The sequence below is a fragment of the Microvirga calopogonii genome (assembly GCF_003347665.1).
In the GTDB taxonomy this organism is placed as follows: Bacteria; Pseudomonadota; Alphaproteobacteria; order Rhizobiales; family Beijerinckiaceae; genus Microvirga; species Microvirga calopogonii.
Window position 1 is genome coordinate 1 of the sequence record NZ_QDGA01000029.1, and the last position, 56,884, is coordinate 56,884.

At 65.3% G+C, this 56,884-nt stretch carries 51 protein-coding genes (1 of these 51 cut by a window edge); 24 read left to right on the plus strand and 27 right to left on the minus strand.

Features of this window, described 5'->3' with window-relative positions; genetic code table 11:
* Positions 1-467, minus strand: a 467-nt coding sequence (locus tag DDF70_RS19650; protein ID WP_114946241.1) for a helix-turn-helix domain-containing protein, incomplete at its 3' end; no start/stop codon positions are given.
* Positions 468-543: 76 nt separating this feature from the next.
* Here DDF70_RS19650 and DDF70_RS19655 point away from each other — a divergent pair.
* A complete protein-coding gene (locus DDF70_RS19655) occupies positions 544-975 on the plus strand; it encodes a hypothetical protein (RefSeq protein ID WP_114946539.1) in 432 nt (143 codons plus the stop codon).
* A gap of 7 nt (positions 976-982) precedes the next feature.
* Here the strand turns inward: DDF70_RS19655 and DDF70_RS19660 are convergent, their stop codons facing one another.
* Complete coding sequence (locus DDF70_RS19660) at positions 983-2,050, minus strand: citrate synthase/methylcitrate synthase (protein WP_114946540.1); 1,068 nt, start codon at positions 2,048-2,050, stop codon at positions 983-985.
* A gap of 75 nt (positions 2,051-2,125) precedes the next feature.
* On the opposite strand from DDF70_RS19660, the gene DDF70_RS19665 reads away from it, so the two are divergent.
* The 5 genes from DDF70_RS19665 (at position 2,126) to DDF70_RS19685 (ending at position 5,449) form a co-directional block, all read left to right on the plus strand.
* On the plus strand, positions 2,126-3,259 hold the full coding sequence (locus DDF70_RS19665) for a citrate synthase family protein (protein WP_114946541.1): 1,134 nt from the start codon (positions 2,126-2,128) through the stop codon (positions 3,257-3,259).
* Positions 3,256-3,696, plus strand: a complete 441-nt coding sequence (locus DDF70_RS19670) for an NUDIX hydrolase (protein WP_114946542.1) — start codon at positions 3,256-3,258, stop codon at positions 3,694-3,696. The genes DDF70_RS19665 and DDF70_RS19670 overlap by 4 nt, the downstream gene beginning before the upstream one ends.
* A complete protein-coding gene (locus DDF70_RS19675; protein ID WP_114946543.1) occupies positions 3,693-4,283 on the plus strand; it encodes a TIGR02301 family protein in 591 nt (196 codons plus the stop codon). The genes DDF70_RS19670 and DDF70_RS19675 overlap by 4 nt, the downstream gene beginning before the upstream one ends.
* A gap of 376 nt (positions 4,284-4,659) precedes the next feature.
* Positions 4,660-4,923, plus strand: a complete 264-nt coding sequence (locus tag DDF70_RS19680) for a hypothetical protein (RefSeq protein ID WP_114946544.1) — start codon at positions 4,660-4,662, stop codon at positions 4,921-4,923.
* A gap of 199 nt (positions 4,924-5,122) precedes the next feature.
* Positions 5,123-5,449: a GIY-YIG nuclease family protein gene (locus DDF70_RS19685; RefSeq protein ID WP_114946545.1), complete on the plus strand. Its 327-nt coding sequence runs from the start codon at positions 5,123-5,125 to the stop codon at positions 5,447-5,449.
* Between the two features lie 197 nt (positions 5,450-5,646).
* Here the strand turns inward: DDF70_RS19685 and DDF70_RS19690 are convergent, their stop codons facing one another.
* Positions 5,647-7,026 (minus strand): dihydroorotase, encoded by a 1,380-nt coding sequence (locus DDF70_RS19690; RefSeq protein ID WP_281024377.1) that lies wholly within the window; start codon positions 7,024-7,026, stop codon positions 5,647-5,649.
* Positions 7,027-7,053: 27 nt separating this feature from the next.
* Between DDF70_RS19690 and ygfZ the strand changes: the two genes are divergently transcribed.
* The 10 genes from ygfZ to dxs all read left to right on the plus strand — a co-directional run bounded on the left by ygfZ (position 7,054) and on the right by dxs (position 18,560).
* Positions 7,054-7,932 carry a CAF17-like 4Fe-4S cluster assembly/insertion protein YgfZ gene (gene ygfZ, locus DDF70_RS19695; RefSeq protein WP_114946547.1) on the plus strand — a complete coding sequence of 293 codons (879 nt, stop codon included), beginning with the start codon at positions 7,054-7,056 and terminating at the stop codon, positions 7,930-7,932.
* Positions 7,933-8,039: 107 nt separating this feature from the next.
* Positions 8,040-9,989, plus strand: coding sequence for a hybrid sensor histidine kinase/response regulator (locus DDF70_RS19700; protein ID WP_114946548.1), 1,950 nt, complete (start codon positions 8,040-8,042; stop codon positions 9,987-9,989).
* Between the two features lie 93 nt (positions 9,990-10,082).
* Positions 10,083-10,727: an FMN-binding negative transcriptional regulator gene (locus DDF70_RS19705; RefSeq protein WP_114946549.1), complete on the plus strand. Its 645-nt coding sequence runs from the start codon at positions 10,083-10,085 to the stop codon at positions 10,725-10,727.
* Positions 10,699-11,190 (plus strand): aminoglycoside 6'-N-acetyltransferase, encoded by a 492-nt coding sequence (gene aac(6'), locus DDF70_RS19710; RefSeq protein ID WP_205772453.1) that lies wholly within the window; start codon positions 10,699-10,701, stop codon positions 11,188-11,190. The genes DDF70_RS19705 and aac(6') overlap by 29 nt, the downstream gene beginning before the upstream one ends.
* A 188-nt stretch (positions 11,191-11,378) precedes the next feature.
* On the plus strand, positions 11,379-11,987 hold the full coding sequence (locus tag DDF70_RS19715; protein ID WP_114946582.1) for a DNA-3-methyladenine glycosylase I: 609 nt from the start codon (positions 11,379-11,381) through the stop codon (positions 11,985-11,987).
* Positions 11,988-12,581, plus strand: coding sequence for an HD domain-containing protein (locus DDF70_RS19720; RefSeq protein ID WP_114946551.1), 594 nt, complete (start codon positions 11,988-11,990; stop codon positions 12,579-12,581).
* 283 nt (positions 12,582-12,864) lie between these two features.
* Positions 12,865-13,383 carry a tyrosine phosphatase family protein gene (locus DDF70_RS19725; protein ID WP_114946552.1) on the plus strand — a complete coding sequence of 173 codons (519 nt, stop codon included), beginning with the start codon at positions 12,865-12,867 and terminating at the stop codon, positions 13,381-13,383.
* Positions 13,384-13,442: 59 nt separating this feature from the next.
* Complete coding sequence (locus DDF70_RS19730; protein WP_245435570.1) at positions 13,443-16,118, plus strand: DUF2339 domain-containing protein; 2,676 nt, start codon at positions 13,443-13,445, stop codon at positions 16,116-16,118.
* Between the two features lie 30 nt (positions 16,119-16,148).
* On the plus strand, positions 16,149-16,397 hold the full coding sequence (locus tag DDF70_RS19735; RefSeq protein ID WP_009764792.1) for an exodeoxyribonuclease VII small subunit: 249 nt from the start codon (positions 16,149-16,151) through the stop codon (positions 16,395-16,397).
* 255 nt (positions 16,398-16,652) lie between these two features.
* Positions 16,653-18,560: a 1-deoxy-D-xylulose-5-phosphate synthase gene (gene dxs / locus DDF70_RS19740; RefSeq protein ID WP_114946554.1), complete on the plus strand. Its 1,908-nt coding sequence runs from the start codon at positions 16,653-16,655 to the stop codon at positions 18,558-18,560.
* Between the two features lie 120 nt (positions 18,561-18,680).
* On the opposite strand, the gene DDF70_RS19745 is transcribed toward dxs, so the two are convergent.
* Positions 18,681-19,394, minus strand: a complete 714-nt coding sequence (locus tag DDF70_RS19745) for a superoxide dismutase (RefSeq protein ID WP_114946555.1) — start codon at positions 19,392-19,394, stop codon at positions 18,681-18,683.
* A gap of 104 nt (positions 19,395-19,498) precedes the next feature.
* Between DDF70_RS19745 and DDF70_RS19750 the strand changes: the two genes are divergently transcribed.
* Together DDF70_RS19750 and DDF70_RS19755 are read left to right on the plus strand one after the other, a co-directional pair.
* Complete coding sequence (locus tag DDF70_RS19750; RefSeq protein ID WP_114946556.1) at positions 19,499-20,227, plus strand: TlyA family RNA methyltransferase; 729 nt, start codon at positions 19,499-19,501, stop codon at positions 20,225-20,227.
* A complete protein-coding gene (locus tag DDF70_RS19755; protein WP_114946557.1) occupies positions 20,220-21,470 on the plus strand; it encodes a class I SAM-dependent RNA methyltransferase in 1,251 nt (416 codons plus the stop codon). Before DDF70_RS19750 ends, DDF70_RS19755 begins: the two co-directional genes overlap by 8 nt.
* A gap of 403 nt (positions 21,471-21,873) precedes the next feature.
* Here the strand turns inward: DDF70_RS19755 and DDF70_RS19760 are convergent, their stop codons facing one another.
* From DDF70_RS19760 to DDF70_RS19775, 4 genes are all read right to left on the minus strand, one after another.
* Positions 21,874-22,623, minus strand: a complete 750-nt coding sequence (locus tag DDF70_RS19760; protein ID WP_114946558.1) for an SOS response-associated peptidase — start codon at positions 22,621-22,623, stop codon at positions 21,874-21,876.
* Between the two features lie 181 nt (positions 22,624-22,804).
* Positions 22,805-23,800 carry a magnesium transporter CorA family protein gene (locus DDF70_RS19765; protein ID WP_114946559.1) on the minus strand — a complete coding sequence of 332 codons (996 nt, stop codon included), beginning with the start codon at positions 23,798-23,800 and terminating at the stop codon, positions 22,805-22,807.
* Between the two features lie 241 nt (positions 23,801-24,041).
* Positions 24,042-24,893, minus strand: a complete 852-nt coding sequence (locus tag DDF70_RS19770; protein WP_114946583.1) for an SDR family oxidoreductase — start codon at positions 24,891-24,893, stop codon at positions 24,042-24,044.
* A 4-nt stretch (positions 24,894-24,897) separates the two neighbouring features.
* A complete protein-coding gene (locus tag DDF70_RS19775) occupies positions 24,898-26,676 on the minus strand; it encodes an acyl-CoA dehydrogenase family protein (protein WP_114946560.1) in 1,779 nt (592 codons plus the stop codon).
* Between the two features lie 124 nt (positions 26,677-26,800).
* On the opposite strand from DDF70_RS19775, the gene DDF70_RS19780 reads away from it, so the two are divergent.
* Positions 26,801-27,775: an L-threonylcarbamoyladenylate synthase gene (locus tag DDF70_RS19780; protein WP_114946561.1), complete on the plus strand. Its 975-nt coding sequence runs from the start codon at positions 26,801-26,803 to the stop codon at positions 27,773-27,775.
* Positions 27,776-27,890: 115 nt separating this feature from the next.
* Here DDF70_RS19780 and wrbA read toward each other — a convergent pair whose 3' ends face one another.
* A complete protein-coding gene (gene wrbA / locus DDF70_RS19785; protein WP_114946562.1) occupies positions 27,891-28,493 on the minus strand; it encodes an NAD(P)H:quinone oxidoreductase in 603 nt (200 codons plus the stop codon).
* A gap of 167 nt (positions 28,494-28,660) precedes the next feature.
* Here wrbA and DDF70_RS19790 point away from each other — a divergent pair, with 167 nt between their 5' ends.
* Positions 28,661-29,608 (plus strand): LysR family transcriptional regulator, encoded by a 948-nt coding sequence (locus DDF70_RS19790; RefSeq protein ID WP_114946563.1) that lies wholly within the window; start codon positions 28,661-28,663, stop codon positions 29,606-29,608.
* Between the two features lie 199 nt (positions 29,609-29,807).
* On the opposite strand, the gene acuI is transcribed toward DDF70_RS19790, so the two are convergent.
* From acuI to DDF70_RS19815, 5 genes are all read right to left on the minus strand, one after another.
* Positions 29,808-30,794, minus strand: coding sequence for an acrylyl-CoA reductase (NADPH) (gene acuI, locus DDF70_RS19795; protein WP_114946564.1), 987 nt, complete (start codon positions 30,792-30,794; stop codon positions 29,808-29,810).
* A 177-nt stretch (positions 30,795-30,971) separates the two neighbouring features.
* On the minus strand, positions 30,972-32,213 hold the full coding sequence (locus DDF70_RS19800; RefSeq protein WP_114946565.1) for an MFS transporter: 1,242 nt from the start codon (positions 32,211-32,213) through the stop codon (positions 30,972-30,974).
* Positions 32,214-32,367: 154 nt separating this feature from the next.
* The gene (locus DDF70_RS19805) at positions 32,368-33,798 is read right to left on the minus strand and encodes a M10 family metallopeptidase C-terminal domain-containing protein (RefSeq protein ID WP_114946566.1); all 1,431 of its coding nucleotides are present in this window, start codon (positions 33,796-33,798) and stop codon (positions 32,368-32,370) included.
* Positions 33,799-33,884: 86 nt separating this feature from the next.
* The gene (locus DDF70_RS19810) at positions 33,885-35,147 is read right to left on the minus strand and encodes a cell wall hydrolase (RefSeq protein ID WP_114946567.1); all 1,263 of its coding nucleotides are present in this window, start codon (positions 35,145-35,147) and stop codon (positions 33,885-33,887) included.
* 82 nt (positions 35,148-35,229) lie between these two features.
* The gene (locus DDF70_RS19815; protein ID WP_114946568.1) at positions 35,230-36,078 is read right to left on the minus strand and encodes a helix-turn-helix domain-containing protein; all 849 of its coding nucleotides are present in this window, start codon (positions 36,076-36,078) and stop codon (positions 35,230-35,232) included.
* A 125-nt stretch (positions 36,079-36,203) separates the two neighbouring features.
* Here DDF70_RS19815 and DDF70_RS19820 point away from each other — a divergent pair, with 125 nt between their 5' ends.
* Positions 36,204-36,605: a hypothetical protein gene (locus DDF70_RS19820; protein WP_114946569.1), complete on the plus strand. Its 402-nt coding sequence runs from the start codon at positions 36,204-36,206 to the stop codon at positions 36,603-36,605.
* Between the two features lie 191 nt (positions 36,606-36,796).
* Here the strand turns inward: DDF70_RS19820 and DDF70_RS19825 are convergent, their stop codons facing one another.
* The 7 genes from DDF70_RS19825 to DDF70_RS19855 all read right to left on the minus strand — a co-directional run bounded on the left by DDF70_RS19825 (position 36,797) and on the right by DDF70_RS19855 (position 45,507).
* Positions 36,797-37,153: a GFA family protein gene (locus tag DDF70_RS19825; protein WP_114946570.1), complete on the minus strand. Its 357-nt coding sequence runs from the start codon at positions 37,151-37,153 to the stop codon at positions 36,797-36,799.
* 25 nt (positions 37,154-37,178) lie between these two features.
* Entirely contained in the window at positions 37,179-37,445 is a 267-nt protein-coding gene (locus tag DDF70_RS19830; protein ID WP_114946571.1) for a hypothetical protein, read from the minus strand.
* Entirely contained in the window at positions 37,446-40,124 is a 2,679-nt protein-coding gene (gene ppdK / locus DDF70_RS19835) for a pyruvate, phosphate dikinase (RefSeq protein WP_114946572.1), read from the minus strand.
* A gap of 287 nt (positions 40,125-40,411) precedes the next feature.
* Positions 40,412-41,056: a L,D-transpeptidase gene (locus DDF70_RS19840; protein ID WP_114946573.1), complete on the minus strand. Its 645-nt coding sequence runs from the start codon at positions 41,054-41,056 to the stop codon at positions 40,412-40,414.
* Between the two features lie 180 nt (positions 41,057-41,236).
* Positions 41,237-43,492: a glycine--tRNA ligase subunit beta gene (glyS, locus tag DDF70_RS19845; RefSeq protein ID WP_114946574.1), complete on the minus strand. Its 2,256-nt coding sequence runs from the start codon at positions 43,490-43,492 to the stop codon at positions 41,237-41,239.
* Between the two features lie 45 nt (positions 43,493-43,537).
* Complete coding sequence (locus DDF70_RS19850) at positions 43,538-44,479, minus strand: glycine--tRNA ligase subunit alpha (RefSeq protein WP_114946575.1); 942 nt, start codon at positions 44,477-44,479, stop codon at positions 43,538-43,540.
* Positions 44,480-44,622: 143 nt separating this feature from the next.
* Positions 44,623-45,507 (minus strand): S49 family peptidase, encoded by an 885-nt coding sequence (locus DDF70_RS19855; RefSeq protein WP_245435568.1) that lies wholly within the window; start codon positions 45,505-45,507, stop codon positions 44,623-44,625.
* Positions 45,508-45,671: 164 nt separating this feature from the next.
* Here DDF70_RS19855 and DDF70_RS37535 point away from each other — a divergent pair, with 164 nt between their 5' ends.
* Complete coding sequence (locus DDF70_RS37535; RefSeq protein ID WP_205772454.1) at positions 45,672-46,010, plus strand: hypothetical protein; 339 nt, start codon at positions 45,672-45,674, stop codon at positions 46,008-46,010.
* A gap of 32 nt (positions 46,011-46,042) precedes the next feature.
* On the opposite strand, the gene DDF70_RS19865 is transcribed toward DDF70_RS37535, so the two are convergent.
* Together DDF70_RS19865 and DDF70_RS19870 are read right to left on the minus strand one after the other, a co-directional pair.
* On the minus strand, positions 46,043-46,783 hold the full coding sequence (locus DDF70_RS19865; RefSeq protein ID WP_114946576.1) for a tRNA1(Val) (adenine(37)-N6)-methyltransferase: 741 nt from the start codon (positions 46,781-46,783) through the stop codon (positions 46,043-46,045).
* Positions 46,776-47,000: a putative signal transducing protein gene (locus tag DDF70_RS19870; RefSeq protein WP_114946577.1), complete on the minus strand. Its 225-nt coding sequence runs from the start codon at positions 46,998-47,000 to the stop codon at positions 46,776-46,778. Before DDF70_RS19870 ends, DDF70_RS19865 begins: the two co-directional genes overlap by 8 nt.
* A gap of 109 nt (positions 47,001-47,109) precedes the next feature.
* On the opposite strand from DDF70_RS19870, the gene DDF70_RS19875 reads away from it, so the two are divergent.
* Positions 47,110-48,129 (plus strand): polyprenyl synthetase family protein, encoded by a 1,020-nt coding sequence (locus DDF70_RS19875; protein ID WP_114946585.1) that lies wholly within the window; start codon positions 47,110-47,112, stop codon positions 48,127-48,129.
* Between the two features lie 17 nt (positions 48,130-48,146).
* Here DDF70_RS19875 and DDF70_RS19880 read toward each other — a convergent pair whose 3' ends face one another.
* The gene (locus tag DDF70_RS19880) at positions 48,147-50,180 is read right to left on the minus strand and encodes a glycoside hydrolase family 113 (protein ID WP_114946578.1); all 2,034 of its coding nucleotides are present in this window, start codon (positions 50,178-50,180) and stop codon (positions 48,147-48,149) included.
* Positions 50,181-50,715: 535 nt separating this feature from the next.
* On the opposite strand from DDF70_RS19880, the gene DDF70_RS19885 reads away from it, so the two are divergent.
* Positions 50,716-51,525 (plus strand): MetQ/NlpA family ABC transporter substrate-binding protein, encoded by an 810-nt coding sequence (locus tag DDF70_RS19885; protein WP_114946586.1) that lies wholly within the window; start codon positions 50,716-50,718, stop codon positions 51,523-51,525.
* 126 nt (positions 51,526-51,651) lie between these two features.
* Here the strand turns inward: DDF70_RS19885 and DDF70_RS19890 are convergent, their stop codons facing one another.
* The 3 genes from DDF70_RS19890 to DDF70_RS19905 all read right to left on the minus strand — a co-directional run.
* Entirely contained in the window at positions 51,652-52,515 is an 864-nt protein-coding gene (locus DDF70_RS19890; protein ID WP_114946579.1) for a 4-(cytidine 5'-diphospho)-2-C-methyl-D-erythritol kinase, read from the minus strand.
* A gap of 264 nt (positions 52,516-52,779) precedes the next feature.
* Positions 52,780-54,525 carry a tetratricopeptide repeat protein gene (locus DDF70_RS19900; protein ID WP_245435569.1) on the minus strand — a complete coding sequence of 582 codons (1,746 nt, stop codon included), beginning with the start codon at positions 54,523-54,525 and terminating at the stop codon, positions 52,780-52,782.
* Between the two features lie 1,135 nt (positions 54,526-55,660).
* Positions 55,661-56,884, minus strand: the 3' portion of a protein-coding gene (locus DDF70_RS19905) for an electron transfer flavoprotein-ubiquinone oxidoreductase (protein WP_114946581.1). The gene runs 441 nt beyond the window's last position; 1,224 of the gene's 1,665 nt are visible here — the last part of the coding sequence; its start codon lies off the right edge, out of view; its stop codon occupies positions 55,661-55,663.

A 56,884-nucleotide genomic window follows, 5' to 3' on the forward strand; every position in this document is an offset into this window, starting at 1 on the left:
CGGCTCTTCTGCCAGCTCAGGCCCGCCTCGTGCAGGGTGCGCGCGATGGTGAACCGGCTCACCTGCGGCAGGCCGTCCGGGGCTTGGCGCAAGGCCTTCTGCAGCAGGCTCAGCGACCAGGTCGCGGTGCCGTCCTGCTCGCGCTGCGGCGCTCGCGCCCATTCGGCCAGGATGCGCTGCTGCGCGTGAGCCCCATAGCGGATCCGTGGCCCGCCACCGTGGTGCGGGCGCACGGCGGCCAGGCCCTCGCGGTTGAAGCGACTGACCCAGGCCGAGATGGTCTCGTTGTGGCCGCGCCCGACGAGATGGGCGGCGGCGGTGTAGCTGGCGCCTTCGGCAATCGCCAGCAGGGCACGGGCACGGTCGACTTCAGCGGCAGGAGTACTCTGGGAGCGGCTCAGGCGGGTGAGTTCTTTGCGCTCGTCTACGGTGAGCGGGCGTAGTGGATCTTTCTGGTGGCGCGACATGGGGCACCTCGCAACACGAGGATCACCATGCCACTATACCATATCCGACGGCAGACGACCCACTAGGGCGGTAAAGATGCCCCGGTCGCACCCGGCACGAAGCCTCCTGCACGCATTCACGGCCGTGCTGGTCATCGGCTCGATCCAGCCCGTGCGCAGCCAAGAGGCTCCTGAGAAGAATCCCTTCGCCGACCCGGACATGCAGCCCTCCTATAGGGCGCAATGCCATGAGGTGCGGGAGCTGACCAAGGATCGTGAAACCGGTGAGACCCGGGTCGATTTCAGCGTGACGGGACCCCTCGCCCTCGTCCATTTCGACGGCACGCTGGCCTATCTCGGCCTGTGCGGTACCGGGTCCGACCCGAAGGTCCTCTGCGTCACCTACCAGACCAACGACATGAAGGTCGGTGAGATCGTGACCGTCGCGGGCGGCTATAGCCGCCCGAACCCGGATTTCATCGTCCTCGACCCGTGCCTCGCACGGAGGCCGGAGGAGCCCGACCGGTAGGAAGTCGTCACGCCGCCTCGGCGGGCCAGGCTCCGACATAGCGCGATTGGGGCCGGATGATGCGGCCGGTGCGGGTCTGCTCGATGGCATGGGCCACCCAGCCCGCCGTACGGCCGGCGGCGAAGAGGGGCGTGAAGCCCTCGCGCGGGACACCCAGGGCGTCGAGCAGGACGGCCGTATAGAACTCCACATTGGTGTCGAGCCGGCGTCCGGGCTTGCGGCGCTCCAGCACCTTCAGGGCCGTGATCTCCACGGCTTCGGCGAAGGCGATGCGGTTGCCGCGTCCCTTCAGCCGCCCGACGGCGGCCATGAGGACATCCGCTCTCGGATCGCGCACCCGGTAGATGCGATGGCCGAAGCCCATGAGGCGCTTGCCCCGGGCCATGGCGTCGTCGAGCCAAGCGTCCGCGTTCTCGATGGAGCCGATCGCGTCCAGCATGTCGAGCACGGGTCCGGGCGCTCCGCCATGGAGCGGACCCTTCAGGGCGCAGAGTCCGGCCACCACGGCGGACAGGATGCCGGCCTGGGTCGAAGCGACCACGCGCGCCGTGAAGGTCGAGGCATTGAGCCCATGGTCGATCACCGTCACGAGATAGGTATCGAGCCCCTGCGCCTCGTCCGCCGCCACGGGCGCGTCGCGCATCATGCGCAGGATATCGGCCGCGTGACCCGCGCCGGCATCGGGCGCCACCGGCGAGAGACCCTGCGCGCCGCGCACCGCCATGGCGGCCGCCACCCCGGCGGCCCCGACCGCGAGGGAAGGATGGTCCTCCTCCGCATCGGGCAGGCTCGACAGCAGCAGCCGCATCCCCTCGACCGGGGTGAGGCCGCTGAGATGCCCTGCGAGCGGTGCAAGATGCCTGAATGCCCTGACCCGGGCCTGGCCGAGAAGCGCGCCGGGATCGGCAACATCCGCAACGAGGCCGCTCCACAGCATGGCCACCACGTCCTCGAAGGACGCATGGCCGGCAAGCTCTTCCAGATCGTGCCCACAGATGATCAGACGTCCTGCCTCGCCGTCCACATGGCTGAGGGCGGTTTCGGCCGCCACGACGTCGTCAAGTCCGATGCTCATGAGCTTTCTCCTCTGTTGCGTGAAGCTTCACGCCGGCCTTGCGCAATGGTCAATCTTGAATCAACATATCAACATATGGATACGTTATCCCTCGATCTCGCATCGGCCGACGAGGCCTCGTCCCGGCTCGGCATCAGCCGCGCGAGTCTCTATGCCTATGTGAGCCGAGGCCTGATCCGCTCGTTCTCGTCGCCGCACGATCCCCGTCAGCGGCTCTATGCCGTCGAGGACGTGGAGACGCTCGTGGAGCGCAAGGTGCGCTTCCGTCGCCCCGCCGTTGCGGCGGCGACCGCCCTCGACTGGGGCTTGCCGGTGCTGGAGACGGGCATCGCCCAGATCAAGGACGGGCGCCTCTTCTATCGCGGGCAGGATGCCATCGCCCTTGCCCGGACCGCCACTATCGAGGACGCCGCGAAACTGCTGATCGGCGTGTTGGGTGAGGACACGTTTCTCGAACCGTCCCGAATTCCTCTCCCACTGCCCGGCCCGGCCTTCGGCCTCCATGATTTCGTCGCGCAGGCGGTCCGCCTTCTCTCGGAGCCTGCGCCCAAAGAGACCCGAGGCGCGGAAGTAGCCGCGATCCTGCGCCTGATGGCCGCCGCGGCCAGTGGCGCCGCCCCGGGGCTCGAGCCCATTCACCGGCATCTGGCCCTTACCTGGAAGGCTTCTCCGCAGGCGGCCGAGGCCATCCGGCGCGCCCTCGTGCTCTGTGCCGACCACGAGCTGAGCTCGTCGACCTTCGCCGTCCGCGTCACGGCCTCGACAGGAACGTCCCTGCGCAACGCGGTCATCGCCGGCCTCGTTGCCTTGAGCGGCCCTTATCATGGCGGCATGACGGAGCGGGTCAGGGCCTTCCTGAACGACCCTGCAAAGGCTCCCCGCCCCGGCTTTCGGCACCGCCTCTATCCTGACGGCGACCCCAGGGCCGAGGCTCTCCTACAGAATGTGCCGCTGCTGGCTTCGGATGCCACGACCCTGAAAACATTGACCGACGCTTCCGGCGGCAGCCCCGGCATCGACGTGGCTCTCGTCATGGTGGAGCGCGCCTATGGACTGCCGGTGGGAGCGGCATTTACGATCTTCGCCATCGGCCGCACGGCCGGATGGCTCGCCCACGCCATCGAGCAGCGCAGCCAGGCCGCCCTGATCCGGCCGCGAGCCCGCTACGTGCCGGCGGATGAACCAATGTCCCGGAACCCTTCCCCATGACCTCCGACCGTTTCTACCCCGCCCGCCCGATCCTCGCCGCCTCCGTGGCGGTGATCCGGGACGGGCACATCCTGCTCGCCGCGCGGGGCAAGCCGCCGAGCGAAGGATTGTTTTCTCTGCCGGGCGGGATGGTCGAGACCGGCGAGACCCTGGGTGAAGCGGCTCTTCGGGAACTTCGCGAGGAGGTCGGGGTTGAGGCCAAGCTTATTGGTCTGATCGCCCCGGTCGAATTCATTGAAAGAGACGAGAAAGGCCATATAAAGCATCACGTCGTCATCGCCGCCCGCTGGGTTTCGGGCGAACCCCAGACAGGTCCGGAAGCAAAGGAAATCCGTTGGGTCACGGAACGGGACATCGCCGACCTGCCGATGACGGCAGGCCTTACCGGGATTCTGGAGCGGGCCTTCAGGCTCGCCCGGCAGGACAGAGCACCATGAAGCGCACCACCGGCCTGCTGCTCGCCCTTCCGGCCCTGCTGCTGGCGACAGCGCAGCCCACGTCGGCGCAAAGCTTCTTCGAAAGGCTGTTCGGCATTCCTCCACGGCCGCAGCCGGGGCAGCCCGTCCCGCAGCAGCAATATCGGCCCTTGCCGCAATCCCAGCCGCAATATCGCCAGCAGCAGCCACCGCAACAGCAGCGGCGTCCCCAGCCGCAGCAAACGCAGAAGCCCGCCGCTCAGCCGCAGCAGCAGGCGGAACCCGCCGCGGCGGCCGAGCCGCCGCCCGCGCCCTACGAGAAGGAATTGCTGCGGCTCGCCGAGATCATGGGATCGCTCGCCATGCTGCGCCCGCTCTGCAGCGCGCCCGACGGCCCGGAATGGGGCCGCCGCATGCAGGTTCTGCTCGACGCGGAAGGGACGACGCCGGGCCGGCGCGAGCGCCTCGCCGGGGCCTACAACAAGGGCTACCAGGCCTACGCCCTCACCTATCGGGTCTGCACCCCATCGGCCCAGGAGGCTTCCGTCCGCTTCTTGGGCGAAGGCGAACATCTCGCCCGCAACATCACCGGCCGCTACGGCGGGTGATGTACAAAGAGATCAATTGTTCGGAGACTTCAGAAAGTCTGGCTTATAAACCGGCACCGACCCGAGCCCTCATCCTGAGGAGCGTAGCGTCTCGAAGGACGGGGGCGCTTCCAGAGAGCACTGGATCCTCCTTCGAGACGCCGCTTGCAGCGGCTCCTCAGGATGAGGATTAGAGCTTGATGAGCCAATCCCTAAAGGGACACAATTGAGACCGGCATGCCGGCGTTGGTGTTGCACCGACGCCTCTTATCCACATTTTTCGGGGAATCCCCTCTCGCGTTAACCTCCTTGCAAGGTGATGCTGGCGGCAGGGCGGCGCGACGTCTAGAAACGATTCAACCGAACTCGCGCGCCGCCCCTCAAAGGGGCCTGGATCATGACCGACAACAACGTCCCTCTCGACGAGCTGCCCGAACTCAGCGCCCTCAAGCAGGCGGCCCTGAGCTACGTGACCGAGGCTTTCGCCGAGGCCGAGCTCGACGGGCTCGACGGCGACTGCATGGCGCAGGCCGCCCTCTTCGCCGCCTTCACCGAACTCGTCGCCACCTATGGCGAGGATGCCGTTGCGGAATATGCCGCGACGCTCGTCGACAAAATCCGCAGCGGCGCATTCTCCATGGTGGGTGCGCTGAAGCATTGAGGGCAATTGAAAGAGATCACCTCAGCCTGAGTGACTGGCTCTTATAACTCGGACCTCATCCTGAGGAGCAGCGCAGCTGCGCCTCGAAGGATCGTCCAGTATTCTCTTGAAGCGCCCTCGTCCTTCGAGACGCTTCGCTCCTCAGGATGAGGGCTCAGGGGTGTGCTGCCTTCTGAGACAGACTTTGAGGAGCCCAGGAATGGATGGTTGCTGGTTCTACATTCTTCGTTGCGCCGATGGCAGTTACTACGTCGGGACAAGCCGGTCGCAAGACCTCGAAACGCGCATCAGTCAGCACAACCAAGGCATCTTTGGCGGCTACACCGCGAAGCGACGGCCCGTCGTCCTTGTTTACTCAGCGCACTTTGCCAGCATCATCGATGCGATTGCGTACGAACGACAGGTCAAGGGTTGGTCGAGAGCAAAGAAGGAAGCGCTGATCAGAGGGGATCTGGACGCTCTTCCAGGGTTGTCGAAGAGCTATCGCTCGGGTCGCAACCCTGCGAGTACGCCTGACAACAATTGACGCTGGATCCCCAACTCGACCTCATCCTGAGGAGCCTGCGCAGCAGGCGTCTCGAAGGAGGCTCCAGTGAGCGTGGGAAGCGCCCTCGTGCCCGGACATCGTCCGGGACCTCAAGACGGTCACTCACGTGACCTCCTCAGGATGAGGGCTCCGGTCATTGCCGGGTTCAACCGGCCATTCGGAAAGAGGTTCAGATATCAGCCGCCCAACGTCTCCTCGAACCGCACCACCTCGCCCTGCGACGGCGCTTCCAGGGAGCCGTCCCACATCACCACGTTGCCGCGCACGACCGTGCCGACGGGCCAGCCCGTCACCGTCTTGCCGTCATAGGGCGTCCAGCCGCATTTGGAGGCGATCCAGTCGTTGGTGATTGTTTCCGTTCGCTTCAGGTCGACCACCGTGAAATCGGCATCGTAGCCGACGGCGATGCGGCCCTTGTTGGCGATGCCGAAGAGGCGCTTGGGTCCGGCGCTCGTGAGATCGACGAAGCGCTCGAGCGTGAGCCTGCTCGCATTCACGTGGTCGAGCATGATGGGCACGAGCGTCTGCACGCCGGTCATGCCTGACGGCGTGTTGGGATAGGTCTTGTCCTTCTCCTCGCGCGTGTGCGGCGCGTGGTCGGAGCCGAGAATGTCGGCGATGCCTTCATCGAGTCCCTGCCAGAGGGCGGCGCGATGCAATTCGTCGCGCACGGGCGGGTTCATCTGGATATAGGTGCCGAGGCGCTCGTAATCTTCCGGCCCCGCCAGCGTCAGATGATGCGGCGTGACCTCGACGGTCACGAGGTCCTTGTGATTCTTCAGGAGCGCCATCTCCTCGGCCGTGGTGATGTGCAGCACGTGGATGCGCGCGCCGGTCTCGCGGGAGATGCGCACGAGACGCTGCGTGCAGGCGAGCGCCACCTCGGCCGAGCGCCAGACGGGGTGCGAGCGCGGATCGCCCTCGACGCGCAGGCCCTTCCGCTCGCGCAGCATCGCCTCGTCCTCCGAATGGAAGGCGGCGCGGCGGCGGGTGCGGCGGAGGATGCTGGCGATGCCCTCGTCGTCCTCCACCAGCAGCGAGCCGGTGGACGAGCCCATGAACACCTTGATGCCGGCAGCACCCGGCAGGCGCTCCAGCTCCGGCACGTCGGCCGCATTCTCATGCGTGCCCCCGACCCAGAAGGCGAAGTCGCAATGCATGCGGTGGTGGCCGCGCCGCACCTTGTCGGCGAGCGCCTCCGGCGTCGTGGTCTGCGGATCGGTGTTGGGCATCTCGAACACGGCCGTGACGCCGCCCATGACGGCGGACCGGGAGCCCGATTCGAGGTCTTCCTTGTGGTCGAGGCCCGGCTCGCGGAAATGCACCTGGGTGTCGATGACGCCCGGCAGGATATGCAGCCCCCGGCACTCGATCTCCCGCGCGGCGGAGGCCCGGGACAGGTCGCCGATGGCGGCGATGCGCCCATCGCGCACGCCGATGTCGCGCTCGACGCGTCCATCGTGGTTCACGACGACGCCGCCTTTGAGGATCAGGTCGAAGGTTTGGGGCATGGCAATCTCATCCCTTGAGGCCGCTGCGGAACGGGCATATGTCACGCTTGTAAAGTCAAGGAGAGCGGACACATGCCGTCAGTCCATCTGGCCGACCGGGGCGTGGTAAGGGTTTCGGGCGAGGACGCCAAGAGTTTTCTCGACAACCTGATCACCTGCGACCTGGATCGTGTGTCACCGCACGCCGCGCGCCTCGGCGCCCTCCTGACGCCGCAGGGCAAGATCCTGTTCGACTTCCTCGTCTTCCAGGCTCCCGAGGAAATCGGCGGGGCCTATTATCTCGACGTTCTCAAGGTCTTCGCCCCGGACCTCGCCAAGCGCCTCGGCTTCTACAAGCTGCGAGCGAAGGTGGCGATCGAGGACCTGTCCGAATCCCTGGCCGTCGTGGCCGGCTGGGACGCCCCGCGACCGGAGGACGAGGCCGGCTTCGTGGTGGAGGACCCTCGCCTGCCCGACCTCGGCTGGCGGGCCATCGTGGCGGCCCAGGACGCGGAGGAGTTCGGCAGGGATCCGGCCGAAACCTACCTCGCTCATCGCATCGCGCTGGGTGTGCCGGAGGGCGGCCGCGATTTCCTGTTCGGGGATGCATTCCCACACGAGGCCCTGATGGACCAGCTCAACGGAGTCGATTTCGACAAGGGCTGCTATGTCGGCCAGGAGGTCGTCTCGCGGATGCAGCACCGGGGCACGGCCCGCACGCGCATCGTGCCAGCCGTCTATGAGGGCGGTTTCGCGGCGGATGTGGGCGTCGAGGTCACGGCCGGCGGGAAGGCCTTGGGCCAAACCGGCACGGGCGCCGAAGGCCGCGGCCTCGTGATGGTCCGCCTGGACCGGGCGGCGGACGCCATGCAGGCCGGCGAGACGATCCGGGCCGGGGGCATTCCCGTGAGGCTCGAAAAGCCCGCCTGGATACGCTTCCCCTTCCCGGGAGAAGCAGGGCTGTCCTCGTAGGTTCCCGTCAAGCTTGCGGAACCGGACGGCTTTACCTTTGTTATAGACTATTGGGCTGAACCACGTGCTGGAACAACGCACGGACGGTCCTGCTGGGGAAATTCTGGATGGATGCAGTATCAGGCGAAACGACACCGTCGCAGGAGAGACGTTTCCGGCTCCTCGTCGATGCGGTCACCGACTACGCCATCTACATGCTCGACCCGACCGGAATCGTGGCCAGCTGGAACCCGGGTGCCCAACGCTTCAAGGGCTATGCCGAACACGAGATCATCGGCCAGCATTTTTCCCGTTTCTACACCGAAGAGGATCTTGCGACGAACCTGCCGAAGCGCGCCCTCGAGACGGCTGCACGCGAAGGCAAGTTCGAGGCGGAGGGCTGGCGCGTTCGCAAGGACGGCACGCGGTTCTGGGCACATGTGGTGATCGATCCGATCCGCGATCCCCAGGGCAACCTGCTCGGCTTCGCCAAGATCACCCGCGACCTCACCGAGAAGAAGAGGACCGAGGAAGCCCTCAGGGAAAGCGAGGAGCGCTTTCGCCTGCTGGTTCAGGGCGTGACGGATTATTCCATCTTCATGCTCGACCCGCAGGGCCTCGTGACGAACTGGAATGCCGGCGCCCAGCGCATCAAGGGCTATACGGAGAGCGAGATCGTCGGACGTCACTTCTCGCAGTTCTATACCGAGCACGATCGTGCCAACGGATTGCCTGCGCGGGCCCTCGAGACGGCCGCACGCGAAGGCAAGTTCGAGGCGGAGGGCTGGCGCGTCCGCAAGGACGGCACGCGGTTCTGGGCCAACGTCATCATCGACCCGATCCGCAACGATCTTGGCGAACTCATCGGCTTCGCCAAGATCACGCGCGACATCACCGAGCGCCGGAAGGCGCAGGAAGCCCTCGAGGAAGCGCAGGCCGCGCTTTTCCAGGCTCAGAAAATGGAGGCGGTCGGGCAGCTCACGGGCGGGGTCGCGCACGACTTCAACAATCTCCTGACGATCATCGTCAACAACCTGGATCTCCTGACCCGCAACGCGCACGATCCCCGCGACATCAAGCTGATCGAAAGCGCGCAACGCGCCGCCGAACGCGGCGCGAAGCTGACGCAGCAGCTCCTCGCATTCTCGCGCCGTCAGCCCCTGCAGCCCAACGCGCACAATCCGAACACGCTCATCGAAGGTTTCGAGGCCGTCCTGCGCCGGGCCTGCGGCGAACTCATCCGGCTGCAGCTGTCGCTCGCTCCGCGGGTGAGGTGGATTTCCGTCGATGCGCCGCAATTCGAATCGGCCCTGCTCAACCTCGTCGTCAATGCCCGCGACGCCATGCCGGACGGCGGCTCCCTCAAGATCATGACGGGCAATGTCATGCTCGGCGAGAAAGACGCCGCTTCGATCTCCATGCCGCCCGGCCAGTACGTGTCGATTGCCGTGCAGGACACGGGCACGGGCATGTCGCCGGATGTCGTCTCCCGCGTCTTCGAGCCCTTCTTCACCACCAAGGAGATCGGCAAGGGGACGGGACTGGGCCTGAGCCAGGTCTATGGTTTCGTGACCCAGTCGGGCGGACACATCAAGGTTGACAGCACGCCGGGCCAGGGCACCAGGGTGACCATGCTCCTGCCGGCTCAGGACAGCGGAGAGGACACACCCGAGGAAAACGAGGACGATGCAGAGCGTCCCAGCCGGGACAGCGCGGGAACCGTGCTGATCGTCGAGGACGAGCCGGCGGTGCGCGAGGTGGCGAGCGACATCTTCGACAGCCTCGGCTATGACGTGGTGACGGCGAGCGACGCCAACGACGCGCTCGGGATTCTCGAAGTCAATCCATCCATCGACGTGCTGTTCAGCGACGTGATCATGCCCAACGGCATGAACGGGGTCGAGCTGTCGCGGAAGGCCCGCGAGATGCGGCCCGGCCTCAGGATCCTGCTCGCTTCGGGCTATCCCATGTCGGCCCTTCCCTCGGAAGGCCTGGGCGCCGGCGTTTCCTTCATCAGCAAGCCCTACCGCTGGACGGAACTGGCCGAGAAGCTGCGGGTGCTCCGGACCGGGGGGTGAGGATCATCGCCGCATGTGATGCGGAGCATCGGGATTTTTGATTGGTCCGGAACATCGTGAGCAGCTAGCATTTCCCATCAACCCGGGAATGCCATGTACCAGCCGCCCCATTTTCGCGAGGACGACCTCGCGGTTCAGCATGCCCTCATCAAGGCCCATCCGCTCGGGCTTCTGGTAACGTTCGGCAGTGCGGGGCTCGAGGCCAACCCGATCCCCTTCGTGCTGGATGCCTCCGCCTCCCCCCTCGGAACGCTCAAGGCCCATCTCTCCCGCGCCAATCCCCAATGGCGAAACTTCGAGCCCGATCAGGAGGCCCTCGTGGTCTTCCAGGGGCCCGAGGCCTACATCACCCCGTCCTGGTACGCGGCGAAGCGCGAGCACGGCAAGGTCGTGCCGACCTGGAACTACGCCATCGTCCAGGCGCGCGGCCACCTGACGATCCGGGATGACCCCGACTGGCTGCGGCAGCAGATCGGCGCCATGACGGACATGCAGGAGGCCTCGCGGCCGGAACCCTGGGCGGTGAGCGATGCGCCGGCGCCCTTCGTGGCCGCGCAGCTCAAGGGCATCGTCGGCATCGAGGTCGAGATCACCCGGATCGAGGGCAAGTGGAAGGTGAGTCAGAACCGCGCCGAGGCCGACCGGCTCGGCGTTTCGGCGGGGCTGCGACTTTCCGACGACGAATCGCACCGGATGGCGGACCTCATCGATGGGCAGGGAGCCCGGCGCCGTGAATGACGGGAACGGTCCGAGGATCGAGCCCTGCACCCTCCAGTCGCTGGAGGAATGGGCCGTCCTGCGCCATGCCCTCTGGCCGGACGGCCCGGTGCAGGAACATCGCTCGGAAGCGCAGGCCATGCTCTGGGAGCAGAAGAAGGCCGCGGCCTTCCTCGTACGCCTGCCCGACGGTACGGCCGCCGGTTTCGCCGAGGCCGCCCTGCGCCACGACTACGTGAACGGCTGCGCCACGTCTCCCGTGGCATTCCTGGAAGGGATCTACGTCGCGCCGGAGCACCGCAACCGGGGCCTCGCCCGGATGCTGTGCCGGGCCGTCGAGGCTTGGGCGAGGCGCCTCGGGTGCCGCGAATTCGCCTCCGACGTCCTCCTCGAGAACACCGCCTCGCAGAGCATGCACAGGGCCCTGGGCTTCGAGGAGACGGAGCGGGTCGTGTACTATCGCAAACCGCTTTCGTCCGGGTGAGTGGAATACCTGCACCTCCTACGTCATGGCCGGCCTTGTGCCGGCCATCCCGATGAGTAGGGCGCGGCTCTTTACGGAAGCGAGATCCCCGGCACAAGGCCGGTGATGACGTTGAGGACGTGAATTCCCGGCCCGGCACCCACGGCGAATCTCTTCCCGTTTTCCTGCGGCCCCGCTACACACGGTCCATGACCGATGGACTGATCCTGCATCCCGACAACAAGACCCGCTGCTGGTGGCCGGGCACCGATCCCTTCTATGTCTCGTATCACGACACGGAATGGGGCGTGCCGGAATTCGACGACCGCGCCCTGTTCGAGAAGCTCATTCTCGACGGCTTTCAGGCGGGCCTGTCCTGGATCACGATCCTGCGCAAGCGCGAGAATTTCCGCCGGGCCTTCGCCGGGTTCGAGCCTGCCGTGATCGCCCGTTTCGATCAGGCGCAGGTGGAGGCACTGATGCTCGACACCGGAATCGTGCGCAACCGCGCCAAGATCGAGGCGACGATCGCCGGCGCCCGCGCCTGGCTCGTCATCCAGGAGCGCGGCGGCTTCTCGCGCTTCCTATGGGATTTCGTCGATGGACGGCCGGTCCAGACCAACGCGAAGACCCGCAAGGACATTCCGACCGAAACGGAGATCTCGCGCAGGATCTCGAAGGCGCTGAAGAAGGAGGGCTTCAACTTCGTCGGCCCCACCATCGTCTACGCTTTCATGCAGGCGGTCGGCATGGTGAACGACCATCTCACCGGCTGCTATCGCCACGCGGAATGCGCTGAACTCGCCGAGAATCTGTAAATGGCGAAGGAACCCCGCGTCTGGCAGCGGATGCTCTCCGGCCGCCGCCTCAACCTGCTCGATCCCTCGCCGCTCGACGTCGAACTCGACGACATCGCTCACGGCCTTGCGCGCGTCGCGCGCTGGAACGGGCAGACCATCGGCCCGCACATCTTTTCCGTCGCGCAGCACTCTCTGCTCGTGGAGGCCATCGCGAGCCATATCAACCCGGACATGCCGCGGGAATGGCGCCTCGCGGTGCTGCTGCACGATGCGCCGGAATACGTGATCGGCGACATCATCTCGCCCTTCAAGGCTGTGATCGGCGACGCCTACAAGACCATCGAGGCGGGCCTGCTCGGAGCCATCCATCTGCATTTCGGCCTGCCCGCCCAGCCGGCTGCCGCGCTCAAGCGATTCATCAAGCAAGCCGACCGGCAGGCAGCCTTCCTAGAGGCGACCCATCTCGCCGGCTTCGGCCGCGAAGAAGGGATCAAGTTCTTCGGACGCCCCGAGCCCCTGCCCCGCGCCGTGCTCGCCCTTCTGGAGCCCTGGCCCGTGGCGGACGCCGAGGATCGCTATCGCGAGAAGGTGGCGGCGGCGCTGGCCCGGTGAGGGGTGGCTTGCCACGGGCGCGCCGCTGTCATTCCGAGGCGCCGCAGGCGAACCCGGAACCCATAACCACGACACCTCAAGAAGGGCGAGCCGCGCTGTGCCTCCATCTGCTCCGTTAGCGGCTATGGGTTCCAGGCTCCGCTGCGCGGCCCCGGAATGACAGGGGATGACAGCGAGGCACTTTTCCAAATCGGGATGGCCGGCATGAACCCGGCCATGACGGGACGGTTGCGTCATGCCATACCACTCCCACCTCAGCCGCTCCTCCACGCCGAGACCGCCCATGCCGACCCTGCACGTCTGCCCCCTCTCCCGCCTGCATGACACCGTATCGGCGACACGCGCCAGCCATGTGGTAAGCCTTATGGGGGCCAGCGCCACGGTGGAGCGTCCGGCCGGCATTGCAGCCGAGCGTCATCTCTTCATCGGCGTCAGCGATATCGTCGAGCCCCTGGAGGGATATGTCCTGCCGGCGCCGGAGCATATCGAGCAGCTTCTCGCCTTCGTGCGAGCCTGGGGCCGGGAAAGCCCTCTCCTGTTCCATTGCTGGGCCGGAATCAGCCGCTCCACGGCCGCCGCCTATATCGCCGCCTGCGCCCTCGCGCCGGAGCGTCGGGAGGATGAGATTGCGCTGGCCCTTCGGGAGGCCTCGCCCAGCGCAACGCCGAATGCCCGGTTCATCGCGCTGGCCGACGATCTCCTCGACCGCCGGGGCCGGATGGTCGATGCGGTCCGTGCCATCGGGCGGGGAGCGGAGGCTATGGAGGGCACACCCTTCATGTTACAGCTTAACAGGGGCTAGCCTGATTCCAACCGGGAAAGCGGCTCCGATCCGTATTCGGGGGCTTCTTCGTGGACGACATGTTGCTCGGTCTTGCCATCCTAGTGGCGATCCTGATCGGAGTTGGTGCACCTATCATCGCCCTCATCGGCCTGGTTCTGGCCGTGAAAGCGCGGCGGAACCTTCAGAATCTCCAGGGGCGCATCGACCGTCTCGAGGCAGAGCTGCGCACCGCCCGGCGCCCTGAGGATCTCGCGGCAGAGCCTGCTCCTGCGCCTGTCCAACCGGTGGAAGCGGCTCCTCCCCGGCCGGAACCCGAAGCGCCGAAGCCGACCTCCGTCCCGCCGGTTCCGGCGCCTGCGCCCCGGCCCGCATCGTCGGGCCCGGGCTTCGAGGAAAAGCTCGGCTCGCGCTGGGCCGTGTGGGTCGGCGGCGTGGCGCTGGCGCTCGGCGGCATCTTCCTCGTTCGTTATTCCATCGAGCAGAACCTGCTCAGCCCCATGACCCGCATCGCCCTCGGGGGGCTCTTCGCTCTCGCGCTCATCGGAGCGGGCGAGTGGATGCGCCGCCGCGAGCGCAGCTTCGGCCTGCCCGGCATTCCCAGCGCGAACGTCCCAAGCGTTCTCACGGCGGCGGGGACCTGCACGGCCTTCGCTTCAGCCTATGCGGCCTATGCTCTCTATGACCTCATCGGCCCCGCCACGACCTTCGTGCTGCTGGGCGTCATCGCAGTCCTGACCATGATGGCCGCGACGCTCCACGGACCGGTGCTGGCGGCCGTCGGCCTTGTCGGCGCGATGGGAAGCCCGCTTCTCGTCTCCTCTGACGATCCGCAGCCCTGGGCCCTCGTGATCTACCTCGCCTTCGTGGTGTTGCCGGCCTACGGCGTGGCGCGTCTGCGTCTCTGGCGTTGGCTGGCGCTCGCTGCCGCCGTCGGAGCTGTGGCCTGGACCCTGCCGATCTTCCTCGTCGACGAGACCGATGCGCTGCCGGCCATGGTGCATCTCGTGCTCCAGGCCGGGTTCGCCGCCTTCTTCCTCGCTGTCGATCCCTACCGCCATGTCACCGACGAGGAGGCACGGACTGACAGGGCCGCGAGCGCCGTCATCGCCACCTTCGCCCTGGCCGGGGTCATCGTGACGAGTTCCGTCGCCACGGGGGATGGACGCCCGGTCTTCATCGCGACCTTGGCTCTCGTGCTGCTGGCGGCAGGGTATCGTTCCGCTTCCGTCGCCTCGGCGACCGCGAGCGCGGCCCTGCTGGCGGCGGGCGCCCTTCTGGTCTGGCCTTTGTCCAGCGACATCGGGGATGCGCCGGAAAACCTGTTCTACCAATCCGGCGACGTCTTCGCCGTCCGACCTCATGCCCTGAGCACCTATCTGGTCCTAGCCGCGCTTCTGCCGGCGGCGATCGCCGGAGCGTCCCTCCTGCGGCTCGCGATGTCGCGGGGCCTGCGCCTGGCCGTTGCCGCCTGGTATGCCGGCGCTGCAAGCGTCGGGCCGCTGCTCGCGCTTGTCGCAGCCTATTGGCGGGTGGCGAATTTCGAAGCCAGCCTGTCCTTTGCTCTCGTGGCCGGGGCGCTCGGCCTCGCCTTCGTGCTGGGCTCCCGATGGCTGATGCGCCGGAGCGGGAACGACGCCATCCGTCTCGGCCTCGGTGCGACCGCCTCCGCGGCCCTGGGCGCGCTCGCCCTTGGCCTCACCTTCGCCCTGGACAAGGGCATGCTCACCGTCGCCTTCGCCCTGACGGCCTTCGGTACGGCCTGGGTCTCGGAAAGAACCGCCATTCCGGCCCTGCGTTATGCCGTCGGGGCCATCGGGCTGATCATCCTCGGGAGATTGATCTGGAACCCGACCATCGTGGGCGGCGATCCCGGTCCGGTCCTGGTGAACTGGCTTCTGTGGGGCTATGGGGTTCCCGCCGTCTCGTTCCTGCTGGCGAGCCGCCTCCTGGAACGCACCGGGCGTGACCGCATCGTCCAGTTCACCGAGAGCCTGGGATTCGTCTTCGCGACCTTCCTGGTGTTTTTCGAGATCCGCCACGCACTCCATGCGGGCGATCCGATGGCTGCCGATTTCAGCCTCTTGGAGGCGGGCTTGCTTGCGACAGAAAGCCTCGCTTTCGCGATTCTGCTGACGCGCCTCGACGTGAGGCGGGCCGATCCGGTCTACCGTTGGGGTTCCCTGATCTTCAAAGTCGCATCGTTCGGCCTCGCCGCAATCGGGCTGCTCATCATCGCGAACCCGCTCATCACCAATGATCTGATCACGGGAGGGATCGTCTTCAACAGCCTGCTGATCGCCTATCTCCTGCCTTCCATCCTGGCCGGAACCTTGGCCTTGACCGAGCGGAATGTTCGTCCGCGCGTCTATTCTCTGGCCTCCGCGATCCTGGCTCTCGTCCTGCAATGGGCCTATGTGGCTCTGGAAATCCGCCTCGTTTTCCAGGGCCGGCACCTGGGCATCTGGCGAGGCTTCACCCAGGGCGAGCAATGGAGCTACTCGGTCGCCCTCCTCCTCATCGGCATGGCCCTGCTCGGTGTCGGGCTCCTGCGCGACAACCGCTTCGCGCGCTTGGCTTCGGCGGTCTATCTCGTGCTGGCGGTGCTGAAAGTCTTCATCGTCGACCTCGCCAATCTGGAGGGCGTGATGCGCGCCCTGTCATTTATCGGGCTCGGGCTTGTTCTCATCGGCATCGGTCTCGTCTATCAGAGACTCCTCGCGCGCCGACCAAGCGATGCCGCAATTCCATCGTGAGATCGTGCAAGGACAGACACGGATAGCCCTATGACCGACACCGCCTCCATCAAGACCCTCCCCTTCGAGAAGGCCCTGGCCGAGCTTGAGGACATCGTTCGCCGCCTCGAGCGCGGCGACGTGCCCCTGGAGGATTCGATCGCGATCTACGAGCGCGGCGAGGCCCTGAAGAAGCATTGCGAGCAGCTCCTGAAGAAGGCCGAGGCCCGCATCGAAAAGATCACCATCGGGCCCGACGGAGCCGCCTCCGGGACGGCTCCGCTGGACGTGGCGGAATAGTCAGGCTTGGCTAGCGCATCGGACGGACCCAGAGGGCCGCGTCAGCGACCCACAGGGCCACGTCAGTGAAAAGTGGATCCGGTTTTCCGCTCCATCCGATGCGCCAGCCAAGAGATGGAGCGTCGGATCAATCCCAAAAGTGGTGTCCACTTTTGGGTCCGAGGCTCTAGGGGCCTCGTGTCGCGTTTGACCAGGGCCCTTCCCGACCTTATCTCCTGGAGATGGCCTCCGGCTTAAAGCTTGGCGAGTAAAACGTTGTCCACACCTCTCCTCGACTCCATCAAGACCCCGGACGATCTGCGTCAATTGCCCGAAAACCAGCTCCGGCAGGTGGCGGACGAGCTGCGGACGGAGACGATCAGCGCCGTGTCTGTCACCGGCGGGCACCTGGGCGCGGGCCTGGGCGTCGTCGAGCTGACGGTGGCGCTGCATTACGTGTTCGACACGCCCCGCGACCGGCTGATCTGGGACGTGGGCCATCAGGCCTATCCCCACAAGATCCTCACCGGGCGCCGCGACCGGATCCGGACCCTTCGCCAGGCGGACGGCCTGTCGGGCTTCACCAAGCGGTCCGAGAGCGAGTACGACCCCTTCGGGGCGGCCCATTCCTCCACGTCGATCTCGGCCGGCCTCGGCATGGCCGTGGCGCGGGATCTGCAGGCTAAGACAAATAACGTGATCGCCGTGATCGGCGACGGGGCCATGTCGGCCGGCATGGCCTACGAGGCCATGAACAATGCCGGCGCCATGCATTCGCGCCTCATCGTCATCCTCAACGACAACGACATGTCCATCGCGCCGCCGACCGGTGCCATGTCGTCCTATCTCGCCCGCCTCGTGTCCGGCGGCACCTACCGGGGTATCCGCGAGACCGCGAAGCAGCTGGCCAAGAAGCTGCCGAAATTCATCTACGACAAGGCCGCCAAGGCCGAGGAATTCGCCCGCGGCTTCTGGACCGGCGGCACCATGTTCGAGGAGCTCGGCTTCTACTATGTGGGGCCCATCGACGGGCACAATCTCGACCACCTGCTGCCGATCCTGAAGAACGTCCGCGACACCGAGACCGGCCCGATCCTCGTCCATGTGGTGACCAAGAAGGGCAAGGGCTACGCGCCCGCCGAGGCAGCAGCCGACAAGTATCACGGCGTCGTCACCTTCGACGTGGTGACGGGCGCACAGACGAAAGCCAAGGCCAACGCCCCCTCCTACACCAAGGTGTTCGGCGAGAGCCTGATCAAGGAGGCGCAAGCCGACGACAAGATCGTGGCCGTCACGGCCGCCATGCCGTCGGGAACGGGCATCGACCTGTTCGGCAAGGAATTTCCCGCCCGCACCTTCGACGTGGGTATCGCCGAGCAGCACGCGGTGACCTTTGCCGCCGGCATGGCCACGGAAGGCTACAAACCGTTCTGCGCCATCTATTCCACCTTCATGCAGCGTGCCTACGACCAGGTGGTGCACGACGTGGCGATCCAGAACCTGCCCGTACGCTTCGCCCTCGACCGGGCCGGCCTCGTGGGCGCCGACGGGGCGACCCATGCGGGCTCCTTCGACATCGCCTATCTCGGCTGCCTGCCCAACATGGTCGTGATGGCAGCCGCCGACGAGGCCGAGCTGGTCCACATGGTGGCGACCGCCGCCGCCTACGATTCAGGCCCCATCGCCTTCCGCTATCCGCGCGGCGAAGGCGTCGGCGTCGACATGCCCGAGAAGGGCATTCCGCTCGCCATCGGCAAGGGCCGGGTCGTCAAGGAGGGCAGCCGCATCGCGATCCTGTCGCTCGGCACCCGCCTCGCCGAGGCCCTGAAGGCGGCCGAGGAGCTGGAGGCGCGCGGCCTGTCGACTACGGTGGCGGATGCCCGCTTCGCCAAGCCTCTGGACGAAGAGCTGATCTTAGCGCTCGCCCGCGACCACGAGGTTCTCGTGACCGTCGAGGAAGGCTCCATCGGGGGCTTCGGCTCCTATGTACTGCAGCTCCTCGCCGACAAGGGCGCGCTCGACCAGGGCAGCCTGAAGGTCCGCTCCATGGTCCTGCCCGACATCTACCAGGACCAGGACAAGCCCGAGCGCATGTACGCCAAGGCCGGCCTCGACGCCGCCGGCATCGTCACCAAGGTGTTCGAGGCCCTGGGACGGGAAGAGCCCCGGAAGGTCCGGGCTTGAGCCTCAACGTCGTCATGGCCGGGCTTGTCCCGGCCATCCCGCTTCTGTAGAGCGCTGCGCTTTGCGCAATCGGGATCACCGGCACAAGGCCGGTGACGACGTGGAGGGTACCGGCGAACGCTAAACCGTCAGCGTTCCGGCCTTTGCGGCGGCATAACGTTCCCCGATCCGGTTCCAGTCGAGCACGTTCCACCACGCTTTGAGGTAGTCGGGCCGACGGTTCTGGTATTTCAGGTAATAGGCGTGCTCCCACACGTCGTTGCCCATGAGGACCCGCTGCTCGTCCATCAGGGGGGTATCCTGGTTGGGCCGCGTCGTCAGGGCGAGCTTGCCGTCACGGGACACGGTCACGAAGACCCAGCCGGACCCGAACTGCCGCGTCCCGGCGGCATTGAAATCCTCCTGGAATTTCCGGAACCCGCCGAGATCCCTGTCGACGGCGGCCTTCAGCTCGCCTGAGGGCTCGCCGCCCGGCCCGCCCATGATCTGCCAGAACATGGTGTGGTTGGCGTGTCCCCCGCCGTTGTTGCGCACGGCCGTACGGATCGACTCAGGCAGCTTGCCCAGGTTCGCCAGCATGTCCTGGAGCGGCATCCTGGCGGCCTCGGCATTCTGGGCGAGCGCCGCGTTGAGGTTGTTGACATAGGCCGCATGGTGCTTGTCATGGTGGATTTCCATGGTCAGGGCATCGATATGCGGCTCGTTCTTGGAGGGCGCATAGGGCAACGGATCGAGCTTGAAGGGCCCCGTCGGGGCTTGCGCCCAGGCACGCGGAATGGCAGCGCTGGCGGCCAGCAGGGTTGCACCGGTCAGGAGATGTCGACGGCTCAGCATGGGACCTCCGTTGGCCTGTTGGGATTGTGGACGAGAGATGTTGTAGGGCGGAACTTGGTTCCGGCACCTGAAGGGATTGAGATCCAGATGAGTTCGAGGCTCCCATGACCCGCAAGCGCGCCGATGTGGTTCTCGTCGAACGCGGCTTCTTCGCAAGCCGCGCCCGGGCGCAGGAGGCCATTGCGGCCGGCCTCGTGACCGTGAATGGGCTGGTCATCCGCAAGGCGTCCGATGGGGTGCCGGAGGAGGCCGTCATTACGGCCGAGCAGCCGCATCCTTACGTGTCCCGCGGCGGCGTGAAGCTGGCGGCGGCGCTCGATGCGTTCCACATCGACCCGAGGGACAAGATCTGCCTCGACATCGGTGCCTCCACAGGCGGCTTCACGGAAGTGCTGCTGAAGCGCGGAGCGACCCATGTCTACGCGGTGGATGTGGGACACGCTCAGCTCCACCCTACCATCGTGGGCAATGCGCGGGTGACCAATCTCGAAGGCACGGACGCCCGTTCGTTGAATGCCGATCTCGTCCCGCACGCAGCCGATCTCCTCGTGTCCGACGTGAGCTTCATCTCCTTGAAGCTCGTCCTGCCTCCGGCCATCGCATTCCTGAAGCCCCGGGCGGAACTCGCCGTTCTCGTGAAGCCGCAATTCGAGGCCGGACGCGATCACGTGAAGAAGGGCATCGTGCGCGACGAGGCAGTGCATCGCACCGTGTGCGAGGACCTGTCATCCTTCGTGACTTCCCTCGGCTTTGAGGTTATCGGGCTCATTCCGTCTCCCATCGAGGGCGGAGACGGCAACCGTGAATTTTTGTTGGGAGCCCGCCGTGGCTGAACAGGTCATCATCAGGCGCCTCGGCGCGAAAGCCGACGGCATCGCCGACACGCCGGCCGGTCCCGTCTTCGTGCCGAAGGTGCTGCCGGGCGAGACGGTCACCATCGAGCGCGACGGATCGCATGCGCGCCTCGTCAGTATCGATGTTCCATCGCCCGAGCGCGAGGTGCCGTTCTGCCCCTATTTCGACGAATGCGGCGGCTGCGCCACGCAGCACATGAAGCACGGCTTCTATCAGGCGTGGAAGCAGGAAACGCTCGTCCATACCCTGCGCCAAGCGCGGATCGAGGCACCGGTCGAGCCACTCATCGACGCCCATGGCGACGGACGCCGCCGCGTGACGCTGCATGTGCGCTTTCCCGACCGCGCCATGCATGTGGGCTTCATGGCACCGCGCAGCCACCAGATTATCGAGATCGCCTTCTGCCCCGTCACGGAACCCGCGCTGCGGGAGAAGGCGCCCTCCATCGCGCGCGCCATCGGCGAGCACCTGAAAGGCCCGCGCAAACCCCTCGACGTCCAGATCACCGCGACGCAGACCGGCTTCGACGTGGACGTGCGCGGCTACGGCCCCCTGAAGGATCCTGATCGTCTTCGCCTCATCGATCTCGCGGCCAGCCTCGACCTCTCTCGCCTGTCGATTCACGGCGATCTGATCGTCGAGCGGCGTCCTCCCGCCATCGTGATGGGTCGTGCCGCCGTCGTTCCACCCGCGGGCTCCTTCCTGCAGGCGACGCAACGCGGAGAGGAGATTCTGGCCGGCCTGGTCACCGAGGCGTGCGCCCGCGCCAAGCGCGTGGCCGATCTCTTTGCCGGCGCGGGTCCCTTCGCCCTGCGGCTCGCGGAGAAGGCCGAGGTGCACGCGGTGGAATTCGACAAGGGCGCGATGGTGGCGCTCGACAAGGCCGCCCGCGCCACGTCCGGCCTGCGCCGCATCACGACGGAAGCGCGCGACCTCTTCCGCCGTCCCCTGCTGACGCCTGAGCTCAACGCCTTCGACGCCGTCGTGCTCGATCCGCCGCGCGCGGGCGCGGAGGCGCAGGCGAAGCAGCTGGCCGTGTCGAAAGTCCCGCTCGTCGTCAGCGTCTCCTGCGACGCCGCCACCTTCGCGCGCGACGCCGCGATCCTGATGAGCAGCGGCTACCGGCTGGAACGCGTCGTTCCGGTCGACCAGTTCAAGCACTCGCCGCATCTGGAGGTGGTGGGGATTCTGCGGCGGGACGTGGTGAAGAAGCGGCGGTGATCCGATCGGTCGTCCGCCTATGTCATCACCGGCCTTGTGCCGGTGATCTCGATTGATCGAGGCGCAACACCGTCATTCCGGGGCCGCGCAGCGGAACCCGGAACCCATAAACACGATGGAAGGGGAGTTCTCGCGGCGGCGACGCCGCTCCATCTTCTTCACTGGTAGCGAGTATGGGTTCCGGGTTCGGCTCTGAAGAGCCGCCCCGGAATGACAGCGAAGCAACACAGATGGCGCCGCGCCTTTCCAATCGGGATGGCCGGGACAAGCCCGGCCATGACATCGTGGGTGTCATTCCCGGATGTAGCGCAGCGGAGGGGAAGGGAATCCATAGCGCTGAGCGTGTAGGTGGATCCCCTTCACTCGCCTTCGGCTCGCCAGGGATGACAGCAGAGCGCCTCTCCTAAAACAAGCTCCCCTGCTCATCCTCGTCGCTGGAGAGCGGCTTCTTCGCCTTGGGCTTCCTCTCCTTCACCGGCGCGGGTTCCGGTTCGCTCAGCGGCTCCATCAGCCCAGGATCATCGTTCTCGACCTTGTTCACGCGGCTCGAGACCGGCACGAGGTCGAGCCATTCGTCGGGACAGGGTCGCACGAGGCGCATCACGTCGGCGCGCTCGTCGCGGACATCGAGCCATGCGGCTATATCGTCCTCCGAGAGGATCACCGGCATGCGGTCGTGCACGGCAGAGAGCGTGCCGTTGGCATCGGTGGTGACGATGGCGGCGGTGTCGATTTCCGCCCCGTCCGGGCTCATATAGGTCTCCCACAGGCCCGCCATCGGCATGGGCTTGCGGCTGCGCGGGCGGATCAGGAACGGGGTCTTCTCCTTCCCCTCCCGCCGCCATTCATAGAAGCCGTCGGCGAGGAAGATGCAGCGCCGGCGTTTGAGCGCGGCCTTGAAGGTCGGCTTGGTCTCCAGCGTTTCGCCGCGCGCGTTGATGACGAGGGGAAAGTCCTTCGGGTCCTTCACCCAGGACGGCAGGAAGCCCCAGCGCACCAGCATGAAATGCCGCTCGCCGCGATCCTCCAGCACGATCGGGACCGGCTGCGTGGGAGCCACGTTGTAGCGCGGAGGGAAGTTCGGCTGCTCGGGATAGCCGAAGAAATCCCGAAAGGTCTCGGGAGGAAGCGTGATCGCATAGCGTCCGCACATGGTGGTTTCCTCTCGCTTTTCTTACATACCGCTGTCATTCCGGGGCCGCGCAGCGGAGCCCGGAACCCATAACCGCTGGCAATACAGAATGAAGTGCAACGCTGCGCGCCCATTCTTGAAACGTCGTGTTCATGGGTTCCGGGCTCTCGCGATTCTCGCCCCGGAATGACAGCGATTGCGTTTACAGCCACCGCTTCCAGCGGAAATAGAGATAAGGCAGCACGGCGGCGAGAACCATCAGCATGATGGCCCAGGGATAACCGAACTCCCAATCGAGTTCCGGCATGATCTTGAAGTTCATGCCGTAGAGCGATGAGACCAGGGTCGGCGGCAGGAAGATCACCGACATGACCGAGAAGATCTTGATGATGTCGTTCTGCTCGATGGTGACGAGGCCGAGCGTCGCGTCGAGCAGGAACTGGATCTTGTTGGACAGGAACGTCGCGTGTTCCTCGATGGATTGCACGTCGCGCAAAGCGGTGCGCCATTCCGTCTTGTAGCCCGCCGTCTTCTGCGGTCGCGGCATGCTGGCGGACAGGAACAGCAGCATGCGCTCCACCGATACCATGCTTTCGCGGACGTTGGAGATGACGTCGCCCTTGCGGCCGATGGATTTCAGCGCCACCCGATAGGAAGCCGCGCGGCGTGCGCCCCGCTTCTCGTTCTCGAAGATCGATTGCGACAGGCGGTCGATCCGGGTGCCGACGGTGCCCAGGATCTCGGCCGCGCGGTCGATGATGGTCTCGAGCAATCCGTCGAGCACCGCCTCGGGCTGGTGCCGGCAGCCCCCTGGCTTGACGGCGCGCGCCATGAACATGCTGAAGGAGCGCGGCTCGCCGTAACGCACCGTCACGAGAGCCCGCTCGGTCAGGATGAATGACACGTCGATCAGCTTCGGGTTGTCCGTATCGGAACTGCACAGGACGCGCGCGGTCATGTAGCGCGCGTTGTTCTCGTGATAGAGGATTTCGGAGGGCTCGATATCCGCCATCTCCTCCTTGGTCGGGATCTCGATGCTCAGATGGGCCTCGACCAGCCTGTCCTCGTCCTTGGACGGATCGACCAGGTCGATCCACAGGGCGTCCTGGGGGATCGGATCACCCGGCGGGAGCACCTGACGATCGAGGGACTCGCCCATCGGGCCCTTCGCCGGCGCCGGCCTGTGGATCACAATCATACGCGTACTTGCCCTTTGGAAGCCATGTCATGTCCGATCGATCCAGGCTTTGTACTCCCGAGAGAACGCCATGTCATTCCCGGCCTCATGTCGCCCATGATGACAGCCTCCCACGTCATGGCCGGCCCTGTGCCGGCCATCCCGATACGGGAAAGCGCAGCGCTCTACGGATCGGGATCACCGGCACGAGGCCGGTGATGACGTGAGAGGATATCCACAGGCCGGAGTAAAGCGGATGAACCTAACCCAAGGATGACAGGGGCGGCGTGTCGTCCGGGACGAAGAAATCGGGCGCGAGGGGCTGACTTGGATCGACCCGGTACTTCTCGAAATCGGTCACGCCCTCACCGTGCAGGAACACGTCGTCGATGAGGAAATGGCCCGAGAAGCTCCGTGCGGGCTTCAGGAAGATCGCATGAGCCGCGTCGGCCAGGATCTCCGGGGTGCGGCTCGCCTGCACGAGCGCATCGCCGCCGAGCAGGTTCCTGATCGCGCTGGTGGCGATGGTCGTGCGCGGCCAGAGCGCATTGACGGCGATCCCCTTGCCCCGCAGCTCTCCCGCAAGCCCGAGCACGCACAGGCTCATGCCGTATTTGGCCAGCGAGTAGGCCAGATACGGCGCGAACCATTTCTCGCTCATGTCGAGGGGCGGCGAGAGCATGAGGATGTGCGGGTTCTCGGCCTTCTCCAGATGCGGGATGGCGTATTTCGACACCATGTAGGTGCCGCGCGTGTTGATCTGGTGCATCAGATCGAAGCGCTTCATGTCGGTCTGCGGCGTCGGCGTGAGGCTGATGGCGCTCGCGTTGTTGACCACGATGTCGAGGCCGCCGAAGGTCTCGACCGTTTTGGCGATGGCGCCCTTGACGGCCTCTTCGTCGCGCACGTCGACCACGAGCGGCAAGGCCTTGCCGCCTGCCGCTTCGATCTCGTCCGCGGCCGTGTAGATGGTGCCGGGAAGCTTCGGGTGCGGCTCCGCCGTCTTGGCCGCGATGACCACGTTCGCGCCGTCCCGGGCGGCACGAAGGCCGATGGCAAGGCCGATGCCCCGCGAGGCGCCGGTGATGAGCAGGGTTTTTCCGTTGAGGGTCATGGGATCAGCCCGCCAGCGCGAGGTTTGCATCCTGCAGGAAGCCCGCTCCGCCCATCACCGTCTCCTCCAGGCCCTTGGCCCCGACCGCGACGTTCTCGGCGAAGAAGCGGCAGAGCGCGATGCGGCCCGCATGGGCCGGATCCGTGTCGCCGGCAGCCGCTTGCGCGTGCGCGGCGAGCGCCATCTCGGCCAGCGCCGTGCCGCCCTGCGCCAACGCGAACAGACGCAGGTAAGGCGTCGCACCGGCCAGGGCCTCGCCCTGCGCGTTGGACGAGACCGCCTGCAGCAGGAAGCCCGTGGCCCGGTCCAGGCTCTCGATCGCATCGCGCAGGCGCGGCGCGGTCGCCCCGAAGGCGGGCGTCCCCTCTTTCAGGAGCCGCGCGACCGTAGCGCGCATGGACGCGATCTGCGCCCGCACCGTCTCGCCGCCGGAGAGCGGCAGCTTGCGGGTGACGAGATCGATGGCCTGGATGCCGTTGGTGCCCTCGTAGATCGGCGCGATGCGCGCATCGCGGAAATGCTGGGCTGCGCCCGTCTCCTCGATGAAGCCCATGCCGCCATGGACCTGTACGCCCAGGGACGAAACCTCCACGCCGATATCGGTCGAGAAGGCTTTCGCCACCGGCGTGAGCAGGGACGCGCGGTCGTTCGCTTTCTTCCGGCGCGCCGGATCCTCTTCGAGATGCGCGCGGTCGATGGCCTCGGCCGTCATGTAGCAGATCGCCCGCGCCGCCGCCGTAAGCGCCTTCATGGTGAGCAGGTTGCGCTGCACGTCCGGATGCACGGCGATCGGGCTCATGCCCTCGGCCGCGCCGATGGCGCGGCCCTGCCGGCGCTCGTGGGCGTAGGCCAAAGCCTGCTGATAGGCGCGCTCGGCAATGGCGACACCTTGCAGCCCCACGGCGAGGCGGGCGTTGTTCATCATCGTGAACATGCAGGCGAGACCGCGATTTTCTTCACCCACGAGCCAGCCGATGGCGCCGCCGTTGTCCCCGAAGATCATCGTGCATGTGGGCGAGGCATGGATGCCGAGCTTGTGCTCGATGGAATGGCAGCGCACGTCGTTGCGCGTGCCGTCGGGCAGAAACTTCGGCACCAGGAAGAGCGAGATGCCCCGCGTCCCGGCCGGCGCGTCTGGCAGGCGCGCGAGCACGAGATGGACGATGTTGTCGGTGAGATCGTGCTCGCCGTAGGTGATGAAGATCTTCTGGCCCGTGATGCGATAGGTGCCGTCGCCAGCAGGCTCGGCCCGCGAGCGCAGGGCCGCGAGATCGGACCCGGCCTGCGGCTCCGTGAGGTTCATGGTCGCGGTCCATTCGCCGGAGACGAGCTTTTCGAGATACCGGCTCTTGAGGTCGTCGGAGGCATGCTGGACCATCGCCTCGATGGCCCCCATGGTCAGCACGGGCCCGATGCCGAAGGCCATGGAGGCGGCGTTCCACATCTCGACGCAGGCCGAGTTGAGGAGCGTCGGCAGGCCCTGCCCGCCGTAATCCACCGGACCCGGCAGCGCGTTCCACCCGGCTTCCGTCCAAGCCTTGTAGGCCTGCTTCCAGCCGGGAGCGGTGGTCACCGCGCCGTCCTTGAAGACGGCTCCATACCGGTCGCCTTCGCGATTGAGGGGCGCGATTACGTCGTTGGCGAAGCGGCCGGCCTCGTCCAGGATTGTCTCGGCCAGATCGGCGGACAGGTCGCCATAGACACCATCGGCCACGGCCCGGTCGAGGCCCGCCACATGCCGCATGGTAAAGACGATATCCGGAACAGGCGCGCGGTAGGTCATCAAGGTTTCCTCTCAAGCACGGGGCTTTTCATATTGACGCGTGTTCTCGCGCCGTTAAACCCGCCCGGCAAGGGCAAATACCCTGTCGGAAAAGGATAGTTTAGACGTGAACGATCACGGGTCAATGCGCCAAACGGAGCGTCTGGCGGCCGATGCGGCGGGTCTCGCCCGGGCGGCGGACATCCTGCGGCACGGCGGCCTCGTGGCCTTTCCGACGGAGACGGTCTATGGCCTGGGCGCCGATGCGACCAACGCGGAAGCAGTGGCCGGTATTTATGCCGCCAAGGAGCGCCCGAGCTTCAACCCTCTGATCTCACACCTGGACAGCTTCGAGTCCGCCAAAATCCAGGGCATGTTCGACGAGACGGCCACCCGGCTGGCGGAGGCCTTCTGGCCCGGTCCCCTGACCCTCGTGGTGCCGATCGCTCCCTCCTGCACTATCTCGGATCTCGCCCGCGCCGGCCTCGACAGCGTGGGCTTAAGGGTGCCTGCCCATCCCCTCGCCCATGCGCTTCTTCAAGGGACGGGCCGCCCGGTGGCCGCGCCCTCGGCCAACCGCTCGGGCCGCGTGAGCCCGACCGATGCGGACCATGTGCTGGGGGACCTCGACGGGCGGATCGACGCGGTGCTCGACGGCGGTGCCGCGCAGGTCGGCGTCGAATCGACCATCGTGTCGTGTCTGGGTGGGACGCCGCGCCTGCTCCGTCCGGGCGGCGTTCCCCGCGAAGCCATCGAGGCGCTGATCGGCGAAAAGCTCGGGACGGGCGCGGAAGCGGCGGGCTCCAGCCCGCTCGCACCAGGCATGCTGGCCTCCCACTATGCCCCAAGGGCGCAGGTGCGCCTGAACGCGACCAGCATCCGCCCGGGAGAAGCCGCCCTGCTCTTCGGCCCCAGCGCTCCTCAAGGCGTCGAGGCCGCCCAGGCCGCCCTGAACCTCAGCAAAAACGGCGACCTCGTGGAGGCCGCCGCTCATCTGTTTTCCTATCTCAGGCAGCTCGACGCTTCGGGCGCCGCGACCATCGCGGTGAGCCCCGTTCCGGAAACCGGCCTGGGCGAAGCCATCAACGACCGGCTGAGGCGGGCCGCAGCGGAGCGTTAGGCGCTCCATCGCACCACGTCATCACCGGCCCTGTGCCGGTGATCTCGATGCGAAATACACGGCGCCTCGCAGGCTAAAGATGGCCGGCACAAGGCCGGCCATGACGTGAGGGTTTTTACTTCGCAGCGAGTTTCGCGGCGATCTGGGCGACGTGCCGGCCCTGGAAGCGGGCGCCGTCGAGATCGATCTCGGTCGGTTGGCGCGAGCCGTCGCCGCCGGTCGCCGTGGATGCGCCGTAAGGCGAACCGCCGCGGATCTGATCGACACCCATCTGGCCCTGGAAGGAATAAGGCAGGCCGGCGACCACCATGCCGTGGTGCAGGAACACCGGCAGCGACGTGAGGATCGTCGCCTCCAGGCCACCATGCTGGTTGGCCGCGGAGGTGAACACCGAGCCCACTTTGCCGATGAGAGCGCCCTTGGCCCACAGGCCGCCGGTCTGGTCGAGGAAGTTCTTCATCTGCGCCGCCATAGTGCCGTAGCGGGTCGGCGTACCGATGATGATGGCGTCGTAGTCGGCCAACTCCTCGACGGTAGCGACGGGAGCCTTCTGGTCGGTCTTGTAATAGGCGGCCTGAGCCACCTCGGCCGGGACCAGTTCCGGCACGCGCTTCACCGCGACTTCGGCCCCGGCCTCGCGGGCGCCTTCGGCGACGGCATAAGCCATCTGCTCGATATGTCCCCAGGATGAATAGTACAGTACCAGAACCTTGGTCATGTGAACTCCGATCGATTGAGATTGGAATGCGGCGCCCGCCTTCCGGCTCGCATTGTCCTAGGCTGGAAGAGGGCCGCCGGCTGTTGTTGACGCGGGGGAGGATAATCTTTCCCCGCTGCAAAACCAGTGTTACCTTTGCAGGAGCTCTCTTGCGGGAATGCAAACCAATGACCAAGCAGCAGCATCTCGACTGGGACGATTTCAGGCTCGTGAAGATCATCGCCGAGGCCAGCGGGCTCGCCGGCGCCGCCGAACGACTCGGGGTCAACCACTCGACGGTCTTCCGCAGGCTCGGTCAAATGGAAGACAATCTCGGCGTCAAGCTCTTCGAGCGCCACCGCACCGGGTATGTCCTCACCCCGGCCGGGGAAGAGATGTCGGCGCTTGCCGAACAGATGGACGAGAACGTCACCGCCTTCACACGCAGGCTTGCGGGCCAAGCCGTGGCTCCGACGGGCGAGCTGCGGGTCACGACCAACGACACGCTCCTCGTCCATCTTCTGACCCCGATTTTTGCCCGCTTCATCACCGCCTGTCCCGAGATGCGGCTCGATGTGGTGCTCGCCAACCAGGCGCTCAACCTGTCCAAGCGTGATGCGGACGTGGCGATCCGTGCCACCGACGATCCGCCGGAGACGCTCGTTGGACGCCGCGTGGCGACGATTGCCTGGGCGATCTACGGGCGGGCTGCGGATTTTCCCGATGTCAGGGGAGCCGACGACGTGAACCTCACCGCTCTGTTCGACCGTCACTGGGTCGCGCTCGGCGACAATCTGGCGGCCATGAAGGCCGCACGTTTCGTGCGCGAGCACGTGGCACCGGAAAACATCGTCTACAAGGTCAACACGGTGCTCGGCCTCGCGGAGTCGGTCCAGGCCGGAACCGGCATCGGTCCCCTGCCCTGCTTCATCGCGGATGCAAAACCCGAACTCATCCGCTTGTCGGAGATCAAGCCTGAATTTTCCACAGGCCTGTGGCTCCTGACCCATCCCGACCTGCGCCAATCGGCTCGCGTGCGAGCCTTCATGGATTTCATGGCGGCCGAGATCACCAAGCAGAAGAAGTGGATCGAGGGAGTCGGCAGTAGGATACCGAGTCCTGTTCCGGCGGCTTGAGTGTTGATCTGCATTCGATTCACGACATCACCGGCCTCGTGCCGCTGATCGCGATCCAAGCAATGCAACCGTGTCATTCCCGGCCGGAGCGCAGCGGAGGGGAAGGAAATCCATCGCACGGCGCTTGATCGTGGATCCCCTTTCCGCACGTCGTGCATCGGGGAAGACAGCAGAGTGCTCCTGAAACCTCGATGACGAGCTAGCCGATCTCCACCACCACGCGCCCCTTGATCTTCCCTTCGACGATCTTTCTGCCCGCCTCCGGCGCCTGATCGAGCGGGATCGTCGAGGTCATGGCGGCGAGCTTTCCGTGATCGAGTTCGTGGGCGATCCGGTTCCAGGCCTCGACCCGCAACGCCTTGGGAGCCATGACCGAGTCGACGCCGAGCAGCGCAACGTTGCGCAGGATGAACGGCGCGACGGTCGTGGGAAGATCCATGCCGCCCGCGAGACCGCAGGCGGCGATCGCGCCGCCGTATTTCGTCATGGACAGCACATTGGCGAGCGTCGTGGAGCCGACCGTATCGATCCCTGCCGCCCAACGCTCCTTGGCGAGCGGCCGCGCGGGGCCGGCAAGCTCGCTGCGGTCGAGAATCTCGGCCGCTCCCAGGCCCTTCAGGTAGTCGGCCTCCTCGGGCCGCCCGGTGGAGGCGACTACGTGCCAACCGGCTTTCGCAAGCAGCGCCACGGCCACCGAGCCGACACCGCCGACCGCACCCGTCACGATGGCAGGACCACGATCCGGGCTCAGGCCATGACGCTCCAGGGCCATGAGGCAGAGCATCGCCGTATAGCCCGCCGTGCCGACGGCCATGGCCTGAAGGGGCGACAATCCTTGCGGGAGCGGAATCAGCCACTCGCCCCTGACGCGCACCTTCTCGGCATAGGCGCCAAGATGGGTCTCGCCCAAACCCCAACCGTTGAGCACCACCGCGTCGCCGGGCTTGAAATCGGGATTCGAGGACGTCTCCACCGTGCCGGCGAGATCGACGCCCGGGATCATAGGAAAGCGGCGCACCACCGGCGCCTTGCCGGTGACCGCGAGGCCGTCCTTGTAGTTCAGCGTCGAGTGCGACACGCGCACGGTGACGTCGCCGTCCATGAGATCCGCCTCATCGAAGGAACGGATCTCGACGCTTTGACCGGCTTCGTTCTTGTCGATGACGATGGCTTTGAACATGCTCATGGCATTTCCTCCCCGGCCCATTTGTGGCGCGGCGCATGATCGGGGCAAGAGGAAAGGTCATGGAGCTGATTCCACTTTCGTGGAATCAGCTCTCCTCTTTGCTTTGCGGCTTTCCTTGACGGTGAACCGGACCCGCTTCACCGAAAAATGCTCTGGCCCTTCGGAGCAGTCCGAACCTTACTCGGCTGGCTGCAGGGTCGGCCCGCGCTGCACGGGCTGTTCCTTGATCGGCAGGTTGATCACGGCGGAAGCAAGCCCCAGCACGACCGAGAGCCACCAGACCGCGCTGTAGTTGCCGTTGATCTCGTAGAGCAGCCCCCCGAGCCACACCCCGAGGAAGCCGCCGACCTGATGCGAGAAGAACGCGAAGCCGTAGAGCATGGCCATGTAGCGGGTGCCGAACATCAGCATCACGAGCGACGACGTTGGCGGCACGGTGGAGAGCCACAGAACGCCGATGGAGACACCGAACAGGATCGAGCTGAGAGGCGACGCCGGGATCAGGATGAACGCGGCGATCGCCACCGAACGGCCGAGATAGATCCAGGCAAGCAGCCAGCGCTTCGACATGCGGGTGGAAAGCCAGCCCGAGGCGAGCGACCCGACCGCGTTGGCAAGACCGATGGTGGCAAGCGTCCATCCGCCGACAGCCGCGGAAAGGCCGGCGTCCTTGAGATACGCCGGCAGGTGCACGGTGATGAAGGCGAGCTGGAAGCCGCAGGTGAAGAAGCCGAGCACCAGCAGCACATAGGAGCGATGCCGGAAGGCCTCCGTCAGGGCCTGTTTGATCGATTGATTGGGGACAGCGGCCGCTCCGGCCGGGGTCGAATCGCCGGTCGGCCTCGTGGCGAGCGCAAGCGCCAGGGGCATGACGATCAGGACGCTCGCGGCGAAGACCAGCAGGGCCTGGTGCCAGCCGAACGAATCGATCAGCACGTTGCCGATGGGCGGGAACAGGAACTGACCGAAGGATCCCGCCGCCGTGCCGGCGCCGAAGGCCATGGGACGCCACTTCTCGGGCAGGAGCTTGCCGAAGGCGCCGAGCACCAGATTGAACGAGCAGCCGGACAGACCGAAGCCGATGAGCACGCCGGCGCCGAGATGGAGCACACCCGGCGTGGTCGCATAGGCCATCACCACGAGGCCGAGGGCATAGAGCAGCGCGCCCGTGCAGAGCACCCGGAACGCCCCGAACCGATCCGCCACCGCTCCGGCGAAGGGCTGACCGAGGCCCCAGAGCAGGTTCTGGATCGCGATGGCGAAGCCGAAGGTATCGCGTCCCCAGCCGTATTCCGTGATCATGGGGAGCTGGAACAGGCCGGAGGACGCCCGTGGCCCGAAGGTGATCAGGGCGATCAGGCAGCCGCAGAGAACGATGAGTTCCGGCGAAACACGGGATCGAGCGGGAGAAGCGGACATGCTCACGGCCCTCAGGGGAGGCAACAAGGGTGCGCAGACTACTCCAACTCACGCATCAGCAACATTGAAAGTTTGTAGGCTTTGGTATGAGGAAACGTGATCGATGGCGGGCAGGAGTACGAGGCCCGCCATTTCCCGCGGACCTGTGACACCTTCAGATCACGAAGAAATCCTGGTGGCCGAGCTTCAGATTTTTACCCAGGGTGGCGATCTTCACCGGCGCGGCTGCGCCGCTGCCGTCCGAATCGTAGGATAGCGCGCCGGTTTTCCTGTCATAGACGATCCGGTCCTCCCGATCCTGCGCTTTCGCGGCGCGAACGAACATGTCGGCCTTGAGAGCTTTCGGGGCGGACATGCTGCCGGCGCCCAATTTGGTGAAGATCTTGTTCTCGAGCAGGATCGAATCATAGACCGGATTGAAGTCGTCGATCCGGTCGATGTTCGCACCCTTTCCGATCTTGCTGTCGAACACGAAGCTGTCCCGATCCGCACCACCGTAGAGCCTGTCGTTGCCCGCCCCTCCCTGGAGCGTGTCGTCGCCGGCTCCTCCAAGAAGCGTGTCGTCGCCGCCATTGCCCTTCAGCAGGTTTGCGGCGGAATTGCCCTGGAGCCTGTCGGCATAGCGTCCGCCGAACGCGTTCTCGATCGTCGCTCCGTTCGCGATCGTGTAGCCGCCCGCGACTCCATTTTCGCGGGAGATGAAGCCTCCCGCGTGGGGATCGCCCTGCAGCAGCGTCGCGGCGCGGAGATCGATCACGACTCCCGCATAGGCTCGCGCCGCCGTAATCGTGTCCTGTCCGCCCGCATCCCAGAGGCAGTACCATCCTCGCTCGTCGACGTCCCGATCCCACGTCGGCAGCCAATAGACATCGTCCCCCCGGCTCGTTTCCATGTTCTTCCCATAGAGAGCCTGCAAGGCGGCAATGTCGAAAGCCCCAAGCCCCGCCTGATTGCCGTAGGTCGTGTCATAACCGGCGCCGTCCCAGCCGGTGTTGTAGGACATGACCGTCCAGATGCCTTGGTTCAGACCGTATTGCCCGATCGAGATAGAATCGACGACACCTGGAAAGACGGTTGCGTCCTCGCTTGTCCCACCATCGTGCGGATGGGCCAGTCCCATGCCGTGTCCCAGTTCGTGCAGCACGGTGTTGAGCGCGTCGCCGCCGAAATAGAAGCTGTTCCATGTGGGTGCCGATGGGTCGAAATATCCCCAGACCTGCTGGCTGTCCGGCAATTCGTGCAGGCCGAGCGCATCGCCGGCCAGAGCCGTCTTCCACCAGACGATATCGGCGTCTGCAGCGGAATTGGCGAGTTCGAAAGTCAGGCCGCAGACGCTCGCGTAGACTTGCGTCGCATAATCGAAGGCGGACTTCTCGGTGTCGCCCCAGTTCCAAGCCGACGCGCCGCTCGTCAGAACATCGCTGGGTCCGTGAACGGTGCTTGCTGCCGCGAAATCCTCGCTCTGGCCGAACCAGACCTTGATCGGCCCACTCGCGGCGTTCCATGCCATGCCGCCCCAGATGAGGGAATCGACATAGGCATTGCCATAGCCCGAACCCGGAACAGAACTTCGGATGCTCGCCACGATGCCCTCACCTTCACGCCCGCCTGAAGGCTATATTACACCATTATGCCTTCTAAAGTGCCGAAGCACACGTCGAGGAATTCCTGTCAGGTCTGCCCGGGCTTGAGCTTGTAGAAGATGTGGCGACCGATCACGTCCATCTTCTTCAGGCGCCGGGCCCAGTAGGGCTTCACGTAATCCGCATGGTAATGGGTCGCGCCACCCACATCGGCCAGGTACGTCTTGCCTTCCAGCACGGCGCTCGCGACGGTCTTGGCGCGCTCCCAGGACTCCGTATCGCGAATCCGGAGAGCCTTGCCCTCGCAGGCGAAGGTGAACTGGCAGGCGAGATGGCGGTGGCGGTTCTGGTAGACGACGCCGCAGATGCTGGACGGATATAGTCCGCTCTTCACCCGGTTGAGCACCACCTGGGCCACGGCCGCCTGACCTTCAAGGGGTTCGCTGCGGGCCTCGAAATAGACGGCCTCGGCGAGGCAGCGCTGCTCCTTGCTGATGTTGTCCGGATCGATCAGGTCGGCATAGCGCGGACGATCCGCATCGTCGCCCTTCGGCAGGATGGTCAGGGCTCCGTAGCCTCCACGGTCGAGGCGCGGCGATTGCAGGGACACGGGAGCCGCCGCAATTTCAATGGGTGTCGCCTCGACCGGAGCCGGGGTCGCCGAAGACAGGGCGATGGCGCGCTTCACCATGGGGGTCGTCGGGCTCGCCGCGGCTCCGGTGGAGCCGGCCGCGGCGGCGGCCGGCGACTGCACGGAGGTGGTCTGGCGCGTCGTGGTGTATTCGGGCGTTTCCCAGGGCTCGAAGACCTGTTCGGTCTCCGGTGCTTCGAGCTGGCCCTCCATGAGGACGGTCGGCGGCAGGAGCCGCTCGTCGTGGCTGTAGAGCAGCCGTGCGCCGGTCGCATGCTCGAGCGTGGGACGCAGTTGCTTGGCCCGGCGGGACAGGGTGGCATGCGGTGCCACCAGCGGGCTTCCCTTCAGCGCGCGGTCAACGACGGGATCGGGTCCCGCATCGGCCTTCCTGTCGGCCTTGAGGGGCTCTGAATCGGCCGTCTCATCCGGCAGGTCATAGCGCGGCATGGAGCGAAGGATGTCGCGGTCGATCCCAAGCTTCCCATCGGCGATGGAGGCCCCTGTGGGGGGAATGAGCGCGGTCTCGACGAGGCGGGCGGTCGCGCTGCGCGGCGTGAAGCTGACGCCGGAATGCAGGTCGTTGCTGGCCGAAGCCGTGAACGAGATCAGGAGGCCGGTCGCCAGCGCCCAGGGAGCCGTCGTGGCGCAGATCCATTTCACTCGAGAACGACGATACGGAAGACGCACGCGCAACACCCTGCAAAAACTCATGAACATCACGGAGCATCCAGCAGGAGGGCTCCGATGTCTTAAAGTTATCGCGGGTTAAGGTTGATGGGTGGTTAAGGCAGGTCTCCCCTCACCCGGCCATGACTGCGGCAGCCTGACGCTTCTCGGCCAGGCGCCGCAAAGCCGACGCCGTTTCCGGATCGGCCGGGAAGAACGCTTCGATGGCGAGTTCCGAGAGGGTGACATCGACGGGAGTTCCGAAGATCGTCGTGGTGCTGAAGAGCGTCAGCACTCCTTGGTCTGTCTGGATTTGAAGCGGCACGACGATGCCCGCATAGTCGTGGGTCGTCTTGGAACCACGCGCGGCCGCATCCGGGGTCGGATAGGCTCGCAATTCCTCGATCAGCGCGGCCAGAACCGCATCGCCCGTCGCATCCACCTGACGATGCAGGCGGTGGACCAGATGGTTGCGCCATTCGGTGAAGTTCACGATGCGCCGCGCGAGTCCGGCCGGATGGATGCTCAGGCGCAGGACATTGACGGGCGGCTTCATCAGGGCCGGATCGACGTCGCCGATCAGCGACACGAGAGCATCGTTCGCCGACACGAGCGACCAGTGCCGGTCGACCGCAAGAGCGGGATAAGGATCGTGGCCCTTCAGCACGAGATCGACCGCCTGACGCATGCCGGCAAGGGCCGGATCGTCGAGGGAACGCTGCGAATAGACCGGCGCGAAGCCCGCCGAGACCAGCATGATGTTGCGCTCGCGCAGGGGCATGTCGAGTTTCTCCGCAAGCAGCAGCACCATCTCCCGGCTCGGCTGCGAACGGCCCGTTTCGAGGAAACTCAGATGCCGCGTGGAAATCTCGGCTTCGAGCGCGAGATCCATCTGGCTGAGGCGACGGCGCTGACGCCATTCACGCAGGTAATCGCCCACATGTCGATCGGTGGTCACGGGTCGGGTGCTCGCTGTTGTCATGAGGGGACCATAACGTGACGTGCGCTCATCTTCCATGACCTCGGAGGTAATCGACTGCGCTCACACCTTGCGAAATCCTGCATCCACGGTTGAGGCATTCAGCCGACCGATGACAGGAGTTAGCCATGATGACGATCCATTCCTCCCCGCTTCTTCGCCAGGCTCTGGTGGCCGATGCCACGACCAGTGCCGCCTTCGGCCTCATGCTGCTGATCGGCGCCGGAGCCCTGAGCGGCATCTTCGGCCTGCCCGAAACGCTCCTGCGCATCGCCGGCCTCGTTCTCCTGCCCTACGCGGCTTTCATCGGCTGGCTCGGTGTGCGGGAGCAGATCCAGAAGCCGGTGGCATGGGCCGTGGTGCTCGGCAACGCCTTGTGGGTTCTCGACAGCGCCCTGCTGCTGGCGAGCGGTTGGGTATCGCCCACAAGCGCCGGCTATGCCTTCGTGATCGCGCAGGCGCTCGTGGTGCTGATGTACGCGGAATTCCAGTATGTCGGCCTGCGGCGCTCGACGGAAGCGATGGCGTAATCATCCGCGCTTAGCGCGCCGTCCCTTCCACTTGCGAGGAGGGAAGAAGGATGAGAACCCTGCGCCGAACTAAAATTTCAATCGGCCTTTACACGTCATCACCGGCCTTGTGCCGGTGATCTCGCTTATCCAGAGCGCGGTGCTTCAAGCAATCGAGATGGCCGGCACAGGGCCGGCCATGACGAGAGGGACTATCTCCTCGCGTCCCGCCCGTTGAACGGGATCGGCTTGATCTCCGCCAGATCCACCGTCTCCAGACAACGCACGTTGATCGCCGCCATCGCCTCGCCCGTCGGCTGCTTGCCTTCGCCGAAGGTGGCCGAGCCGCAGGTGGTGCAGAAACGGTGCTGGATGGTGTGCGTGTTGAACGTGTAGGTGGAGAGATCCTCCTCGCCACGGATCAAGGTCAGGGCGCCGCGCGGCACGAAGGTGAGCAGATAGCCCTTCCGGCTGCAGATGGAGCAGTTGCACTCGATGACCTGATCGAGGTTCGTCTCAACCTCGTACGCCACCTTGCCGCAATGGCACGAGCCTTTGTGCAGCGCCATTCCCACTCCCCCCTCTTCGACGTTGTCAGTCCAACGCTATCATCAGGGTCACGATCAAACCAGCGCCGAGCACCGCCACGAAGCGGTCGCCCATGGTGAGCGGTTTCGCCTTGCCCTGAGCCGCTAGCTGGCCGATTGCGAGATCCAGGATCAACGACACGGCGAAGGGCCACGCGGCGGGCGGCACGGCCATCTGCTGCCAGGCCGGATTGAGACGCGCGAAATATCCGAGGACGATGCCGGACACCAGCACCGTCCCGATATAGAGCAGGCGAGAGCGAGACAGGATCATTTAAGCCTGGCTCGCGGCCTTGTTGCCCAGCGCCGCCTGCGCGGCGGCAAGACGCGCGATCGGCACGCGGTAGGGTGAGCAGGACACGTAGTCGAGCCCGACCGACTGGCAGAAATGGATCGACGCCGGATCGCCGCCGTGCTCGCCGCAGATCCCGAGCTTGATCCCGCTCCGGGCCGTCCTGCCGCGCTCGGCCGCGAGCTTCACCAGCTCGCCCACGCCTTCCTGATCGATGGTCACGAACGGATCGGCCGGCAGCAGGCCTTTCTGCGTGTACGGGCCCAGGAACGAGGCCGCGTCGTCGCGCGAGATACCGAGCGTCGTCTGCGTCAGATCATTGGTGCCGAACGAGAAGAACTCGGCCGATTCCGCGATCTCGCCGGCGCGCAGCGCGGCACGCGGCAGCTCGATCATCGTGCCGACCTGATACTCGACCGTCACGCCGCGTTCCTTCGCCACCGCTTCCGCCATGGCGACGATGCGCGCCTTCACGAGGTCGAGCTCCGCCTTCGTCATCACGAGCGGCACCATGACCTCCGGTACAACCGGCCGGCCGGTCTGCTGGCCGGCTTCCACCGCCGCCTCGAAGATGGCGCGCGCCTGCATCTCGGCGATCTCCGGATAGGCGACCGCCAGGCGGCAGCCACGGAAGCCGAGCATCGGGTTGAACTCGTGCAGCTCGATGGCGCGGCGCTTGAGCTTGTCGACCGAGGCGTTCATGGCCTTCGCCACCTCCTGCATCTCCTCGTCCGAGTGCGGCAGGAACTCGTGCAGCGGCGGATCGAGCAGGCGGATCGTCACGGGCAGGCCGCTCATGATCGTGAAGAGTTCGACGAAGTCCTGGCGCTGCATCGGCAGCAGCTTCGCGAGCGCCGCCCGACGGCCGGCCTCATCGTCGGACAGGATCATCTCGCGCACCGCCACGATGCGGTCGCCCTCGAAGAACATGTGCTCCGTGCGGCACAGGCCGATGCCCTCCGCCCCGAAGGTGCGGGCGGTCCTTGCGTCGAGCGGCGTCTCTGCATTGGCGCGCACCTTCATGGTCCGCACCGTATCGGCCCAGCCCATCAGCGTGGCGAACTCGCCCGACAGCTCCGGCTCGAGCATTTTCACCTGGCCGAGCAGTACCTGGCCGTTGGAGCCGTCGATGGTCAGCACGTCGCCCTTCTTCAGCGTCTGGCCGGCGACGGTGAGCGTCTGCGCGGCATAGTCGACGCGGATCGAGCCGGCACCGGACACGCAGGGCTTGCCCATGCCACGGGCCACCACCGCCGCATGCGAGGTCATGCCGCCGCGCGTCGTGAGAATGCCCTCGGCCGCGTGCATGCCGTGGATGTCCTCCGGCGAGGTCTCGACGCGCACCAGGATGACTTTGTTCCCGGCCTTCTTCGCCGCTTCCGCATCGTCCGAGTTGAACACGATCGCGCCCGAGGCGGCGCCGGGCGAGGCCGGCAGGCCCGAGGCAAGGATCTTGCGCTCGGCCTTGGGATCGATGGTGGGATGCAGCAGCTGGTCCAGGGCTGCGGGCTCGACGCGGGTGATCGCCTCTTCCTGGGTGATCAGGCCCTCGGAGGCCAGCTCCACGGCGATGCGCAAGGCGGCTTTGGCCGTGCGCTTGCCGTTGCGGGTCTGGAGCATCCAGAGCTTGCCGGTCTCGACCGTGAATTCCATGTCCTGCATGTCACGGTAGTGCTTCTCGAGGATGCCGTAGATGCGCACCAGCTCGTTGTAGGCCTCGGGCATCGCCTGCTCCATCGAGGGCTTGTCGGAGCCTGAGGCGATGCGGGCCTTTTCGGTGATGTCCTGCGGCGTGCGGATGCCCGCCACCACGTCCTCGCCCTGGGCGTTGATCAGGAACTCGCCGTAGAGCTCCTTCTCGCCCGTCGAGGGATTGCGGGTGAACGCCACGCCGGTGGCGGAGGTCTCGCCCATGTTGCCGAACACCATGGCCTGCACGTTCACGGCCGTGCCCCAACTCGCCGGGATGGCATGCAGCTCGCGGTACTTGATGGCGCGGTTGTTCATCCAGGAGCCGAACACGGCCCCGATGGCGCCCCAGAGCTGCTCCTGCGGCTCCTGCGGGAAGGGCTTGCCGAGTTCCTTTTCGACGAGGCTCTTGTAGCGCGGCAGGATCGCCTGCCAGTCCGCAGCGGTCATGTCGGTATCGAGCGTATAGCCCTTGCGGTCCTTGTACTCGTCGAGGATCTCCTCGAAGTGGTGGTGCTCGAGGCCGAGCACCACGTTGGAATACATGGTGATGAAGCGGCGATAGCTGTCATAGGCGAAGCGCTCGTCGCCCGCGCCCTTGGCCAGTGCCTGGACGGTGACGTCGTTGAGACCGAGATTGAGCACGGTGTCCATCATGCCGGGCATGGAGGCCCGGGCGCCGGAACGGACGGAGACCAGAAGCGGATTGGCGGCATCGCCGAAGGTACGGCCGGTGAGCTTGCCGACATAGGTCAGAGCGTTCTCGACCTGGGTTTTCAGCTCCTGCGGATAGGAGCGCTCGTGATCGTAGTAATAGGTGCAGACCTCGGTCGTGATGGTGAAGCCCGGAGGCACCGGCAGGCCCAGATTGGACATCTCGGCCAGATTGGCCCCCTTGCCGCCCAGCAGGTTCTTCATCCCCGCCTGGCCCTCGGCCTTGCCATCCCCGAAGGTGTAGACCCACTGCGTCATCGCTCGATCCCCTGGCTCTGAATACGCCCTGCTGCAGCGCAGGTGTTGGCTTGAAACATGTGGCGCCCAAACGCAAGCTGAACAGCCGAGGTTCCTGGAAAATTCAGGAGGGGCGGGTCTCCTATAGGAATTTACCCGTCTTCCTCGCCATGCCCGGACTTGTGCCGGGCATCCACGCCTTCCAAGCCTCAAGACGTGGATGGCCGGGACGAGCCCGGCCATGACGAAGAGAGCAAAGAAAAATGGCCGGGACATGCCCGGCCATTATGATCTTCCCGAACTCAGGTTCAGACCCGATAGCGCCCGTTGCGCTTCACGTAGACCGTCGTGCCGACGGGAACGCGCTCGTAGAGGTCGGCCACGTCCTCGTTGAGCATGCGCACGCAGCCCGAGGAGACCTGCTCGCCGATGCTCCAGGGCTCGTTGGTGCCATGGATGCGGAAGAGGATGTCCTGGCCGTTCTGGTAGAGGTAGAGGGCGCGGGCGCCGAGCGGGTTGTCGAGACCGGCTTCCACGTAGCGCGGCAGCTCCGGCTTGATGCCGACCATGGTCTTGGTGGGCGACCAGTTGGGCCACACGCCCTTGCGGCCGACGGACGCGATGCCCTTCCAGGAGAAGCCCTGCTTGCCGACGCCGACACCGTAGCGGATCGCCCTGCCCTCCGGCTCGACGAGATAGAGCATGCGCTCGTCGATATCGACCACGATGGAGCCCGGCTTCTCGGGACCTTTGTACTCCACCGTCTGGCGGGCGTATTTCACGTCCATCCTGCGACGGTCGACCAGCGGGATGTCGTGCGGCTTGTCCGGCATGGTGCCGATATACCAGGCGGAATCGTCCGTCGCGGCAACCTCGTTGGGTTGTTGCTGGGCAGTCTGGCAGGCAGCGAGGGGCGCGCTCAGGAGAGCGGCGATCAGCAGGCGTCGAATCATGGTCACTCAACCAAGTGAATCAGTTGCCGCCTACCTAGGGCGTCGGTGGCGGCTTGGCTGTGCCCCCCGCGCAACACCTTAACATGAATTAACCCCGCCGCCCTCTCGAGGGATTGTCTCCAAAGGAGTGGAAACATCCCTCTTTCGAGGCAGACAAGGAGGTTGGGACAGGCGACGCTGCTATCCCTCGATGCGGGAGAAATCCGCCACCGTGCGGGTCGCTTCGCGGATGTCGTTGAGAAGCCGCAGCCGGTTCGCCCGGAGGTCTGCGTCCTCCGCGTTGACGGTCACCTTGTCGAAGAACGCATCCACCGGCTGGCGCAGCCGCGACAGGGCGCGCATCGCCCCCTCGAAATCCTCCGCCTCGATGGCGGTCTTCGCCTCTTCCTTGGCGCCGTGGAGAACCACGGCCAGCGCCTTCTCCTCGATCTGCCCCTGATCGTTCACGATCTGGAGGTCGGGTGCCTCGCTATAGGCGCGCCCGTCCTTCTTCTCCTCGATGCGCAGGATGTTGGCCGCCCGCCGATACCCCGCCAGCAGATTCCTGCCGTCCTCGGTGTCGAGGAAGCGACCGAGCGCCTCCACGCGGCGCACGATCATGAGCAAGTCGTCCTGCCCTTCCAGGGAGAACACCGCATCGATGAGATCGTGACGCGCGCCCTGGTCCCGGAGATAGACTTTCAGACGGTCGGCGAAGAAGGAGAGGAGGTCGAGCGCGCGCACATACATGATGCGCGCGAGGCTCTCGGAATTCCCCAGCTGTCGTTGCCGGAAAATGGATTCGAGATCCGGAAGGGTCGGATGAGCGACGAGCCCGGCGATGGCACTGTCGTCGATCGCCTCGACGAGCTTCTTGGCCTGCATGAACTCTTCGAAGAGAACATCCTTCGCATCGCGGGCAAAGGGCTTCGCGAGCAGGGAGATCAGCGGCAGCTTGAGATTGTTCTCGAGCACCAGCCGGATCACGCCGAGCGCCGCGCGGCGAAGCGCATAAGGATCCTTCGATCCCGTCGGCTTCTCATCGATGGCCCAGAAGCCGACGAGCGTATCGATCTTGTCGGCGAGCGCCACGGCAACCGACACGGGATCGGTCGGCACGCGGTCGGAGGGGCCGAGAGGCTTGTAATGTTCCTCGATGGCCGCCGCGACGGACGGGTGCTCGCCCTGCAGCGTCGCGTAGTAGCGACCCATGAGACCCTGCAGCTCGGGGAACTCGCCCACCATCTCGGTGACGAGGTCGGCCTTCGCAAGACGCGCTGCGCGCTCCGCCAGCGCCGGATCGGCGCCGACGATGGGCGCCAGTTCCTTGGCGAGCGCCGCGATGCGCTCCACGCGCTCGTACTGTGTGCCGAGCTTCTCGTGGAACACGATGCTCTTGAGCTTCTCCAGCCGGTCTTCCAGCTTCACCTTCTGGTCCGTTTCCCAGAAGAATTTCGCGTCGGACAGGCGTGCACGCACCACGCGCTCGTTGCCGCCCACGATGGTCCTGCCGCCGTCGCCGGCGATGAGGTTCGACGTCAGCAGGAATTTGTTGGCGAGCTTGCCGGTCGCAGAGTCGCGCAGCACGAAGCATTTCTGGTTCGCGCGGATCGTGGTGCGGATCACCTCTGGCGGAATGTCGAGAAACGCCTCATCGAACGAGCCCATGAGCACCACGGGCCACTCAACGAGACCCGCGACCTCTTCGAGCAGGCCTTCGTCCTCGACGAGGTCGAGGCCCTGCGCGAAGGCGAGGTCCTTCGCGTCGTGCAGGATCATGTCCTTGCGGCGGTCCGTATCGATCACGACCTTGGCGCGCTCCAGCGCCGGAGCGTAATCGTCGAACCGTTTCACGCGGATCTCGTCGGGAGCAAGAAAGCGGTGCCCCCTCGTGACATCGCCCGATGCGATTCCGTCGATCTCGAAGCGCACCACCTCCGGGTCCTCGGTCTCCGGCCCGAAGGTGCAGATGACGGAATGGAGCGGGCGCACCCAGCGCAGGCTTCCGGGCTCGCGCGAGGCCGCGCCCCAGCGCATGGATTTCGGCCAGGGGAAGTTCTTGACGATGCCGGGCAGGATTTCCGCCAGCACGTCCGGCGTCGAGCGGCCGGGCTTCTCGATCACGGCAACGTAGAACTCGCCCTTCTTCGGATCGCTCTCGATCTTCGCCTGGTCGATGGAGGAGAGCCCCGCCCCCTTCAGGAAGCCCTGGATCGCCGCATCGGGCGAGCCGACGCGCGGACCTTTGCGCTCCTCACGCACGTCCTGCCCCTTCACCGGCAGCCCAGCCACATGGAGCGCCAGGCGCCGCGGCGTGGCGAAGGCTTTTGCGCCTTCATAGAGGAAGCCACGCTCCACGAGCGCATCGGTCACAAGCTTCTTCAGATCCTCCGCCGCGCGGCGCTGCATGCGGGCGGGGATTTCTTCGGAAAAGAGTTCGAGGAGGAGATCGGGCATCGGAGAACTTTATGTCTGAGGGAAGTCAACGGATGGGGACGGCACTCAAGCCGCCACGCCTCCGCCCTCGGTCTTCAGCCATGCCGCGCCGCAGGCCTTCGCCAGTTCGCGGACGCGCAGGATGTAGCTCTGGCGCTCGGTGACGGAGATCACGCCGCGGGCGTCGAGCAGATTGAACACGTGGCTGGCCTTGATGCACTGGTCGTAGGCCGGCAGCGCCATGAGGTGGCGGTTGTCGTTGGAGCCGGGCTTCGGCTCGCCGTCCGCAAGGTATTTGCGGCAGGCGGCCTCCGCGTCGCGGAAGTGCCGGAACAGCATCTCGGTGTCGGCATATTCGAAGTTGTGGCGCGAATATTCCTGCTCGGCCTGGAGGAAAACGTCGCCATATGTGACCTTCCGGTCGCCGTCGAGCCCGTTGAAGTTGAGGTCGTAGATCGATTCCACGCCCTGAAGATACATGGCGAGGCGTTCGAGGCCGTAGGTCAGCTCGCCCGCGACCGGCGAGCATTCGAAGCCCGCCACCTGCTGAAAGTAGGTGAACTGGGACACTTCCATGCCGTCGCACCAGCATTCCCAGCCGAGCCCCCAGGCGCCGAGCGTCGGGCTTTCCCAATCGTCTTCGACGAAGCGGATGTCGTGGACGCTCGTGTCGATGCCGATGGCCTTGAGCGAGCCGAGATAGAGTTCCTGCAGGTTCGGCGGGTTCGGCTTCAGGATCACCTGGAACTGGTAGTAGTGCTGGAGCCGGTTCGGGTTCTCGCCATAGCGTCCGTCCTTGGGGCGGCGGGAGGGCTGCACATAGGCGGCCCGCCAGGGCCTGGGCCCCAGGGCCCGCAGGGTGGTCGCCGGGTGGAATGTGCCCGCGCCGACCTCCATGTCGTAGGGCTGGAGGATGACGCAGCCCTGTTCGGCCCAGTAGCGCTGGAGGGTGAGGATCAGGCCCTGGAAAGAGCGCGCAGGGTTCATATGCGCGGGTTCGCTCGTCATGTCGGCGTCCGGTTGGTCTCGAAAATGTCAGGCGAACCCTTGGGATGGCGGGCGGCTCAAGTCAAGCGCCGGGGTGATTTGCGGCCCCGACCTGTCATTCCGGGTTCGGCTCCATGAGCCGCCCCGGAATGACGGCGGTGTGTCTACAATCCCAGTCGCGCCCAGGCGGCCCGCTCCTCGAGGGCGCCAACGATCTCGCCAGGGTCGACCAGGCTGCTCTGCCCGAGGGAGCGGCGACCGAGCAGGCGGCCCAGCAGCGGCGGGCGGGCGGGCTCGATCATGCGGAACTGCACCTTCTCGCCGAAACGCTGGCGCAGGATGGTGCGGATGTCGCCGAGCCCGTCGATGAGGCCGAGATCGAGCGCCTCCGACCCGACCCAGAAGGCGCCGGAGAAGAGATCGTCGTAGGAATCGTTGAGCTTTTCGCCCCGGCGATCGCGGACGAGATCCTCGAAGACCTGATGGATCTGGCGCTGGAGCCCCTTCAGGCGCACCACGTCGTCCGGGTTCTCGGGCCGGAACGGGTCGAGCATCGCCTTGCTCTTGCCGGCGGTATGAACCCGCCGCTCGATGCCGATGCGCTCGATCAGCTCGTGGAAGCCGAAGCTGGCGGACACGATCCCGATGGAGCCGACGATGGAGGCTGGATCGGCATAGATCTCGTCCGCCGCGCAGGCGATCATGTAGCCGCCTGAGGCCGCCGCATCCTCCACGAAGGCGATGACGGGCAGCTTCTTCTCCTCGGCGAAGGCGCGGATGCGCTTGAAAATCAGGTGCGACTGCGCCGCCGACCCCCCCGGCGAGTTGATGACCAGCGCCACTGCCTTCGCGCCGGGCACCGAGAAGGCGCGCTCCAGGAGCGGAGCCACACTTGCCATGGCGAGCCCTGCCCGCAGGGGCATCACGGCGCCGATCGGCCCTGACAGGCGCACGACGGGCACGATGGGATTGGGATAGGTGCGAAATTTGCTCGGGAGAAGAAATTGCAGACGCGTCGGGAGCATGGAGGAGAACGATGTTTGAGCCATGGCAGTTATGTAGGGTGCACAGCGCGGCTTCCCAAGATGAACATACCGTTAGGGAAATTGTCGGGCTGCGTTCACTTAAGACCGTTTAAATCTTCATCATGGACAACAGCCCGGTCGTGACACCGTTTCAGTCCGGTGTCCGGGCGAGGTGAGGAGAGAATTAGATGCGTAAGCTGATGTTCGGCCTTCTTGGTTTTGCGGCCCTGGGCTTCGGGGCCCTGTCGGTCCAGCCGGCGGAGGCGCAGCCCTATTACCCGGATTATGGCTATCGGGGGCCTGCCGTGACCGTCCAGTACGGAGGCCCCTACTATGGTCGCCCCCATTATGGGCGCCCCTATTACGGACGCCCCTACGGTTACGGACGCCCCTACGGGGCCTACGGCCCGGTTCGCGCCGCGCGTCGCTGCTGGGTCGAGCCGCGCCGGGTCTGGAACGGCTACCGCTGGGTGCGCCGTCCGATCGAGGTCTGCCGCACGGTGGGCCGCCCCGGCTATCGCTACTAAACTCACGAAAGGGCGCCGAAAGGCGCCCTTTTTCATAGGAGTGTGACCTCTCCCCGATGCAGCGCCTCGGCCTGTGGGGTGAACCGCCCGTCGGGTCCGTTCAGGATCAGCGGCGGCAGGATGCTCAGCGGAGCCCTGCTGCCCTTGATTCCGGATAGAAGAAAACGAATCGCAGGACGGTCGGCACTCGGATGAACGAAGCGGAGCTCCATGCCGCCAAGCCACTTTTCCACAATCCGAAGACATTCAGAAACCCGCTCGGCCCGGTGGATCAGGACGAGCCGTCCTTTCGGCTTGAGCAGCCCCGTACAGGCCTTCAGCCAGGCCTCCAGGCCACCGACCGGCAGGGCATGGGCGGCTGCCCGACGCCGGTCGGGCGAGATCCGGGCCTGCCCCTCCTCCAGGAACGGCGGATTGGTGAGAACGAGGTCGGCGCATTCGGGACTGAGCCCCGCAGCCTCGCGCGAAACCTTGTCCAGCACATCCGCGACGGCAACCACGCCGTCGACGGCGTTGTCGCGGCAGTTGCGGCGGCACAGCTCGGCGAGGTGAAAGTCCCGCTCCACGAAGACGAAGCGCGCATCCCTCTCCCGGGCCGCGACCATGAGCCCGACAGCCCCGGTGGCCGCGCCCACATCCACCACGACATCGCCCGGGCTTACCGGCGCTGCCGCTGCGAGCAGCACCGCGTCGGTGCCGGCCCGGTGGCCCTTTTGCGGCTGGGCGAGATGGACGCGCCCCCCGAGCAATAAATCTTCCGTGATCTCAACCATGCCGCAACTCGGTTTCGAGACCGGCCTCGCGGATCAGGCGACGGGCCTGCATCAGGTGATCCTCGGGCACCAGGATCCGGCGCGGAAAGGCGCCCGTCATACCCTCCAGGGCACTCATATGTGCATCGGCGACGAGCACGGGGATATTGGCGTTTTCCAACAGGGATTGTAGGAAGCCGACCAGAACGAGATCGTTGGTGCGGACGATTTCGACCATCGGCGTGAGATCCTTTCCCCTGCGGTAAGCGTTTGCATTGCAGCATGGAAAGTGCCATGCCAGTTCATATTCCTACCGGCCATCCCGGCCGGCAACCCGGGTAGTGACAGTGGGCGTCGTCGTTCCGTTCGAAGACAAGCATCCCGAGAAGAATGCGAGCATCGAGAAGCTCGTGTCCCTTGTGGCCTCCGACATGGAACGGGTCAATGCGATGATCCTGTCGCGCACGGGTTCCGAGGTCACGATGATCCCGGAGGTGGCGAACCACCTGATCTCCTCGGGCGGCAAGCGCCTGCGGCCCATGCTGACGCTGGCGACTGCCGGCCTGTCCGGCTACCAGGGCGACGGACACGTGAAGCTCGCGGCCGCCGTGGAGTTCATGCACACGGCCACCCTCCTCCACGACGACGTGGTGGACGAGAGCGACATGCGCCGGGGCAAGATCGCCGCCCGAATCAAATGGGGCAACGAGGCGAGCGTGCTCGTCGGCGACTTCCTGCTCGGCCAGGCCTTCCGCATGATGGTGGAAGTGGGCTCCCTGCGTGCCCTCGACATCCTCTCCGCCGCCGCGACCGTAATCGCCGAGGGCGAGGTGATGCAGCTCGCCGCCGCCAAGAACACGGAAACCACCGAGGACGAATACCTCGCCGTGATCCGCGGCAAGACGGCGGAACTCTTCGCAGCCGCCTGCGAGGTCGGACCTGTCATCGCCGGCCGCCCCAAAGCCGAACAGGCCGCCTGCCGTTCCTACGGCATGAATCTCGGCATCGCCTTCCAGCTGGTGGACGACGCCCTCGATTACGGCGGCAAGGCCGCGACGCTCGGCAAGAACGTGGGCGATGATTTCCGCGAGGGGAAGATCACCCTGCCGGTCGTCCTGTCCTTCCGCCGCGGCACGGACGAGGAGCGCGCCTTCTGGAAGCGCGTGCTCGAACAGGGCGAGATCGAGGATGCGGATCTCGAACAGGCCGTCGCCATCATGCGCCGGCACCGGGCCCTGGAGGACACGGTCGAGCGGGCCCGCCATTACGGCGCCATGGCCCGCGACGCACTCGCCCTCTTCCCGTCAGGCCCCATGAAGCAGGCCCTCCTCGACACGGTCGATTTCTGCATCGCCCGGGCGTATTGAGCAGGCCTCCCGGTTCTTCAGATGAAGAAGAAGTCTTTGTAGGTAAGGGCTACGCCCTCCCCCTTCTGGAGCTTTACGGTCGCGATCTCCAACGCTGCCTTGGCACCCGATCCATCGCTGTCCCAATACAGCGTGTAGGTCGTGGCATTAACCTTCTTGGCGATGAAGAAGTCGTCTTTGTCCTTGGCTCCGTCGAGAACAAACCAACCTTTCTTGATCGCGATCGGCGTGTCGAGGGAGACGGTCTTACCCTTCAGATATTTGGCGATGATTTTGTTGGTGAAGGCTGCATCATCGAGACCGAACGCATCGTATTTCGGTCCGAAGTCGTAAATCGTATCCTTGTTCTTGTTCGCAATCGACTTGCTGGTGAGCTTGGTATCGAACACGAACATGTCCTGGCTACCGGAGCCTTTTCCGCCGTAGAGCTTGTCGTTGCCTGCACCGCCGCTGATCTTGTCGTTGCCCGCCTCGCCCTTGAGCGTATCCTTGCCTGCCTCGCCAATCAGGCGGTCGTCGCCGCCACCGCTGGAGAGCCCGTTGGCACCGCTATTGCCGGTGATCGTATTAGCAAGCTCGTTGCCGGTGCCCAATAGTGCGCCGGTGCCGCTCAGGGCAAGGTTCTCGACATTGGCACTGAGCGCAAGGCTGACAGTGGAGATCACCAGGTCCGTGCCTCCGGAGACAGCTTCAATCACTTTATCGCCGGCTGCGTCGACGGAATAGGTGTCGTCACCATCCCCGCCGGTCATCGCATCTGCGCCATCTCCACCGGACATGACGTCGTTGCCTGCACCGCCCCAGAGAATGTCATTGCCGCCGGCACCATTGAGCGTGTCGTTGTGATAGCCGCCATCAAGTTTGTCGGTATTGGCGGTACCGTTCCACACAAGACCCGTCTCGTGAGCTGGGCTCGAATAATGGTAGGTGACGATGTCGTTCGCGGGCTTGTGCTGCGTGGTGTAATCCGTCCACCAGACATTTGCCCCACCTTGATCCACCGGAAGCATCGGATTTTCGAAGGAGTAGTAGCTCCAGAGGAAAGATCCTGCGAGCCACTGACCGCCGTAATTTTCCATGACCTTGTAAAGCGCCTTATAGGCGTCGACCTGTTCCTGAAAGTCCGGCGGGTCTTGTTCTCTTCCTCCGAACACGCCTGGATCGGCGGTCGAGCCGTCAAGGCTTCGGTAACCGACCTCGGTGAAAATCACCTTCCTGCCATACTGCTCGGACAGCGCTTTGTACCATTCAACGATCGACTTGCCGTCGTGCAGCTCCGAAACATAAGGGTTAAAGTGCGGCTTCGTGAGGGCCTCCACCATCTGGTTGACATTGGTCGTGTACGGTGACGGATCATTCTCTGCGTGTTTGGGAGTCATCGCCCAGTAAGCATCGACGCCAATGTAGTCGACCTTGTCCCAGAACCCGACATCCTTGACGGTCCAATAGGTCGCCGCATAGGTGACTTTGCCGGAATAGACAGCGCGCACGGCGGCGATGATCTCCTCCCATTTTTGGGTATAGGACACGCCATCGCTGCAGACACCCAGCGGATTGATCATGCTGTCCATTTCGGTGCCGACACAGATCATGTCCGCGCCGCCTGCCTGTGCCGCCTTAGCGTACTCGACCATTATGGACTTGTAGCTGGCGAACCATTCTGTCGCTTTGAGAAATTGGCCACTTCCAGGCGTAGTTTCTCCTCCAGGCGTGATTTTTGCACGCCAAACCCGATTGTCCGTTTCCAGATGCGGTTTGAGTACGACCTTGAGGCCATGCGCCTTGGCCGAGAGAATTGATTTCCTAACCCCATCGAAGGTGTCGCTTTCGTTGGCCCAAGGTTTGGTCGGATCGGTATCGACGATGTTCAATCCCGTCGAGCTGCTGTTCTGATCGTGCTGGAAGAAATTAGGAATGATCGTGACGGTATTGGCGCCGGTAGCGACGATTTGAGACATGGCTGCTTGGCCATTAGGCGCAAGGATTTGTCCACCCCAATAGGACGGCTGGGTGATGCTTTCCCACTCGAAGATCTGCTCGGAACCGCTCACGACTTGCTCCCATTCTCAATAACTGACGTCTAGCGACGATACGTATCAGCCGAATCTTTTATAACTATATAATATATCAACAAAGCTTCGCCATTAGGCCGATTGGATAAGCGTCCCCATGTCGCGGCTGCAGCGACGGGACAGTTACTGTGGCAAGCTCTCCGGAGTTCAGCCTCCCCTGCATGACAGCCCTGTTCTTTTTACAGAACATTACGGTTGACATAAAAACCGGCCGTCTTACAAAAGGTCCTGTCCCGAGGCGGTCCCCCACCACCTCGGAACCGCGGTGATTTGAGACGAGCAGCTTGCCCCGCGTGATCAAAGGCTAAAGCGCCACGAGCGGCTTCCGCCTCGTGGTTCACGAGGATCGAACGGTTATGACGCGCCCGGCTTTCATGACGACATTCGTGTCCATGCCTCAGCTTCTCCTGGCTGAGCGTTGTTGTCGCCTCACGGCCTGATCCTCTCCTTCCTTCCGAACCACATGTCCGGCTTCGAGTTGAAGCCCGATACACTTTGCCTGAAAGGTCATCCCATGTCCGTTTTCAACCGCCGCACCCTCCTGTCCGCGACCTTCGCGCTCGGCGCCGTCGTGGCCGCTGCGCTGCCGGCAATCGCCCAGCAGAAGAGCATCAAGGTCGGCGTCATGTCCGGCGCCGAGGAAGAGGTGGCGCAGGTCGTCAAGAAGGTGGCGGCCGGCAAGGGTCTCAATGTCGAGCTCGTGCCCTTCTCCGATTACGCTCTCGTCAACGAGGCCCTGGAGCGCAAGGACCTCGACGCCAACGCCTTCCAGCACAAGCCCTATCTCGACGCGCAGATCGCCGCCCGCGGCTACAAGATCGTCCCCGTGGGCTTCACCTTCGTCCAGCCCATCGGCCTGTATTCCACCAAGGTGAAGGCCGTCGCCGACCTACGGAGCGGCGCCAAGGTCGGCATTCCGAACGACCCGAGCAACGGCGGCCGCGCGCTCAACCTCCTCGCCGCCCAAGGCGTGATCAAGATCAAGCAGGGCCAGGGCCTGTCGCCGAGCCTTCTCGACATCGCCGAGAACCCGAAGAGCATCCAGTTCTCCGAGCTCGACGCCGCGCAACTGCCCCGCGCCCTGCCCGATCTGGACGCGGCCGTGATCAACACCGACCATGCGCTCAATGCCGGCCTCGACATCCGCAAGGACACGATCGCGGTCGAGAAGCGCGAGGGCAACCCTTACGCCAACTTCGTGGCCGCCCGTCAGGGCGACGAGAACCGCCCGGAGATCAAGACCTTCGTGGAATCCTACCAGTCGCCGGAAGTCGCCAAGTTCCTGGAAGAGCGCTTCAAGGGCGCCGTCATCCCGGCGTGGTAAGAAAGGGCTTCGACGTTTTCTCTCTCGTCATGGCCGGGCTTGTCCCGGCCATCTCGCTATTGTGAAGCGCAGCGCTCTGCAGAACCGCCGTCACCGGCCTTGTGCCGGTGATGACGGATAGTGGAACTATCGAAGACTCGTCGCCGTCACCCACCAATCCCGCCGCGCGCGCTTGACGGCCTTGGCAGCCTCAGTGGCCGCCTCGCAATCGTCGTAGAGGCCGAACACCGTCGCACCCGAGCCGGACATGCGCGCCAAACGGCAGCCGATGGTCTGCCGGAGCAGGCCGAGCGCTTCGCCGATCAGCGGCTGGACGCGGAGCGCAGGCGGTTCGAGATCGTTGCGGGCGACTTTCAGCGTATCGAGGAGTGTGCTTCGCTCGACGATCGGATGGGGTGCTCCTGCAAGGCTCTGACCAGGCTGCAATCCAAGCGCCCTGAACACCGCCGGCGTCTCCACCGGCACGCGCGGATTGACCAGCACGGCGAAGAGGCGTGGCAGGTTCAGCGAGGCTCCGAGTTCCTCACCCACGCCGCGCATCATGCGTGCCTTCGGCTCCAGGCAGACGGGTACGTCGGCTCCCGCCAACCGCGCAGCTTCCAGAACGGCAGGATGCGACAGCGGCAAACCATTGAGCCTGGCGAGGAGCCGCAAAGCTGCTGCGGCATCCGAGGAGCCGCCGCCGATCCCGGCGGCCACCGGCAGGCGCTTCTTGAGATGGAAGGTGCCGAGTTGCAGGCCCTCCACACGATCTGCCAGAAGACGCGCGGCCCTCAGGACGAGATTGTCGGCATCGCTTCCGGCAAGAGAGGCCGTCGGGCCGCTGACTTCGAGCCCCAGCCCCGCCCCCGGCTCGAGCTGCAGATCGTCGCCTGTGCCGGCGAAGGCCACGAGGCTCTCCAGGTCGTGATAGCCGTCAGCGCGTCGCCCGAGCACATGGAGCGTCAGGTTGATCTTGGCGGGAGCGCGGGTGGCGAGCGGCTGGGGCATGGCGGTTCCATGCCCGAGAGCGGGGCTCTTGGGAAGGGCACATCCTCATGACCTCCCCGACCTCATCCTGAGGCGCAGCGAAGCTGCGTCTCGAAGGATCGTCCAGAGAGCACGGGAGGCGCCCTCGTGCCCGGACATCGTCCGGGACCTCGAGACAGACCTGATGGTCCTCCTCAGGATGAGGGCTCAGGGCTTCGCCACCGGTTCGAAAGAAATGTGGCCGGGACGAGCCCGGCCATGAAATCGAGATGAAGGGCGTGGAGATTACCCGCCGTTCTGCTTCGGAGCTTCCTCCGGCTGGGGCGGAGGCGCGTTCTCGGCGGCGGCCGGTTTCGGATCCTCCTCGAGACCGTTGTCGATCTTCTTGAGGATCTTCACCAGTTCCTCGTGCTCGGGATCCGAGTTCTTGGCGTGGTCCCATTGGAACTTCGCCTCGAGCTTGCGGCCGACCCTCCAATAGGCATCGCCCAGGTGGTCGTTGATGGTCGGATCGCCGGGCTTCAGCTCGACGGCCTTTTCCAGCTCGCGCACGGCATCGTCATAGCGGCCCATGCGGTAATAGGCCCAGCCGAGCGAGTCGATGATCATGCCGTCGCGGGGCGCGAGCTCCACGGCCTTCGTGAGCATCTTGAAGGCCTCGTCGATGTTCATGTTCTGGTCGACCCAGGAATAGGCGAGATAGTTCATCACCTGCGCCTTGCCGGCCGGCAGCCCGTCGGGAACGAGCTCCAGGGCTCTCTTCAGATCGACTTCCGCCTTGTCCCACTGCTTCGCGCGCTCGTAGGACGTGCCGCGGTAGAAGTAGAGGATCCAGTGACCGCGCTCCGGCTGGCCGATCAGCTTGATGGCCTTGTCGTAGGTTTCGGCGGCTTCCGCGAACTTCTTGCGCGAGCGCTGCACATTACCCAGCGCCATGACGACCTCCACGTCGTCCGGACGCTCCTTCATGAGCTTCTCGAGGTGAGCGATGGCGTCGTCGCCGCGGCCCATCAGCTCGAAATTATGACCGATGGAGATGTCGGCGCTCGGCCGAACCGGCGCTTCCTTGGGAATTCGCTCGAAGATCGCATTGGCCTTGTCGTATTGCTTCAGGCGCTCATAGACGTCGCCGAGGGTGACGAGGGCAAGCGGATGATCCGGCTTCAGGTCGAGGCCGAGCCGCAGGTAGATGATGGCGGTGAGCTCGTCCCCTTGCGTGTTGCCGACGACGCCGAGACCGTAGAGCAGCTCCGCCGCGCCGTCCTGCGCATTGGTGACGAGCGGCTGAAGAGGCTTGTCCTCTTCGAGCGCCTTCATGGCCGCACGCACGATCGGATGGCGGGGCGCCACCTCGTCGAAGGCCTTGTAGATCTTCAGCGCCTCGTCCTTGCGGCCGCGCTTGGCCAGGAACCGGCCATAGGCGTCGACCACCTGCAGGGTGTTGCGCTCGCTTTCATACGCCGCCTTGAAGCGCTTCTCGGCCTCAGAGGGGTTGCCCACCACGTCCGCGATGAGAGCCGCGTGGTATTCCCTGAACTGGTCGAAGGCACGCTCGTTCTTGAGCTTGTCGACGGTGGCGAGCGCCTGCTTGCCATCCTTGGAGCCGGCATAGGTCCAGGCGGTGAGCAGCGTTGCCGTCAGATCCGCCTGACGCCCGCGCGTGCCCTTCGACAGGCGGGTGCGTGCGTCGGCGTATTTCTGGCTCTTCATGGAGCGGACTGCGAGGGCGAACTGCGCCAGGTTGTTGGTCGCATCCTGCGCCGAAAGCCGCTCGGCCGCGCGGACGGCCTCGCTCATGGAGCCGTTGGCCAGGAACGCCACGAAGGCCCGCTCCAGAAGCTCCTGGTTACGGGGATCCTCCTGGATCGCCTCGCGGAAGAAGATGGTCGCCGCCTCGGTATCCCGCGCAGAGCCCGCCACATAGGCCGACAGGAAGTTGCCCTCCAGGCTCTGGGCCGGCCTCACGGTCTCGTCATCGGCCGTGTTGGCGGCGACGGCCGGGGCCGCGAGCAGACCGGCGGCCAAAAACATCAATGCAGGCAGCCCCTTAGAGGCCAAAGGCAGTTTCAAAATGGGCACGAAGCGCGGCTCCAATCATCGCAGCATCTCTGGATAGCGGGAGATGTGCGCCAAATCAGGCCGGAGAATGGCGTTTCCCTCCTGTGGCCGCAAGGGGAAGATTGCCGCTGGGCCCGTAAAAGCGTCGTGAGGGGGATTGCCTCACCCATCACCGGCCTGTGCCGACATCCACGCCTTGACGGCGCGGCGGCTCCTATGACGCGGGTCGAGTCGATATGTGTGTCAAAGAGCCAGCACCTGTGGGCCCGCAGCTTGCGCTGCGAGCCTGCAGGATCGAGGGAGGGTGCCAGGACCATCCGGCTCGCTGTGTCTGTGAGAGTGGAAGAGCCGGACGGCGCCTCGCACGCGGTTCTTTTCAGGTGGACCAGCTGGGATGAGACCCAAGGTCGACCTCCCGCGACCACAGGCGTGCGAGGCCTGCGGCGGGACCGCCTCCCGCCCCGGTGCTGCGACGCCTCGCGAGCGCGCCCCTCGCCGGGCGGGAGTGGGGAATGATATAGCCGAGCTTGGCCCTGCCGTCAAGAACAAAGTGAGAACATAACGTTGCCCTGACGCCATCCTCCGCCGTCATGGCCACCGCCTCCTCATGTCACCCGCCACGTCATCACCTCCCCAGACTTGATCCGGGGACCCGTGCCGGTGATCCCGATTGTTTGCAGCGCCGTGCTTCACCGCATCGGGATGACCGGCACAAGGCCGGCCATGACGGGGAGGGGCGGCACTGAAGCGCTTATCCCCTCTCCCCACCGGGAGAGGGCGAACAGCGGCACGTCTCGGTCTCGGGCGGCCGGGACGGATCCCCGGATCACGACCGGGGACGGCCATGACGTGAGGCAATCGTGACGGAACGCTCCTCTCCGCCCCTCCTGCCCTCATCCTGAGGAGCAGCGCAGCGGCGTCTCGAAGGAGGATCCAGTGCTCTCTGGAAGCGCCCCCATCCTTCGAGACGGCCTGACGGCCTCCTCAGGATGAGGGCTGTGGGGGTGGCCCGCAGATGGGAAATGGCCGGCAGAGGGCCGGCCATGACGTGGTGTGTGTCACTCCCCGCCGAAGCGTCAGCAGAGGGGGAATGATAGAGGAGCCAACCTCACATATTGACGTAGTTCGGCCCGCCGCCGCCTTCGGGGGTGACCCAGGTGATGTTCTGGTTCGGATCCTTGATGTCGCAGGTCTTGCAGTGGACGCAGTTCTGCGCGTTGATCTGGTAGCGCGGTCCGCCCTCGCCCTCGACCCACTCGTACACGCCCGCCGGGCAGTAGCGCTGCGAGGGGCCGCCATAGACCCCAAGCTCCGATGCCTTCTGCAGCCCCATGTCCTTCACCTTGAGGTGGGCCGGCTGGTCCTCCTCGTGGTTGGTGTTCGACAGGAACACCGAGGACAGCTTGTCAAAGGTCAGCACCCCGTCCGGCCGGTCGTACTTGATCGGCTTGACCTGATCGAGGGGCAGCAAGGTCTCGTAGTCGGGCTTGCCGTGCTTCATCGTGCCGAACGGCGACCAGCCGAAGATCTCGGTCAGCCACATGTCGAGCCCGCCGAGCGCCACGCCGGCCGCCGTGCCGTAGCGCGACCAGAGCGGCTTCACGTTGCGCACCCGCTTGAGGTCGTAGCCGATGGGCGAGGCGCGCCAGGATTCCTCGTAAGCCGCCACCTCGTCACGGGCGCGCCCGGCCTGCAGGGCGGCAAAGACGTGGTCGGCGCAGAGCATGCCCGACAGGATCGCGTTGTGGCTGCCCTTGATGCGCGGCACGTTCACGAAACCTGCCGAGTCGCCGACCAGGCAGCCGCCCGGGAAGGACAGGCGCGGCACCGACTGCCAGCCGCCCTCCATGATGGCCCGCGCCCCGTAGCCGATGCGCTTTCCGCCCTCGAACACGTCACGCACCATCGGGTGCGTCTTGAAGCGCTGGAACTCGTCGAACGGCGACAGGGTCGGGTTCTTGTAGTTCAGGTGCACCACGAAGCCGACGGACACCAGGTTGTCGTCGAAATGGTACAGCCAGGAGCCGCCGCCCGCGTTGTTCGGCAGCGGCCAGCCCATGGAATGGCGCACGAGGCCGGACCGGAAGTGCTCGGGCTTGACCTGCCACAGCTCCTTGATGCCGATGCCGTATTTCTGGTGATCCCGGCCCTGGTTCAGGCCGAAGCGCTCGATCATCTGCTTGGTCAGCGAGCCCCGCGCGCCTTCGCCGAAGATCGTGTACTTGGCGCGCAGCTCCATGCCGCGGGTGAAGTTGGCATTGGGCTCGCCGTCACGGCCTATACCTAAGTCGCCGGTGGCGACGCCCACCACCTTGCCGTCCTCGACCAGCAC

Bases quoted from the DNA above. Each gene is read 5' to 3' on its own strand.
- DDF70_RS19655 (WP_114946539.1), top strand. From the start codon at position 544: ATGCCCCGGTCGCACCCGGCACGAAGCCTCCTGCACGCATTCACGGCC.
- DDF70_RS19660 (WP_114946540.1), bottom strand. From the start codon at position 2,050: ATGAGCATCGGACTTGACGACGTCGTGGCGGCCGAAACCGCCCTCAGC.
- DDF70_RS19665 (WP_114946541.1), top strand. From the start codon at position 2,126: ATGGATACGTTATCCCTCGATCTCGCATCGGCCGACGAGGCCTCGTCC.
- DDF70_RS19670 (WP_114946542.1), top strand. From the start codon at position 3,256: ATGACCTCCGACCGTTTCTACCCCGCCCGCCCGATCCTCGCCGCCTCC.
- DDF70_RS19675 (WP_114946543.1), top strand. From the start codon at position 3,693: ATGAAGCGCACCACCGGCCTGCTGCTCGCCCTTCCGGCCCTGCTGCTG.
- DDF70_RS19680 (WP_114946544.1), top strand. From the start codon at position 4,660: ATGACCGACAACAACGTCCCTCTCGACGAGCTGCCCGAACTCAGCGCC.
- DDF70_RS19685 (WP_114946545.1), top strand. From the start codon at position 5,123: ATGGATGGTTGCTGGTTCTACATTCTTCGTTGCGCCGATGGCAGTTAC.
- ygfZ (WP_114946547.1), top strand. From the start codon at position 7,054: ATGCCGTCAGTCCATCTGGCCGACCGGGGCGTGGTAAGGGTTTCGGGC.
- DDF70_RS19700 (WP_114946548.1), top strand. From the start codon at position 8,040: ATGGATGCAGTATCAGGCGAAACGACACCGTCGCAGGAGAGACGTTTC.
- DDF70_RS19705 (WP_114946549.1), top strand. From the start codon at position 10,083: ATGTACCAGCCGCCCCATTTTCGCGAGGACGACCTCGCGGTTCAGCAT.
- DDF70_RS19715 (WP_114946582.1), top strand. From the start codon at position 11,379: ATGACCGATGGACTGATCCTGCATCCCGACAACAAGACCCGCTGCTGG.
- DDF70_RS19720 (WP_114946551.1), top strand. From the start codon at position 11,988: ATGGCGAAGGAACCCCGCGTCTGGCAGCGGATGCTCTCCGGCCGCCGC.
- DDF70_RS19725 (WP_114946552.1), top strand. From the start codon at position 12,865: ATGCCGACCCTGCACGTCTGCCCCCTCTCCCGCCTGCATGACACCGTA.
- DDF70_RS19730 (WP_245435570.1), top strand. From the start codon at position 13,443: ATGTTGCTCGGTCTTGCCATCCTAGTGGCGATCCTGATCGGAGTTGGT.
- DDF70_RS19735 (WP_009764792.1), top strand. From the start codon at position 16,149: ATGACCGACACCGCCTCCATCAAGACCCTCCCCTTCGAGAAGGCCCTG.
- DDF70_RS19745 (WP_114946555.1), bottom strand. From the start codon at position 19,394: ATGCTGAGCCGTCGACATCTCCTGACCGGTGCAACCCTGCTGGCCGCC.
- DDF70_RS19750 (WP_114946556.1), top strand. From the start codon at position 19,499: ATGACCCGCAAGCGCGCCGATGTGGTTCTCGTCGAACGCGGCTTCTTC.
- DDF70_RS19760 (WP_114946558.1), bottom strand. From the start codon at position 22,623: ATGTGCGGACGCTATGCGATCACGCTTCCTCCCGAGACCTTTCGGGAT.
- DDF70_RS19765 (WP_114946559.1), bottom strand. From the start codon at position 23,800: ATGATTGTGATCCACAGGCCGGCGCCGGCGAAGGGCCCGATGGGCGAG.
- DDF70_RS19770 (WP_114946583.1), bottom strand. From the start codon at position 24,893: ATGACCCTCAACGGAAAAACCCTGCTCATCACCGGCGCCTCGCGGGGC.
- DDF70_RS19775 (WP_114946560.1), bottom strand. From the start codon at position 26,676: ATGACCTACCGCGCGCCTGTTCCGGATATCGTCTTTACCATGCGGCAT.
- DDF70_RS19780 (WP_114946561.1), top strand. From the start codon at position 26,801: ATGCGCCAAACGGAGCGTCTGGCGGCCGATGCGGCGGGTCTCGCCCGG.
- wrbA (WP_114946562.1), bottom strand. From the start codon at position 28,493: ATGACCAAGGTTCTGGTACTGTACTATTCATCCTGGGGACATATCGAG.
- DDF70_RS19790 (WP_114946563.1), top strand. From the start codon at position 28,661: ATGACCAAGCAGCAGCATCTCGACTGGGACGATTTCAGGCTCGTGAAG.
- acuI (WP_114946564.1), bottom strand. From the start codon at position 30,794: ATGAGCATGTTCAAAGCCATCGTCATCGACAAGAACGAAGCCGGTCAA.
- DDF70_RS19800 (WP_114946565.1), bottom strand. From the start codon at position 32,213: ATGTCCGCTTCTCCCGCTCGATCCCGTGTTTCGCCGGAACTCATCGTT.
- DDF70_RS19810 (WP_114946567.1), bottom strand. From the start codon at position 35,147: ATGTTCATGAGTTTTTGCAGGGTGTTGCGCGTGCGTCTTCCGTATCGT.
- DDF70_RS19815 (WP_114946568.1), bottom strand. From the start codon at position 36,078: ATGACAACAGCGAGCACCCGACCCGTGACCACCGATCGACATGTGGGC.
- DDF70_RS19820 (WP_114946569.1), top strand. From the start codon at position 36,204: ATGATGACGATCCATTCCTCCCCGCTTCTTCGCCAGGCTCTGGTGGCC.
- DDF70_RS19825 (WP_114946570.1), bottom strand. From the start codon at position 37,153: ATGGCGCTGCACAAAGGCTCGTGCCATTGCGGCAAGGTGGCGTACGAG.
- DDF70_RS19830 (WP_114946571.1), bottom strand. From the start codon at position 37,445: ATGATCCTGTCTCGCTCTCGCCTGCTCTATATCGGGACGGTGCTGGTG.
- ppdK (WP_114946572.1), bottom strand. From the start codon at position 40,124: ATGACGCAGTGGGTCTACACCTTCGGGGATGGCAAGGCCGAGGGCCAG.
- DDF70_RS19840 (WP_114946573.1), bottom strand. From the start codon at position 41,056: ATGATTCGACGCCTGCTGATCGCCGCTCTCCTGAGCGCGCCCCTCGCT.
- glyS (WP_114946574.1), bottom strand. From the start codon at position 43,492: ATGCCCGATCTCCTCCTCGAACTCTTTTCCGAAGAAATCCCCGCCCGC.
- DDF70_RS19850 (WP_114946575.1), bottom strand. From the start codon at position 44,479: ATGACGAGCGAACCCGCGCATATGAACCCTGCGCGCTCTTTCCAGGGC.
- DDF70_RS19855 (WP_245435568.1), bottom strand. From the start codon at position 45,507: ATGGCTCAAACATCGTTCTCCTCCATGCTCCCGACGCGTCTGCAATTT.
- DDF70_RS37535 (WP_205772454.1), top strand. From the start codon at position 45,672: ATGCGTAAGCTGATGTTCGGCCTTCTTGGTTTTGCGGCCCTGGGCTTC.
- DDF70_RS19865 (WP_114946576.1), bottom strand. From the start codon at position 46,783: ATGGTTGAGATCACGGAAGATTTATTGCTCGGGGGGCGCGTCCATCTC.
- DDF70_RS19870 (WP_114946577.1), bottom strand. From the start codon at position 47,000: ATGGTCGAAATCGTCCGCACCAACGATCTCGTTCTGGTCGGCTTCCTA.
- DDF70_RS19885 (WP_114946586.1), top strand. From the start codon at position 50,716: ATGTCCGTTTTCAACCGCCGCACCCTCCTGTCCGCGACCTTCGCGCTC.
- DDF70_RS19890 (WP_114946579.1), bottom strand. From the start codon at position 52,515: ATGCCCCAGCCGCTCGCCACCCGCGCTCCCGCCAAGATCAACCTGACG.
- DDF70_RS19900 (WP_245435569.1), bottom strand. From the start codon at position 54,525: ATGTTTTTGGCCGCCGGTCTGCTCGCGGCCCCGGCCGTCGCCGCCAAC.